The following is a 55,933-nucleotide window of genomic DNA, read 5'->3' as shown; positions in this document are numbered from 1 at the left end:
GAGACGCATCCGGCGGTCTGGCAAAAAAATGCCTGTCCGCCGCCTTGCCTGTCCGCGTCACCTGGCCTATGGTAAGACATCATTCCCTGACGCTTATCGTCCCTATGGCTTACACCTCCCGTTTGCTCAATGCTATCCCCGGCATCCGCCACGCTTTTCTCGATGTCCATGAAACCGCCGCCTTTCCCTATGCCGAGCTGGCTCCGGTGAAGCTGGTGCATGGTAATGAGGTTCATCATTATCAGCAGCCGCTGCCGACGCGCCCGCACGCCGACGCGGTGTTTACCGCGGTGGCCGGGCAAAAGGTGGGGGTGGTGACCGCCGACTGTCTGCCGATGCTGATCGCCTCGCGCGACGGTCGCTTCGTCTGTAGCGTGCATGCCGGCTGGCAGGGGCTGGCCAGCGGTATTGTCGACAATAGTCTGGCCTGTTTTCGCCAGCAGGGGGTGGCATTGGCCGATCTGGTCATCGCCGTGGGGCCGCATATTCACCCTTGCTGTTACGAAGTCTCCGCCGCATTTTATCAGCAACTGCTGGACCAGCCCGGCGGTGATCGGGTGGCCCGCCATCGCCAGCGGCTGTTTCATTCCCGTTCGGGCCCGGTCAGCGATCCGCTCAAAGCCGCCGCACGCGGCAGCGATAATCTGTGGTTTGATCTGCGCGCCTTTGCCGAAGCGATCTTCGCAGAGGCGGGAGTGTCGCCGGCGAGCGTTGAATGGCTGGGGAGTTGCACCTACTGCACCCCGCAGTCGCTGGGCTCCTACCGACGCCGGACCCATTTTCCGGCGCCGAAGAGCTTTCAGTATTCGTGGATCCTGCGCGAGGCCTGAGGCGCGCTCGCGCTAGAGCACCCGAAAACCGTGGGCGCCGTCGCGGGCCAGCTGATCCACCAGGCCATACTCCCACTCCAGATAGGCCTGCATGGCCTCGGCGGAATTATCGGTTCCTTCGTACGGACGACGATAGCGGTCACGGCGCTCGACGGCGAGGCCGCTGTCGCCATGCGCCAGCGGCAGACCGGCGGCGATCCACGCCAGCGTCCCGCCGGTAAGCAACTGCACCGGTTTACCGGTCAAGGCCGCCACCTCCGGCACCGCGTAGCGGGCCAGCAGACTACTGCCGCAGGTCACCACGTAACGTTGGGCGGGAGGGATCACGTCCAGGGCCTGGCGCAGCTGCGAGCGCGTCAGCCACCACGCGCCGGGGATATGGCGAGCGACAAAGTTGGCGCTGGTGGTGAAATCGAGCACCACCGTACCGGGTTCGTCCAGCTGTTGCGCCAGCTGCGCCGGGCTTATCTCCTCCGCCTGCGGACCGGGCGGCACCTCGGCGGCCGGCACCCCGCGTTCGCTCAACTGGCTGGCCGACAGCGCGCTCAGCCGCGCCGTCTCCCAGCCCATCTGCGCCAGCCACGAGCCGGTTATCGCCGCCCGGATGCCATCGTCATCCAGCAGCACAATGCGCGCCCCCCGCACGCTGGCGAAGTGATCGGTCTCCTGCACCAGCTGGCCGCCTGGCGCGCTCAGGCTGCCGGGATAGTGACCCGCCGCGTACTCCTCGGGGCTGCGGACATCAAACAGGAAGGTGGTGCGGTCGTTCTGCTGCAGCCAGCGTTGCAGCGTGGCCTCATCGATGACCGCCACCCCGGCCCGTTCGGCAAGATGCGCCACCTCAGCGGCCCGGGCGCCGGAGGCGCGGGCGGAGGGATCGTATTGCCGCTGTTGCTGGTGCGCCAGCGTCTGGCCAGCCAGCGTCCAGCCGATAGTGCCATTGCGCAGGGCATGGACCGGGTTTGGCACGCCGGCGTTGATCAGCGACTGGGTGCCGATGATGCTGCGGGTGCGTCCGGCACAGTTGACGATAACCGGTGTCTGCGGGGAGGGCGCCAGGCTCTCTACCCGCAGGACCAGCTCGCCGCCGGGCACGCTGATGCTGCCGGGGATGCTCATGGTCTGGTACTCATCGAAGCGCCGGGCGTCGACGATCACCACCTCCTGCCGGCTGTCGATGAGCGCCTGAACCTCCTGGGCGCTGAGCGACGGTGTGTGACGCACGCTTTCCACCAGTTCACCAAAGGCTTTGCTGGCGGAGTTGACGTCCTGAAACAGCTCGCCGCCGCTGCGGCGCCAGCCGGCGAGCCCCTCTGTCAGCAGGGCCACATCCTGATAGCCCCAGGCCCGCAGCCGTTCGACGGCGATCTCCGCCAGACCTTCGCCGTTGTCGTAGATGGTGAGCGGGGTGGTGAAGCGCGGTATCCGCCGGCGGACCTCCAGCTCCAGTTTGCTGAGCGGCAGATTGACGGCAAACAGCGGATGATCGGTGGCGAAATCGGCCTCTTCCCGGACGTCGATCAGCGCCAGTTCACGACGATCGAGCAGTGCCTGGCGGATCTCGGCGGCCTGGCGATAAGCGTAGGTGGACATAGTGGTTATCCTTGATGTTCGCGGGAGGGATCCCAGATATTGGGTAAATGGCGGTTGGAGTAGCCGGAGATAAACGGTTTCTGCTGTCCTTCCGGGGTATACACGGCGCGCTTCACCGCGCCGATATTGCCGCCGTAGATGTGAATGCTGATGGAGACGCGATCCGCCAGCGCATTGCTGACGCGATGAATATCGCCATCGTCAGCGGAGACTTTCTCCACCTGGCCTGCTTCCAGAAGCGTGGCGGCGCCCAGCGCGCGCGGTATGCCATCGGCATCCAGCTGGTAGCGTTGATTCTCTTCCGCGCCGCGCAGCATACCAATGGCCCCCCACACCCGGTGGTCATGGATCGGCGTCGCTTGCCCCGGTCCCCAGACGAAGCTGACAATCGAGAAGCGCTCCCCGGAGTCGGCATGCAGCAGATACTGCTGGTAATGGTGCGGATGCGGCAGGGTGTACTCTTCCGGCAGCCAGTCGTCGTAACGCACCAGCGCCGCCAGTCGCTGCGCCACGGCGTCAAGCAGCGGGGCGGTCTGGTGGTGTTCACGGTGCAGGCGGTCTACCTCATGAATGAAATGGCGTAATTTTTCCAGTCGTGGTGCAGTCATGTGCGGTTCCTTTCAGAGGGACTGGTCAAAACGCTAACAGAGGCGTTAATATTATTTAAATGCAATTTACGCATATATTAATATGCAAATTTCACATAAGGATCCTATGCGCATTGACGATATCGACGCTTTGCTGGCCACGGTGCAGTTTTCGTCCCTCAATCAGGCCGCGGAATATCTGGGGATCACCCAGTCGGCCATCACCCGGCGCCTGCAGCGCCTGGAGCAGGAGCTGAACGTGACGCTATTGGAGCGCCAGACCCGCCCGCTGACCCTGACTGCCGCCGGACACCGGGTGTACGAGCAGTGTCTGAGCATTAAGCGTGAGACGAAAAAACTCTACAGCCTGTTGGATCCGGAAGGCGAGCCGCGCGGCGCGCTGCGTCTCGGCGTGCCGCAGAGTCTCAGCGAGATTGCCCTGCCGGCGGCGCTGTCAGCGCTGAGCCAGCAGTTTCCCGAACTGTCGCCGCAGATCACCTGCGGCTGGAGCGGACAGCTGCAGCGTCGACTGGAAAACGGCGAGCTGGACGGCATGCTGGCGATGGGGCCGGCCCAGCAAAGCTTCGCCGAGGGCTACAGCGGACGGCTGCTGTGTCCCCTGGAGGTGGTGCCGATCGTCGGCCGGCGTTTGAATTTGCGCGCGTCATCCCTGCGGGAGTGCGCCGAACAGGGCTGGATCCTTAACCCCGACGGCTGTGGCCTGCGCGCCGGGCTCATTCGCGAGCTGCAGAGTCAGGGATTGCGGTTGAAGCTTAATGTCGAGAGCGCGGGCGCGCAGCTGCAGATGGCGCTGGTGGCGCAGGGACAGGGGCTGGGTCTGGTGCCGCGGGCGGCGCTGGCCAGCAGCCCGTGGCGGGACGAGATCGCGGTCCTCAACCTCAGCGATTTTCAGCCTGCGGTCTCACTGTGGCTGATCCACGCCCAGTATCTGGCAAACCTGCAGCCGCCGCTGACCTTTTTCGCCAGCAAAGTGGTACAGCAGCTGACAGTATCCGACTGAAAGCACTATGCATTTTTGTTTAATGCTAATTCAGCATATTAAGATATGATAAAAATGCATTTTGCTCATTAACACACTCTGTATAGGGTAATGACCAGCGCCGCTGTCGCGGCCACTCCATTACCCTGACGCAAGGAGTTGTTCATGAGCATTCAGTTTCTCGGCATGATTGGCCACCGCCTCTCTTCCGAAACGATTGCCCCGGTGGGGCCGATCTTTGACCGCGACTATATCGTTCGCTTTGCGCAAACCCATGAAGCCGCTGGGTTTGATCGTCTGCTGGTCGGCCACTGGTCCGATCAACCCGACGGCTTTCTGGTGACGGCCCTGGCCGGGCTGTCGACGCAGAAAATCCATTACCTGCTGGCCCATCGCCCCGGTTTTGTTTCCCCAACCCTCGCCGCGCGCAAATTCGCCACCCTTGAGCATCTGCTGGGGGGCCGGCTGGCGGTGCATATCATCAGCGGCGGCAACGATGCCGAGCAGCGCCGGGATGGCGATTATCTCGACCACGACCAGCGCTACGCCCGTACCGACGCCTTCCTCGACACCGTGCGCCAGGTGTGGACCAGCGAGCAGCCGGTGGATATTCACAACGATTTTTATCAGGCCGAGCAGGCCTGGTCCGCCATTCGCCCGCTGCAAAAACCGCATCTTCCCATCTACTTCGGCGGCTCGTCGGAAGCGGCCATCGCCGTCGCCGGCAAACATGCCGACGTCTTCGCCCTGTGGGGCGAGTCGCTGGCGCAAACCGGCGAGACCATCCAGCGTGTGCGCGCCGAAGCGGCGAAACACCAGCGTGATATTGGCTTCAGCGTCTCGTTCCGGCCGATTATCGCCGACAGCGAAGCCGAAGCCTGGGAGAAAGCCGAGCATATCCTGCACGTCGCCACCGAGCAGGCGGCGCAGCGCGGGGGCGGTTTCAAAGCCAAACCGGACAGCATCGGCGCCCAGCGGCTGCGGGCCACCGCGGCGCAGGGCAGGGTGGTGGACAAACGTCTGTGGACCGGCATCGCCCAACTGGTGGGCGGCGGACATAACTCCACCGCGCTGGTGGGCACCCCGGAGCAGGTGGCGGATGCGCTGCTCGATTACTACGACCTCGGCGTGCGTAACTTCCTGATCCGCGGATTCGATCCGCTGAACGACGCGGCCGACTATGGCCGGGCGCTGCTGCCGATCGCCCGCGAAAAAGCTGCCCGGCGTGCGGTGGCGGAGCGCGCATCGTGACCCATCCTGAGCGCGACGACTGGGCCCGGCAGCTGACGGCGCTCCGCCAGCAGATGGCGGAGCAGGCGGCCAGCCTTGATGCCAGCGGCGAGTTTCCCCGGCGTAATATCGACCATCTGCGCGCCGGGGGCTGGTTAAGTCTCGCCGTGCCGTCAACCTGCGGCGGCGCGGGCGCCACTCTGGCCCAGCTTCAGCAGGCCATCGCTGCCATCGCCTGGGGAGAGCCGGCGACAGCGCTGATCGTCTGCATGCAGTATCTGCACCATTTGCGGCTGGCGGAAAACGACGCCTGGCACGCGCCGCTGCGCCAGCAGGTTTTTCACGATGCTGTCGAACACGGTGGCCTGATCAACAGCCTGCGCGTCGAGCCGGAGCTGGGCTCCCCGGCGCGGGGCGGCTTGCCGGACACCGTGGCGACCCGTCGCGCGGAGGGCTGGGACATCAGCGGCCATAAAATTTATACCACCGGCATTGAAGGGCTGCGCTGGCTGGCGGTGTGGGCCAGAAGCGATGATAACCCGCCGCTGGTGGGCACCTGGCTGGTGCCTGGCGACAGCCCGGGTATCAGCGTGGTGAAAAGCTGGGATCACGCCGGGATGCGGGCCACCGGCAGCCATGAAGTCATTTTTAACCACGTGCGGGTGGCGGCAGAGCACGCGGTGGATGTCTGGCCGGCCGATGCGCCACCCGCCGCTCAGGCCGAACCGTTTCGCCTGTTCGCCAACCGGCAGACGGCGCTGCTGGCGGCGATCTATGACAGCATTGCCCACGCCGCTCACGACTGGCTGGTGAGGTGGCTGGCGGGGCGGGTACCCGCCGGTCTCGGGTATCCCCTCTCTCGTCTGCCACGGGTGCAGGAGAAAGTCGGGCAGATCGCCGGGCTGTTGCTGGTCAACCGCAGCCTGCTGGAGCAGGCCGCCGCGCTGCGCTTTTCCGCCATCGAGGCCAATCTGGCGAAAGTCACCATCACCGACAACGCCATTCAGGCGGTGAATATTGCGCTCGAGCTGACCGGCAATCATGGCCTGAGCCGACAGAACCCGCTGGAACGCCACTACCGCAACGTGCTCTGCGGACGGGTACATACCCCACAGAGCGACAGCGCCTGGCTGGCAGCCGGCAACTTCGTCTTTCAATCACAAGGATAATCACGATGCGTCTATCATTTTCAGGCCGGGTGGCGGCAGCGCTGATGCTGCTGGCGCTGGGCGGCTACGCGACAGCTCAGGAGCGGATCACCCTGCGTATCGCCGATCAAAAAGGCGGCATGCGTTCGCAGCTGGAGGCGGCCAACGCCCTGCAAAATCTCCCTTATGACATTAAGTGGGCCGAGTTCCCGGCCGCCGCGCCGCTGGCGGAAGCCCTCAATGCGGGCGCCGTGGACGCGGGGATCATCGGCGATGCGCCGTTGCTGTTTGCTCTGGCCAACGGTGCGCCGGTCAAGGCCATTGCCGTGGATAAAAGCAACCCGGCGGGGACCGCGGTGCTGGTTTCCCCCGGCAGCACGTTAAAAAGCGGCGCCGATTTAAAAGGCAAACGCATCGCCACCGGTAAAGGATCGATTGGTCATTTCGTGGCGCTGAAAGCGCTGGAGCAGGCGGGGATTTCACCGAAGGAGGTACAGTGGGTGTTCCTCGGCCCGGTGGACGCCAAAGTGGCGCTGCTTAACGGTTCGGTGGATGCCTGGGCGACCTGGGAGCCCTACACCACCCAAATGGTGAAGACCAATGAGGGGCAGATTCTGGTGAGCGGCAAAGGGCTGCTGCCGGGCAATACCTTCCTCGCGGCAACGGATTCCGCGCTGAACGATCCGCAAAAACGCGCCGCGCTGCAGGATTATCTCCAGCGCCTGGCCGGCGCCGAGCGCTGGGCCTACGCCAATCTCGACAGCTACGGCAAAACGCTGGGGGAGATCATTCGCTTCCCGGCGGAGATCGCCCGCGCGCAATTTGCCAACCGCCAGTCGCAGTGGCAGCCGCTGGCGGAGGAAACGGTGACCCAGCAGCAGGCAACGGCGGACTTTTATCTCGCCAACGGCCTGATCCGCACCCGGCTGGACGTGAAGCCGACCTTTGACCGCCGTTTTAGCGTGCCCGCCGCCGAGGTGACACCATGACCAGAACCACTTTTTCCCGCCGCCGCTTTTTACAGCTCAGCGGCGGCCTGGCGCTGGCCGGGATCTCTCTGCCGCTGTGGGCTCACGATATGGCGGACATGGCCAGCGGCGATGCCCATCCGGCGCTGCGCCTGCCACAGCCCTACAAGATCAAGCTGGCGATCAATAAAAGCGCGGTATGCCTCGCGCCGGTCGCCGTCGCCGAGCAGCAGAAGATTTTCAGTAAATATAACCTCGACGTTGAGTTTGTTAACTTCGGCAACTCCACTGATGTGCTGCTGGAGGCGATCGCCACCGGTAAGGCCGACGCCGGGGTGGGGATGGCGCTGCGCTGGCTGAAGGCGCTGGAGCAGGGCTTTGACGTCAAGCTCACCGCCGGGACCCACGGCGGCTGTCTGAACCTGCTGACGGCCAAAGACTCGCCGTTCGGCGGCCTCGAGAGCCTGAAGGGACAAACCATCGGCGTCACTGACATGGCCGGGCCGGATAAAAACTTCTTCGCCATTCTGCTTAAGCGCCACGGTATCGACCCGATCAGCGACGTGCAGTGGAAAGTCTACCCGGCGGATCTGCTCAGCGTGGCGCTGGACAAGCGCGAAATCGCCGCCATCAGCGGCAGCGAGCCGTTCAGCTATCGTCTGCTGGAGACCGGCAAGTATCAGCTGATCGCCAGCAATATGACCGGGGATTATGCCAACCTCAGCTGCTGCGTGCTGGGGGTGAGCGGGAGTCTGGCGCGGGACCATAAACCGGCCGCCGCCGCGCTCACCCAGGCGATCCTTGAGGCGCACAGCTATGCCGCAGCGCATCCGGAAAGCGTGGCGCAATCTTTCCTCGCCCATGCTCTGAATACCAGTGAGGCGGAGGTGAGCGGCATCCTGCACGGGCAGGGCCACGGCCATCACGCGGTGGGCGAAGCGTTCGTGAAAGAGCTGACGCAGTACGCGGTCGACCTGCAGCGAGTGCAGGTGATTAAGCCGGGTACCGATCCCCATCAGTTCGCGGAGAGTATCTATGCCAACGTATTCGCCTGAGCAGGCTCTGGCGCGCCCCACCGGCCGCGCGCCGCTGTGGGGAGAAGGGCTGCTGGCCGCCGCGCTGTGGCTGCTGGGCGGTCTGTTTACCCTGGCCTGGCCCGATGCCGGGCGGCGCTGGCCGTTTAGCGAAGGGTGGGCGCTGGCGCAATTCACCCTCGGCGGCGGATTACTGCTGCTGGCGCTGAGCTATCGCTACTGGCGAGCGCGCGGCGCGCGTGTGCTGCATGCCGGCAAGTGGCTGGCGCTGTTGCCGGTGCTGTTTGCTGTCTGGGAAGGGCTGACCGCCAAGAGTGCCGTGCTGCCGGTGCCGTTTTTCGCGCCGCCGCAGGCGCTGATCGAGGTGCTGCACGACGACTGGCCGCGCCTGCTCGACAGCCTGCTGCACTCGCTGGGGCTGCTGGGGCTCGGCGTGCTGCTGGGCACCAGCAGCGGGTTCATCACCGGTCTGGCCATTGGCTGGTCGCAACGGATTGGCTACTGGGTGCATCCGGTGTTACGTCTGCTGGGGCCGGTGCCGTCCACCGCGCTGCTGCCGCTGTGCCTGTTTATTTTTCCCTCGAGCTTCGGCGCCAGCGTGTTTTTGATCGCGCTGAGCACCTGGTTCCCGGTCACGGTGCTGACCTGGTCCGGAGTGATGGGCATTGATAAGGCGTGGTACGACGTGGCGCGGACCCTCGGCGCCAGCCAGCGTTTCCTGATCCTGCGGGTGGCGATCCCCGCCGCGCTGCCGAACGTCTTTGTCGGCCTGTTTATGGGGCTCGGCGCGTCGTTTTCGGTGCTGATTGTCGCCGAAATGGTCGGGGTGAAGTCGGGGATCGGCTTTTACCTCCAGTGGGCCCAGGGCTGGGCGGCCTATCCGAATATGTACGCCGCGCTGCTGGTGATGGCGTTGTTATGCTCCGGCCTGATAAGCGGATTATTTATGCTGCGTGACCGGCTGCTGAGCTGGCAGCGAGGAGGAATGCAATGGTAACAGCGACGCCAGATTCGCCGGCGATAGCGCGCGGCGCGGCGGTATCCATCAGCCATCTTCATCATGCGTTTACGCTTGGCAAACAGACGGTACCGGTGCTGGAGAATATCAGTCTGCAGCTGCGGCCGGGGGAAAGCGTGGCGCTGCTGGGCCCTTCCGGCTGCGGTAAATCAACCCTGCTGCGGCTGCTGGCGGGGCTGGAAGCGCCGCAGAGCGGACAGATGCAGATCGACGGCGCGGCGCTCGGCGCCCCGGGGCCGGAGCGGATCCTTGTGTTTCAGGATCCGACGCTCTACCCATGGCTGACGGTACGGCAGAACGTGCTGCTGGGCCCGCAGGCGCAGGGCAAAAAGGGGCTGGAGGCGAAGGCCGACGCGCTGATTGACCGCATCGGGCTGCAGGCCTTCAGCGAGGCGTGGCCGCGGCAGCTGTCCGGGGGGATGGCGCAGCGTGCGGCGCTGGCGCGCGCCTTATTGAACGAGCCGCGCCTGCTGCTGCTTGACGAGCCGTTGGGTAAGCTTGATTCCCTGACCCGCATTAGCATGCAGCGGGAGCTGATCGCCCTCTGGCAGCAGCAGGGGTATACCAGCCTGCTGGTGACCCACGATATCGAAGAGGCGCTGCTGCTGTGCGAGCGGGTGCTGGTGATGTCGCCGCGTCCGGGGCGGATTATCGCCGAGTTCGCGCTGCCGCTGGCTTTTCCCCGTCATCGCGATAACCCGCAGCTGCTGCAGCATCGTCAGGATATATTGCGCATCCTCGGCCAGGAGGAGGACTGGTAAGCTGAACGCATTGCCCGGTGGCGGCTGCGCCTTACCGGGCCTACAAACTCGACAGGAAGGGGAAGGGCCAGAGGCCAATGCTGTCGTAGGCCGGTGCAAGCGCAGCGCCGCCCGGCAATGAACATCCGGCGCGACGCCATGGTCCGGCTTAAAAATCCATCTTCACCGTGAACTGCACTTCGCGCGGGTCGCCAATCTGGTTGCCGAGGTTATTGGTGCCGATCGAGGAAGTGTAATAGGTCTTATCAAACAGGTTCTTCACATTTACCTGCAGCGTCACCGGATACTGCAGCTTCATCTTATAGGCGGCAAACACATCCGCCACCGCATAGCCCTGCAGATAATAATCCGCGCCGTTGGTGCCGGAGCGCTTGCTGACCGCATGACCGCCGCCGCCGACGGTCAGGGTGTTGCTGTTATAGACGTTATGAATGTCATAGGTCAGGAACAGCGAACCGGTATGTTTCGGCACGTTTGGCAGCGGTTTCCCGGCGTAATCCGGATCTTCCAGCACTTTGGCGTCGGTGTAGCCGTAGCTGGCGATCACGCTGAGGTTATCGGTGATGGAACCCGCCAGATCCACTTCCACCCCCTGGGAACGCACTTTGCCCGCCGTTTTGGCCACCGTCTCATCGCCAATGCTCTCGGTGTACAGCACGTTACGCTTATGAATATCAAACAGCGCGATATTGGCGGTAATGCCGTTTAACAGGTCGAATTTGGCGCCCACTTCGTAGGAGGTGGACTCTTCCGGCGGCAGCTCGCCGATATAGCTGGCGATCGACGACTGCGGCATAAACGACTGGGCGACGTTGGCGAACAGGGAGACGTTCGGCGTCACTTTGTAGACCAGGCCGGCTTTCGGCGTCCATTTCTCATCGCGGCTGTCGGTATTGACGTTAAACGGTCGGCCTTTACCGGCGTACTGGGTGTAGTACTGGTAGCGCACGCCGGCGACGGCGATCCAGTTGTCAGTCAGGTACAGCGCGTCCTGCACGTAAGCGGCATAGCTCTCCTGCTGGATACGCTGATCGCTGTCGGATGCGGAGACGGTATTACAGGTGTCGAGGGTGCCGTAGACCGGATGATAGATGTTAAAGCCTTTCACGTTCTTGCAGCGCAGCATATCGGTGCGCAGCAGATCGTAATTCTCATAGGCGACGCCGGTCAGCAGTTCGTTATAAAAGCCGCCTACCACCACGTTGCCCTGCAGGTCAGCGCGGGTGGAGTGCATCTTCTGCGTTGAACCGTGGGTACCGTCAACCCGGCGGGTGAGATTGCCGGTCGCCGAATCATAGGCCATCACCCGCGCCTGGTTGTCGTTGTAATTGTCCTGGCTGTAGCTGTAGTCGAAGCGCGCGGTCCAGGCGTCGTTAAGGCGATACTCGGCGTTGAGCTGAGCGAGATCGGAATAGCCATCGGTAATATTAAACGCTTCATCGAAGCGGGTTTTGCGATCGACGTTCACCGCATGGCCGGTATTCAGATCGAAAATAGTGCCGCGGTCAAAGGGCGCGCTGTAGTCGCGATGCGAATAGGACGCGGTCACCGTCGCCCGCTCGCCAAACCAGGTCAGGGAAGGGGCGATAAAGCTGCTTTTGTTTTTACCAAAATTGCGCCAGTAATCCTCATTCTGGTATTCCCCAATCAGCCGGTACGCCAGATTCGTGCCTTCGATAGGGCCGGTGACGTCGAAGCTGCCGGTACCGCCGCCAAAGCTGGTGGACGTCGCGGAAACCGAACCAGAGAACTGCCGCTCCGGCCGTTTGGTGATGACGTTGATCAGCCCGCCGGGGTCGAGGATACCGTACAGCGTCGAGGCCGGCCCCTTCAGAACTTCCACCCGTTCGGTGGCGGCGTTAAAACTGCGCGGCAGCACGGTGCGCAGGCCGTTGGTCATGATCGAGCCGTCGCGGTTGGCGCCGAAGCCGCGGCGGGTAAAGGCGTCCTGGGTACCGCCGAGGGTGTTGGTCTGCACCACGTTAGCGACGTTATACAGCGCCTCGTCGAGTGAGGTGGCGTGCTGATCTTCCAGTACCCGATCGCTGACGGTATTAACCACCTGCGGAATATCCAGCAGCGGCATCGAGGTCAGCGTCGCGGTGGCGGAACTGAGAGGCTGATAGCCGCTGGTGGCGCTCTGCTGCGCGCTGTCGGCCACCACGGTGATGGTCTCTTCCGCGTCGTTATTACTTTTCGCCGCGCTATTGTCGGCGGCCATTAATCCCGGTGAGGCTAAAAAAAGAAGCGAAAAAAGCGCGCGCCCTTGCAACGCTCTGCAGGCGACATGGGGTTGAGTCATTATCTGTTTCTCGTGAACGAATCTGCCTTTGCGGTCAGATTAAGCCAATAAAATCATTGCCCTGAATAATAAAAGCACTCTGTTTAGCGTCTGAATGCGCCTTCAGATGTGTAATTGAGAATCATTCAATCATGAAGAGATGTAGTAGTAAACGTTATGTAAGATAAAAAATTGGCGATGGTCAATGGCGGGGTTATCACGTTTTCTTGATGTGGGGGTTTGTTGTTATTTTATTGATATTAAATGATTTTATTGGTTTTTATTTAGCGCGGCCTCGCTGTAGTTATCGTGACAAACTGAAGACAGTGGCGAGTATTGACTACTACATCTATCCCCGTCATGATCAAAAGAGAATGAGATTTATTTTTGTTTGACTGCAGAATGTCCAGCGATGACCTGGAACGCTGCGGCGCAGGAGCGAGTTATGCCACAGCGGGTGAAACCTGCAGAGCAGGGGATCGTACTGGATGCCCTGTCGGCCGGATACGGCCAGACCCTGATCGTTAACGACATCAACCTGACCATCCCTACCGGCAAAATGACGGTGCTGGCCGGGGCGAACGGCTCCGGCAAATCCACGCTGCTCTCGACCATCGCCAGAATGCTGAAACCGCTCGGCGGTTGCGTGCGTCTGGACGGGCAAGCCATTCACCAGATGCCGACGAAGGCCGTCTCGCGCCAGCTGGGCATTCTCCCGCAATCGCCGCTGACCCCGAAAGGGTTAACGGTTTTCGAGCTGGTCTCGCGCGGGCGCTACCCGTGGCAGGGGCTGATGCGCCAGTGGTCTGAGGCCGATGAGCTGGCGGTGGAAGAGGCGCTGCGCTTAACCGGTACTGCCGAATTCGCCCATCTGCCGGTGGACAGCCTCTCCGGCGGCCAGCGTCAGCGCTGCTGGATCGCCATGGCGCTGGCCCAGCAAACGGCCACCATTCTGCTCGATGAGCCGACCACCTGGCTCGATCTGCGCTATCAGGTCGATATCCTCGAGCTGCTCCAGACCCTCACCCGCGAACATGGCCGCACGGTGGTGACGGTGCTCCATGACCTCAACTTTGCCGTGAACTACGCCGATCTGCTGGTGTTCCTCAAACAGGGGCGCATCGCCGGCACGATTAGCGACAACGACGTCTGTAGCCCCGAGCTGATTAAACGCGTGTTTGACGTTGACGTGCAGATGTCGATTAACCCGCAAACCGGCAAACCGTTCTTTATGCCGTTTCGCGCCCGCCAGGCCGTTGACGCATGAGCGCCGCCGTTCTGTACGCCGCGCGGCGTCATGCCCGCCCCCGACTGGCGCTCTTGCTGCTAACGCTGCTGCTTATCGCCGCCTCGCTGGTGCATCTTGGTTTGGGTGCCCGCTGGATTGCCCCACAGACGGTGCTGCAGGCGCTGCTGGAGTACAATCCGCGCAACTTCGACCAGCGGATTATCGTCGATCTGCGCCTGGTGCGGCTGGCGGCAGCGCTGCTGACCGGCGCGGCGCTCGGCGTCGCCGGGCTGCTGCTGCAGACGGTGATCCGCAACCCGCTTGGCGAGCCGCATATTCTCGGCCTTAACGCCGGCGCTTCGCTGGCGGTGGTGGCGACCTCTGCGCTGGGCCTGTCTTTCGGCGCTTTCCCCGCCGGGCGCCCGCTGACCGCCGCCTGTGGCGCGGCGCTGCTGTTCGGCGGCGTGATGGCGCTGGCCTCTGCCGGGCGCGGCGGGGCGACACCGCTGCGCATCACGTTGTGCGGGGTAGCGCTGTCAGCGTTTGCGTCGGCGGTGACGTCGGCGATATTGATTCTCGATGAACAGACGCTGCTGGCGATGCGCACCTGGCTGGCCGGCGACCTGGCCGGACTGAACTGGAGCACGCTGCAGACGGCGCTGGTCCCGGCGCTGTGCGGCCTTGGCGTCGCGCAGCTCATTGCCCCACGGCTCAATGTGCTGGCGCTGGGGGATAAGGTGGCGCTGGGCCTTGGCGTTAATCTCGTCCAGACGCGGCTGCTGGGCCTGCTGGCGATTGCGCTGCTGTGCGGCGCGGCGGTGGCGGTGGCCGGGCCGATCGGCTTTGTCGGGCTGGTGGTGCCGCACGTGGTACGCCGTCTGGTGACGGAAGATATCCGTCTGGCGCTGCCCCTGGCGGCGCCGGTGGGGGCGCTGGTGCTGGTGCTGGCTGACATCGCCGCCCGGACGCTGGTCGCGCCGCAGGAGCTGGCGACCGGAGCGATGACCGCCCTGGTGGGTGCGCCGCTGTTTATCTTTATCGCCGCGAGGTTTTTTAAATGAAGCGCGCCGTTCACCGGGCCGGTTTTCGGCCGCTGGTTATCGCCTCCCGCCAGCTGTTGCTGCGCCCGGCGGCGCTAAAAGTTGCCGCCATCATGATGCTAATGCTGCTGGCGCTCGGGCTGTACAGCCTCAGCCGCGGCAGCTATTCGTTGCCCGCGTCGACGCTGCTGACTCCGCAGCGGTTGGGCGAACAGCCGCGCTTTATTCTGTCTGATATCCGCCTGCCGCGGATCCTGATGGCGCTGCTGTGCGGGGCCATGCTGGGGCTGGCCGGCGCGGCGATGCAGAGCATCACCCGTAACGGGCTGGCCGACCCGGGGCTGATTGGCGTCAAAGAGGGGGCCAGCATCGTGGTGCTGGCGCTGGTGCTGTTTTTCCCGGCGGTAGGCCTGGTCTGGCGGCCGCTGGCGGGGATGGTCGGCGGTGTGGCGGTGGCCCTGTTGGTCCTGACGCTGGCGCGCGACTGCTCGCGGCCGCGCTTTATTTTAATTGGCATCGGCGTCTCCTGGACCCTGGCGGCAGCGGTCGGCATCTTTATGACCACCGCCGACGTTCGCGACGTGCAGACGGCGATGATCTGGCTGGCGGGCAGCCTGCAGGCCGCCACCTGGCCGCTGCTGGCGGTGGCTTTTTGCTGGGCGCTGCCCGGGGCCATCATCCTGTTCTGTACCGCCCGGGCGGCGGACGTGGCGCTGCTGGGCGACCGGACCGCCATCGGCCTCGGCGTACGTCTGCAGCAGCTGACGGTGCTGCGCTTTTTCGCGCCGGTACTGCTGACCTCGGCCAGCGTCTCCTGCGTCGGCAGCCTTGGATTTGTGGGCCTGATGGCGCCGCATATGGCGCGTTTCGTGCTGCGCGGCGGCCAGGTATCGCTGCTGTGCGGCAGCGCGCTGATTGGCGCCTTGCTGGTGCTGGTGACCGACACCTTTGGCCGGCTGGCGTTTGCGCCGCTGCAGATCCCGGCGGGGATTGTTATTGCCCTGGTGGGCTGCCCGTTCTTTGTTGTCTTGCTCTGGCGTCGCCGTGATGCCCTTTAACCAGGAAGGTAGTATGCGTTGGTTCGTCTCATTGCTGCTGTTGCTGACGGGGGCCGTCAGCGCCGCCGCCCCACAAACTCAAACTTTCACCGATGATTTAGGCCGCGCGGTCACCGTGCCGCTGCATCCGCAACGCATTGTTTCGATGCACGATCTCGATATTACCATTCCGCTGATTGAGCTCGGGGTGCCGCCGATCGCCAGCCACGGCCGGACGCGCCCGGACGGCAGCCACTATCTGCGCGCCAGCGCCCAGCTCACCGGTGTCGATTTCGACAACAGCGATATCCGCTTTATTGGCACCGCCGATATCGATCTGGAAGCGGTAGCCGCCGCAAAGCCGGATCTGATTATCACCGAGCCCAGCCGCCATGTGTCGGTAGAGCAGTTGGAGAAGATTGCCCCGACGGTGAGCATCGACCATCTGCAGGGTAGCGCCCCGGAGATTTACCGCAAGCTGGCGCAGCTGACCGGCACCCAGCCGCGGCTGGCGATCCTCGAGCGCCGCTATCAGGAACAAATCAAACAGCTGAAAGCGATGGTCAACCCACCGCAGTACAGCGTCTCCGTGATCCAGGCGAACAACGGCAAGGTCACCGTGCATCATTCGTATCATGCGCTGGGCCGGGTGCTGCGCGATGCCGGGTTCCGCTTTCCGCCGCTGATTGAGCGGATCCCCGACGGCCAGCGAATTGATGTCAGCGCTGAACAGTTGCCGGAGCTGGATGCCGATTTTGTCTTCGCCACCTGGCGGTCGGATACCGGCGGTAAGCCGCAGGATGAGCTGCAGGCGATGGAAGGCGTGATGCCCGGCTGGTGTGACTTTATGCGTGCCTGCCGCACCGGGCATTACATTTTGCTGCCGCGGGAAGAGGTGATCTCTAACTCCTACGCCGCGCTGTCTCTGATGGTGGCCCAGGTGCAGTCGCATATTGCCGGCAGGCCGATCCCGGCGGAGGCCAAATGAAAAGCGCGGTAAAAAAAGAGAAGGGCAAAGTCGACCTGTTCGGCGAACGCTATCGCGCCCGGGCGCACCAGCTTTCCCCCCGGCTGCGGGCCGTGGTCAGCTATATCAACGACAACCGCGAGGTGGTGCTGGAGCATACGGCGATGGAGATCGCCACGGCGACCCAGACCTCCGACGCCACGGTGGTGCGTGCCATCCAGGCGCTGGGCTTCGCCGGGCTGCGCGAGCTTAAGCAGACCATGGAGCGCTGGTTCGGCACCTCGGTCACCTCGGCGGAAAAGATGCGCTCGACGGTCACGGCGCTCTCCAGCGACGTCAACTCCAGTATTGATTTTGTGCTTGAAGGCCATCAGCGGGTCTGCGAGGTCCTGTCGCGCGCCGACAACCGCGCGGCGGTGGCCCAGGCGGTGGCATTGCTCAGCGACGCGCGACAGGTAGGGATTTTCGGCATCGGCGCCTCGGGGATCCTCGCCGAGTACACCGCCCGGCTGTTCAGCCGCATTGGCCTGCCGGCGTACGTGATGAACCGAACGGGCTTTAGCCTCGCCGAGCAGCTTATCGGCCTGCAGCGCGGCGATGTGCTGATCATGATGGGGCAAAAATCCCCCCATCGCGAAGGGATGACCACCCTGCGCGAGGCGAAGCGGCTGGGTATCCCGACGATCCTGCTGACCCAGGCGGTGGACTCGCGCTTCAGCCAGGAGGCGCAGGTAGTGATTGACGTCCCGCGCGGCGGGGACAGCACCAGAATGCCGCTGCACGGTACGGTGCTGGTCTGTCTGGAGATGATTGTTCTGTCGGTGGCCTCCACCACGCCACAAAAAACGGTGAAATCCCTGAAGCGAATCAACGACCTGCACCGGGCTATTGGTAAATCCGGCGGTAAACGCGGCAGTTAATACGATAATTCACCAGCGGGAAGGTTTCCGGTTGCATATAAAAGTCAGTGTGTGTATTTTTATGCAAAATAAATGCATAAAAAGGAAATCTCATGGTCAAGAATTTGCTCAAAGCGTGTTTCATGATGGCCGCGCTGACGGCAGCCGGACAGGCGGCTGCGGAAACCTATACCGTCGGTTCCGGCGGCACCTACCGGCCGTTTGAATTTGAAAACAGCCAGAAACAGCTGGAAGGTTTCGACATCGACATCATCAAGGCCATCGCCAAAGCCGAAGGCTTTGACGTCAAGCTGGTCAATACCCCCTGGGAAGGCATCTTCGCCACGCTGAACACCGGCGACCGCGACATCATCATCTCCGGGATCACCATCACCGATAAACGCAAACAGATGGTCGATTTCTCCGCGCCGTACTTCCCGGCCGAGCAGTCTATCGTCGTCGCCCAGGACTCGAAGGTGGATTCGCTGGCGGCCCTGAAAAACGAGAAGGTCGGGGTGGTGAACTCCAGCACCGGCGATATCGTGGTTTCTGAGGTGCTGGGCAAAAACAGCACCGCGATCAAGCGTTTCGACAATACCCCGCTGATGCTCCAGGAGCTGTTTGAGGACGGCGTCAGCGCCGCGGTGGGCGACGTCGGGGTGGTGAAGTACTACATCAAACAGCACCCGGAGAAGCAGTTCAAGCTGGTGCCGGATGCCAAATTTGAGCGTCAGTATTTCGGTATTGCGGTAGCGAAAGGCAACAGCGAACTGCTGGGCAAAATCAACGCCGGGCTGCAAAAGATCGTTGCTGACGGGACTTACGCCAAAATCTATAAAACCTGGTTCGACGACAACGTGCCGACGCTGCCAGCGCAATAATCCACCATTTTCAGTGACCACGGCTATCGCCCAGGCGATAGCCGTATTTTTTAGGGAAGGACTATGACGGGATTCCGTTGGGAGATCATCGAGGAGTACGGCCCGCTGTTTGTGGACGGCGCCCTGATGACGATTAAATGTACCATTATCTGCGTGATCCTCGGGACGCTGTGGGGGTTAACTCTCGGTCTCGGGCGGATGGCGAAGGCCGAGCACGGGCCGTGGAAATATATTCTCCGCTACCTGGTGCAGTTTCCGGTGCGTTTTTACGTCAGCGCCTTTCGCGGTACGCCGCTGTTCGTGCAGATCATGGTGGTGCACTTTGCGCTGGTGCCGCTGTTTATCAACCCGCGCGACGGCCTGCTGGTGACCGGCGGCCTGATGAGCGCCGACTTTGCCCGCGAGCTGCGCGCCAGCTACGGGGCGTTCCTCTCCTGCATCGTGGCGATCACCCTTAACGCCGGAGCCTATGTGTCGGAGATTTTCCGCGCCGGCATCCAGTCGATCGACAAAGGGCAGATGGAGGCCTCCCGCGCGCTGGGCATGCCGTGGTGGAAAACCATGCGCAAGGTGATCCTGCCGCAGGCGTTTCGCCGCATTCTGCCGCCGCTGGGCAACAACGCCATCGCCATTGTCAAAGACTCGTCGCTGGCATCGGCGATTGGCCTGGCCGATCTGGCCTATGCCGCGCGCACCGTCTCCGGCGCCTACGCCACCTACTGGGAACCCTACCTGACTATCTCTCTGGTCTATTGGGTGATCACCTTCCTGTTGGCGCAGCTGGTTAACCGTCTGGAAAAGAGGTTTGGCAAAAGTGATTCACATTAATAACTTACATAAGCGCTTCGGCGACAGCCACGTGCTGCGCGGCATTAGCTGCGATATTAAACCGCAGGAAGTGGTGTGCATCATCGGCCCGTCCGGCTCGGGAAAAAGTACCTTCCTGCGCTGCATGAATGCCCTGGAGACGGTCAGCGAAGGCGAGGTGGTGGTTAACGGCTTTGCCGCCCACGACCGGACCACCGACCTCAACAAGATGCGCGAAAGCGTCGGCATGGTGTTCCAGCGCTTTAACCTGTTCCCGCACATGACGGTGCTGGAAAACCTGATTATGGCACCGATGAATCTGCGCAATATGCCGCGCCAGCAGGCGATCGACCTGGCGGACGCCTTGCTGGCGAAGGTGGGCTTAAGCGATAAGCGCGACGCCTGGCCCTCGAGCCTGTCCGGCGGCCAGCAGCAGCGGGTAGCCATCGCCCGCGCGCTGGCGATGAAGCCGTCGATTATGCTGTTCGATGAGCCCACTTCGGCGCTGGATCCGGAGCTGGTGGGCGACGTGCTGGAGGTGATGAAAAACCTCGCCAGCGAGGGGATGACCATGGTGATCGTGACCCATGAAATGGGCTTTGCCCGCGAAGTGGCCGACCGGGTGATCTTCATCGACCAGGGCGTAATTCAGGAAGAGGGCAAGCCGGGGCAGATCTTTAGCACGCCGAGCAACCCACGCACCGCCGCGTTTCTCAGCAAGGTGCTGTAAACCGAGCGGGCTGGCGCAATGTCATCTGTGAGGCGTTCTATAGGCTATGACATAGAGAGTAGAAGGGAAGAGGGTTAAAACACGCTGAGAATAGCGAGGGAGAGAGTTTAGGACATAAGAAAGGCCGCTCTTTGGCGGCCTATATGATTTAATGTAAATATGCTGTTAGAGTCTGGTTTATTACTGGGTCTATTGTGCTTCAGAGCGTGGCCATTACCGTAGTCCATATAACCAAATGAGCCGCCATCAAGCTAATTTTCATTGCACTCTCACTAATTCACCATGCCGGATGTTTTCTTTACGATCTGCAAAGAATTCAGCCACCAGGCCGCACACTGATATTCCACAGCAATAAGGGCTAGCAAAAGAGGTCATTATCAGCAGCACCTGAAGCAGCCACGTAGAATTGAAAAGGGTTCATCTTAATCACCTAGCATGATTGCGTTAAATTCAGGATCATGCCATAAATCTTCAGGGTCACGCTTACGAAAGCGAGGGTGATTAAATACAGCACCTACTTTACGTTCATGCGCAATCCGTCTATCACGCTGTTCTTTGGTTTCCCGTTCATTAACTGGCGTTACTACGTATTCTTCATATGGTGTAGTCATTACTTAAATCACCCCAGCCATTAAACAGCAAAGCGCGATAAAGCCGATCACTGAAAGGATAATGTTTAGCGTCTGCTTACTTTGCTGGCGCTCTCTGAATGCCTCCAGTGTGGTGATCTCAATATCTCGCCAATCCTGATACGTATCAAAAATCGCCATATTCTTACCCTGATACATTCCCTCCGCTACTACGTATCCCTGCTTTAGCATCACTTCATAGTAACTTACATGGGGATTCATCACGCCGGGTACAATGTTAGCCTCTGCTACTGCTTTAGCTTCCCGGATTTTTTCTAAATCTTCCTGCATGATCAGGCCTTATTGTTCACTGTATTGTTGATAGTGATAGGCGCTTGTGTAGGAGCTAGCACATGCATTGTATTACTTGCGTTAGCGTCTGGATGTGTTGGATCTGGCTGTGTATTCACTGTAACCGCTGTGTCTAAATCCCACGCAGCGCCAGTGATAAGATCAACGCCACCACATACAATCAACCCGCAAGCAATATCACCCCAGAGCCAGCCGTTCAGATTGTCTGTTACTGTGGCAGAGGTCATAGGGGCTGAGTCTGTACGCTGGAGTGTCACAGAATAGGGCGCATCGCCACGCTTGAGGTTTACCGTTGTAGGTGCAACGCCTGTACTCACTACTTCACCATCACCATTTCTAATCGTGTACATTGCCGGAGCATTAGTCTTAATGGCTACAGGCTGTGTTTTACCATCCACTATTAGCGCACAGCCAGAAAGAGACATAGCAGCAACAATAGCAGACAGCGCTACACAGATAGATTTGGTTTTCATTACAAGTGCATTCCTATTGATTGGATTAAATTGCTTTCTTAAAAAATTTTGACTGATAATTACTACGTGCTTTTAGTAGCGCTTGAGTATCTTTACTTTTCCATTCGCTTAGCTTAGCCGCTAGGGTAATACCTGCATTAAGTTCCATTTGATATTTAGTCTCGAACCAGAGCGGGGGATAATGTTTCATTTCCCGAATATAACCCCTAACAGGAAGAAGATAACAATAAGACCTATAACAACCTTTGCACACTTGAAGCAGAAGGTGAGAATATCGTTTATTGTTTTATACAGCTTTTCTTTTTCGCTCATTAATCCATCCAGTAATCAAAACTATCTACAGAGGTGGCGTAAAGCTGTGCATTATATTCTTCACCTATGCCGCCTTGTTCAACACGATCTAATACACGCTTGATGAACTTACTACCCCTTGCTTTAGCGTCGTACTTGTGCCAGAAGTCGCAAGCCTGAGAGGGGCTTACACGCGCTGTTTTGAGCATTGCCGCTAAGATGCCTTGCGGGTAACGTGCAGCCTCAAAACTTAATCCCCACGTATCAATAAGGCGGATCTCTTCGATGTAGTCAGTTTTACCCTTCAGCAATGCATCTTTGCCCTTGTAGCCTAATTGCTTAACCGCTGTAATGCCTATGCGCTTAGCTTGCTTGCTCTCCAGATCTGTAAGGCTAAGACGCTTATCGATGATAGAAGCTCTCTGTGTAGCGTTAGGCGTTCTCTTACCCTCCATGTGTGCATCTTGCCGCGCTCTGATATCGTCCATCGTTTCCGCTTCACGGTGCCACACTGCAAATGTATCAGGGAGATTATCAAGCCAACCATTAGCTAAAGCGTGTTGCCTGTGATGCCCATCTACAAGGATAAATTCATTATCCAGTAGGCACACTTCGAACGGATCGCCTAATGAATCATTCCATTCGCCATGCAAGTAGTTCCCGCTGAAGTTTAAAGTACGGTTTTCTAAATTCGGTTTAATTGCCAGTACATCAGCCAGTGACCAACGTTCAATAGTGCCATCTGATAAAGCCATTTTATTCACCTTGTTTTAAAGTTTTTCAAATTTAAACTTGCTGAGCATTTCATTTGCTTCTTCTACGCTAAGCGGTTTATGCTCAATCAAACCATATTCAAGTTTTAAGGAAGTTAATTCCGTTGCGGTTTTAAATGTTGCTTGCTCAAGTGCTATATATCGACGTTTAAGGCACGATAGGTGCAAGGCTTGTTTAATGCAAATAATCACCAACACTAATACACATATAGATAAAAGTATCATCTTAATAATCTCCACCATCTAAGGCGTGGTTAACTGCGTGAATATGTCAAATAGTCGGATTGGCAAAGCAAGCGAAATTAGCCACGCCAGCTACTAACTAATGCGTGTTGAACCATAACACTATGAACAACTTGCTTTAGCTTGCCCTGCACAGTGCTATAGGCCAACCTTTGACCTGCAAAGATTACCCACATAGCAGCGTTAAAAGTGATTTTAAAGTAGCAAGGGAAATCATCTCCTTTAATCACTGTCTATACGTCTGAAACGTCAGTAGGACATACAACATTATCAACTGCTTTAATTATCGATTTCTTATTGTTCAGCAGAGTATTGTACATTTCTTTAACGCTGTTGATCAAAGCATGGGCATTCAAGTTAGTGATAGTAGAAAATTCTATTAACCTCATGTTTGTTGTTCGTCATTACTGCTGTGTGACGAATTATCCTAGGGACATTCTAATAGGGCCACTACTATTGAGATGATTCTTATGTAATGCGCACAAATACATTAAGAATTTATATTTATAATCAGACCTGCCCATCATTTCATATTTATATATTTATGCCGTTTATGAAATTAACATAACAGTAAAATAAAGTGTATTTAACGGTTACATTCAAAGCATTTAATGTAGTGTACACATGTGATTACTCAGCATGCATGTAACACATGCGTAGAAGTAAATGAGATGTGATTAATGCGCCGCAGTTATTTACTTTACTCTGTAAAAAACGATGAAAAGGAAAGAAAAGTAAAAAACAGCTATTGCTAGCTAATACATACACTCAATAGCTTTACATCACATAGCTGTATGAATTTCTGCAAAACGAACCATTCACTTTTCCTGCGCTGCATGAACGTCCTGGAGACGGTCAGCGAAGGTGAGGTGATGGTCAACGGTTTTGCCGCCCACGACCGGACCACCGACCTCAACAAGATGCGCGATAGCGTCGGCATGGTATTCCAGCGTTTTAACCTGCTCCCGCACATGACGGTGCTGGAAAACCTGATTATGGCGTCGATGAATCTGCGCAATATGCCTCGCCAGCGAGGGGATGACCATGGTGATCGTGACTCACGAAATGGGCTTTGCCCGCGAAGTAGCCGACCGGGTGATCTTCATCGACCAGGGCGTGATTCAGGAAGAGGGCAAGCCGGGGCAGATCTTTAGCGCGCCGACCAACCCACGCACCGCCGCGTTCCTCAGCAAGGTGCTGTAAACCGAGCGGGCTGGCGCCAGGCCAGCCCGCTGAGCGCTGATCAGAAATGCATCACCATTATCGGATTACACAACCTCCATTTTTGCCACAATCCGCATTTCCACAAGGGCATTTTCTGGAATGAACTCTGATACACCGATGGCGGTCCATGCCGGGTATGGCGCTTTTATATACCTATCTTTTACCTTAGAAAAAAGGTCTATATGTTTTTTTAGATCAATATGAAAAGTCGTCATTTCAAGTATGTTTTCATAAGTTAATCCGGTAGCTTCTAAATAAACCCCCAGCTTATAAAAAGCATCATGGAATTGTTCTTCAGGATGTTGACTAATCGGTTTGTCTTTACGCGCGGCGGTAACACCTGAAAGGTACACTGTGCCATCTGACTCGATGATGGGGGAGAAGTGCCAGTCATTAAAATAATGTTGAAACTCTTCAGGAACTATCGACTTTTTCATGATTTTTCTCAAATGGATGATTTAAAAATGACAGCGTGCTCGAAGCAGCGGTGATGTCCAAAAATACTGTTACACAAGCTTAAACTATCTCTGCGGTCAGGGGGCTGTTTGAGCATCGCGTATTCAATCAGCCACATGTCTGTTGCTTTTGCTGCCAGGAAGACGGGCCTCAGTTGAAAATAAACCAGTGGAGCGCCTGATAAGCCGGATACTTAGCCCGGCGCCCGTGGCGAGACATACCGCCATCGTTAGCAGGGCGACGATAAAGGCATGCGTGATGTGTGCGCCACTTCTCCCGTTTTCCAACATGCTGTAAAAAATGCCGCCGACGATGGCGACGCTTAGCGCCGTGCTGATCTGGAGCGTCGAACTGGTCACGCCGGCTATCATCCCTGAAAACTCTGGCGCAACGCGGCCTGTCACCATCCGCACCAGCGTAGGCATCGCCAGTCCCTGGCCAAGTCCGGTGACAAAGAGCAGTAGCGCGAGAGGCAGCATGGGCGGAGGCGTGCCCGTCATCGTGGTGGCAATCAACCCTGCAAGGCCTGCTAGCCCGGAAGTCTCGCATCCCATCCCTATTGTACTCAGATAATTTCCGGCAAAACGTCTCAGGAAAGGGGTCAGCAACGGACCGATAAGAAAGCCGACGCCAAAAGGCAGAAAAATCAGGCCCGCGTTCAGGGCGTTTAAATGTAGCGCGTCCTGGAGATAGACAGAAAACAACAGAAAAAAGGCGCCGATGGAATAAAACAGCAAAACGATCGCCAGTCCCTGGCCCAGGCCTGGGGCACGTAACACCGTCGGATCAAGCAGCGGAGAACCGCCATGCTGGCTAAGGCGACGTTCATAACGCCATAACAATGAGACCAGTAACGGGAAGGCCAAAAATGACAGCCATGTCCACCAGGGCCATCCCGCCTCACGGCCTTCAATCAGTGGCACAATCAGCGTGCTCAGCATGACGGTTGCCAGCAGCATACCGACAGGGTCGAGTTTCTGAGCAGATTGCGCCCGTGTCTCTTTTACCAGCGGCAGACCACAGAGAATGACCAGCAGCGCCACCGGCAGGTTAACGAGAAAAATAGCTCGCCATCCCAGGTGAAACAGGTTCACTGAAATGAGAATGCCGCCCAACACCTGCCCGATAACCGACGCCAGGCCAAATACTGCGCCATAGATGCTCAGTGCTAGCGGTTTTTCCGCCTCCGGGAAAATAGCCTGTACGGAAGCCAGCGCCTGGGGTGCCATAATCGCGGCCGTGGCTCCCTGTAACACCCGTCCGGTAATCAGTACCCATGGTGACCAGGCTAAACCGCACAGCAGCGATGCGGCAGCAAAACCGACCAGCCCAAGAAAGAACATCTTTCCACGACCATATATATCACCCAGGCGGCCGCCGGTAATTAATGTGACCGCGTACACGGCAGCATAGGATGAAATGACCAGTTGTTCAGCGGAGGATGAGGCACACAGCTCACCCTGAATGGCAGGCAGCGCAACATTGACTATAAAAAAATCGAGCGGCGGCAAAAACGCGCCGACCAGCAGGATGACAAACATTGCCCAGCGACGCGGCTCGGCTTGCATGATGGTAGGTGTCGACATTGTACACTCCATAGTGAATGGCCGCCGTCCTCGGTAAGAAACGGCTGTCGTGAGGATGGGGTCAGCGCATGCCGCCAGAGGCCAGAATCACCTCGCCGGTGACCCACCCCGCGTCGTCTGATGCAAGAAATGAGACAATTGGAGCAACATCCTGCACCTGGCCGATGCGTCCAAGCGGCGTCTGCTTTTCATTCCATATCTGAAAATCCGAGTTCATCGCGCCCGAAATATGGCTACCTTCCGTTTCGATAAGTCCTGGGTTGACCGCATTGACGCGGATTCCGCGTGGGCCGAGTTCTCGTGAGAGTACGCTGGTGATGGCGTCAATTGCGCCTTTGGTGCCGCTGTAGATGGCGCTCTCGGGGATAGCGACGCGAGTGACGAACGAACTGATGTTGATTATGCTGCTGCCCTTACCCAGATGCGGGGTGGCGGCGCCAACCAACAGCAGCGGGCCGAGAACATTGATGTCAAACTGCCTGCGATAGAGTACTTCCGTACTATCTTCAATCCTGGCGAACTGATAGATACCGGCGTTGTTCACTACAATATCGAGGCGCCCGAAGTTGCCAATGGCTGAGTTAACCAGCGCCTCGACCTCTGATGGATTGGTGACATCTGCCGCTACCGCCACGGCCCGTCCACCGGCAGCTTCAATATCAGCAACAACCTTATCTGCACTGCTTCTGTTTGACGCGTAGTTGACGATGACCCTCGCGCCGTCAGCCGCCAGCTGACGGGCAATACCTGCTCCGATCCCACTGGATCCACCGGTCACAATAGCCACTTTGTCTTTTAATTTGTTCATATCTAAGCCTCCTGGAATTGCCGCCCTGAGCGGTATGGTTGAGGAGGCTATAGTGATATCGACAAAGTTGTTTTAGAACTGACGATTTTGTATATTCGATGTTCATTTTTGAACGGCGAGGCAATGGCATGGAATGGGGCGACGTCCGGGTGTTTCTTGCTGTCATGCGTAAGGGGTCTTTCGGGGAGGCGGCCCGTAGCCTTGGCGTAAGCCATCCGACGGTGGGGCGGCGGATAAAGGCGCTTGAGGCTGAGGCGCAGCAGGCACTGTTTCGCCGGACAAAGGAAGGGCTGGTGCTGACGGATGCTGGTGACAGAGTGTTGAAGCTGGCAGAGGCGGTCGAAAACTCCGCACTAGCGATGGAGCGACGCCTGGCAGGGAATCACGAACGTCTCGAAGGGATACTGCGGATATCTTGCGCTGAGTGGTTTGCTAACTATGTTCTGGCGCCGGTTCTGAGCGAGTTGACGCACCGCCATCCAGCGATTGTACCGGAGATAATCGCGAGTTACCGCTTGCTTAATCTGTCGCGCCGTGATGCCGACATCGCGTTTCGCATCGTGCCCTTTACCGAACCGGATATTGTCCAGCGCCGCCTGATGACCATTCCCTATGCGCTGTATGGAACGCCGGATATGGCCGGGATCGCGCAACACGACCCGGCTGCAGTGGGGCTTATTCTGATGAATACGGCACAATCCCATTTCTCTGACGTCGCCTGGCTGCTCGACAGGTTCCCTCAGTCACGGCGTGTGTTTACCAGTACCAGCCGGGCCGTACAGGCGCAGATGTGCCAGCGGGGGATGGGGATTGCCGTGCTGCCGCGGCCGCTTGGCGATGCCATCACCGGTTTGCAACCCATCAGCATGCCAGAGCCACCGCCATCCAAAAATATATGGGTGGGTTATCACTCTGACCTCCGGCATATGGACCGCCTGCGTGTCATGCTGGATATTGCCGATGTGTTGCTTGCGGATCCCGGGACGGCCGCAACATGAGCTTACGGTTTACGGATGCCAGTCATGCTGTTGAACACGCCGTCACGTAGCACGAAAGCATGCAGCAACGCAGCCGCCAGGTGAAGCATCACTGTCGCGAATAATGCCAGAGCCACCCAGGTGTGAAGAGGCCGTAGTTCCGCATACCAGTCATTATTGACTCCCAGGATGGGGGGCAGGACGATCCCGTAGCCAAGAGTGACGGGATATCCTGCAGCTGAAAGCATGGCCCAACCTATTAGTGGTTGGGCCAACATCATCAGATAGAGTACCCAGTGCGAAAGGTGGGCAATGCCACGCTGCCAGGCAGGGATGGTGGCGGGCAAAGAGGGAGTAGGCGTGGTGAATCGCACCCACAAGCGAACGATAACCAGAAGCAATATCATCACCCCCAGAGGCTTGTGGATCGACACCAACAGGCTGTGCAAGGAGGATACGGTCGAGACCATCGCCACACCGATAAATAACATACTGAGGATCGCAGCGGCCATCAGCCAGTGAAGGACGCGCAGAGCCGGATGAAAGTACGCAACCTGTTTCATAAATGCTCTCCTGCTTGTTGTGCCTGTTCATGAGTACGCAGATTGTAGGATTTGGCATAAGCCGATGAGCGTGCGTTAAGTATCGGGTCATCAGACGCGGCAATGCCACCAGGCAAGATCAAGGGATCGTAGTTAATGTCATTACAGGGTCCTTGCTGTTGAGGGATAGCCTTGTTTAAGACTAACGTTCCGGCATTAATCGTTTTCCGGTCTGCGGGCCAGGCTTTGGTGGAATCGTTACCTTTGTCCTCCGCCTGAGCCAGCGTGAAAACTAAATCCCACTCCAGCGTGCCCTGTTCCAGACGTTGCTGAAGATCCTGTTGCAGAAAATCTTTGTTCTGTTTATCGATATCGCTTATGGGGACAAACCTGGTGTGCGGCACCATACTCCAGCGTACCAGATGTTCATTGCCCGTCTGATCGATCAGGCGAAAAGCATTCAGGCTGTTAAAGCGATCGCTGGCCCAGCTTGAAGAGGGGATGTATTGCTTTGCCCAGGCAAAAAAAGGCTTGATTTCCGGATGGCTCATGACAAAAGCATTTACTTTTTCCGGATTCGGCTTGCCGGTTTTGGCGTCCGGCAGCGTCGCGGTTTGAAGCTCATAGAAACTTTCGACGGAACTGACGGGGAAAAATGGCATGGCGTTCATCCCGGTTCGCCACTGTTCACCATTGGCCTGTGTAAAGGACAGCGCCATACTCCTGACAGGCACGGTATAATCCGGAGCTGCCGGGTTACCTCCCGCAATAGCCAATCGTCCTGTTACCGCGGTTTCGCCTTTGCTGAATACTAAGGCGCGCGATAGCGTGCTGGCATTCCCGTTTGAGATAAAACTCCCCAGCACGCACATGCCTTTAGCATGATTCCGCCGATAGCCTTGATGAACGCCACCCGACTGTTGTAATACCGTGACAAGCTTATCCGACGTCAGCCTTTCAGGCGTAAGCCATCCACCAGCCCACAGGAATAATAAAATAAGGAACAGTGGAATAATGCCGACCAGCGCCAGACGCACTAACGTCTGTTTGTTTACCTGAACTTTGATATTCATAGTGTTAACTCATTCTGTCCACGATTTTTGCTAAACGAGAAGTGCATTCAGCCTGGTTGTTGTGCTTCTCTTTTTTGTCGAACGGTTAGCGACACGGTTGAAATACAAAAATAGAAGGCGCCAAACGCCGCATAACCTACAATGTTGTCTATAGACGGTGGTTCTGTTGTTCGGGACTGAAAGAGAAAAAAAGCACCTGCTAACGTAGACTGGGCGCCACTTAATATCATGCTCCATTGCGCACGATAGTTTTTCCAGCGCTGAACCGCTGTGCCCAACTGTAGTAGGCCTGATAATATTGCCCAGCAACCGAATATCCGAATCACATTATTTATGCTGCTGTTAATAGCCAATATCACCGCCAGCGTTGTGACGGCGCTTACGATAATATTGACGGTCTGCATCCGGTTACGGCCGAATCCGCCGTTTCTAATAGCATCAATGTAATTCGCTATCGCATCCCAGGCGGGATAAAGAATTAACAAAAATGACGCCCAAAAATAAGAATGCCGGGCAGCGATAAATGTGGAAACAGCCCATAAAATCGAGAAGATGGTGCGGGAAAAATAATACTGTCTGAGCCAGTTCTGCTGATTCCCCTGAAGAATACTGTCGGTCATTTTAACCCTCTCAAGCTGGCATGTTGGACAAGCGAAGCATCGGCGTGAGCTTCTTTCTGTTAGTAAACCTACTGGTAGGTAGGTAAAAGATCAACATGTTTTGATGCAATCCAGGTGAGGTCATAAGAGCGTTATCGAGGTGTGAGAGGTAAGGGGCCGTTTTGCAACAAGTATTGCCCGGTAAGTCACCGGGCAACCGTCAGGCGACTTTTATGATTTTGTTTATCAGAGGCCAGGCAATCTGATCAAACACCAGCGGATTATTGAATGCCCGTGCTGCCAGCATGGCACCATGTATACCAGCCATCAGGGCTCTGGCTTCTACTTCCGCCGTTTCATTGAGTTTGAAAACGCCCTGGGTTTCACCCGCCCTAAGTAACGATGCCAGCCAGTCAGAAAGATCGCTGAAATGGCCAGTGACCTCAGCGGCAATATCGGCAGGTAATGTCGGAAGCTCAACAGCAAGCATGACACAGATGCAAAATGACGAAGTACCATCCTTGATACATGCTGACCAGAAATCGGCATACCCTTTCACTTTGATCAGCGGATCGTGTATTTGCTGATCCATGGCCTCCATGCCCGCCCGGGCTTCTGCACGGTACTCCTGTACAACAGCATGAACTAAATCTTCTTTGCTGGGAAAATGATGATGGATACTGGCTTTACGAATTCCCACGCGCTCAGCAAGATCGGCATAGCTAAAACTTTTATACCCTCCGACGGTGAGCAGCTGTCTCGTATTGGCCATAATTTCTCGCGCTTTCGGCGAACGTTCGATCATTTCACGCTCCAGCAATCATTGCGGTGAAAAAGTGCGCTATCTACAGCGGGTTCTATTCAGCCGGGACAACCTACTGGTAGGAAGTGAGATTGTCAAATTTCCTCTCCTGCCAGCAGCCCGCAAGCGCCTTAAACCTGGTTGCTGGCGAGCGGGCTGGCGCCAGGCCAGCCCCACGCAAAACTACCGTGCGGACTCCGTTGCCTCGTCCATTTCGTCTTCCTGCTCACTGGCAAGCAGGGTTTTCTCGTTTTTGCACAGACACTGAATCAACAGGAACAGCACGCCGCTGGCCACCAGGGTGACGATCAGGCCATCGTAACCGGTGATGCCGATCAGCATGCCGCTGACCACCGGCCCGGCGACGCTGCCGGCGGACCAGAAAAAGCCGAACAGGGCGTTAATCATAATCAGCTTCTGCCCATTGAAGGTTTTCCCCGCCCGCACCAGCGACAGGGTATAAAGCGCGCCCGCCGCGGCGCCCAGCAACAGGCAAATGGCCATCAGCTGAATGCGCGAGCCGAGCATCAGCGGCAGGGCCAGCAGCGACAGGCTGAAGACTACCGCGCAGGTCAGATGCACGCGGCGAATGCCGACCCGGTCGGCCAGCCAGCCGAGCGGGGTCTGGAACATCGCATCCCCGGTGAGCACCACGGTGACCAGCAGCACCGCCATCCCTTCATTGAGTCCTTTGTCCATGCCGTACAGCGGCAGCAGGGCGAGGATGCTGGCGTCGAAGAAGGCGAAGCAGAACACCCCGGAGGCGAGTACCGGCAGGAAGGCGCCGAGGCTGCGCCAGCTGGCGCGCTCCCCAAGGCTTTCGCGGGTGCCGGTGGGCAGATGGCGCAGCATCAGCAGGCAGACGGCGGTGACCGCGACGATCGCCATCAGCGCCGAGGCTTGCCAGGCGGGGCCGACGGAGATCAGCAGCGGCCCGGCCAGCTGGCAGCCGGTAAAGGCCGAGGCGTAGATGCCGGTGAGGGTGGCGCGCTGGCTGCCCGCCGCGCCGCCGGTGATCCAGCTTTCGCCCAGCACGATAATGACTCCGGAGGCCAGGCCGGTCAGCAGGCGAGGCAGCAGAAGCAGCGTCATATCGGTGGTCATGCATGAGGCGATGGTCGCCAGCGCCAGCAGGATCAGACTGCCGCTCAGCAGCACGCCCATTTCAACGCGCCGGCACAGCGCAGGAGAGAGGAAAGAGGAGATCATCATGCCGGCGGGCGGCAGGGCGGCCAGCAGGCCGACGTACAGCGGCGCGATCTGCTGCTGCGCCAGCTCAAGACTGATTAACGGCACCGTATAGCCGGTGATAAATCCCACGAGCGACGCGGCCATGATCATCGCCAGCGTGGGGGCAAGACGATTCTGGTCTGGGTTAAACATTTTATTTCCGATGACGGAGAGGTCAGTAGTGGATCCTTCGGCAAATTGCCGTCCTGAGCTGCATAATAATTAATCGCCTGGCCGTTGTCACCGTTGAAATCACTACCAAAAAAGGACCGCAGGGCGGCGACAGGGCTGTACGCCGCGCCGCCGCCGCATTTCGTGACGTTGTCAGCGTGTTAACGACAGGATATAACGGAGGGAGCGGCAGCGACCCGACGCCGGTGAGCGACGGGGAAAAAACGCGACGCATGACCGATTATTCAGCATTACGCTATGCAGGAAAGGAGTAATACATGGCCGTATCGCCGTCACTGATCGCCGAAGCCACAGGCTGGCGACGTGAATTTCACGCCGCGCCTGAGCTCGGATATCAGGAGCAGGAAACCTCGCGCCGCGTTGCGGAGCTGCTGGCCTCGTTTGGGCTGCAGGTACACCGCGGGCTGGCCGGCACCGGCGTCGTGGCGACGCTGGAAAACGGCCCCGGGCCGGTCATCGGCCTGCGCGCCGATATGGACGCCCTGCCGATCACCGAGCTGGGGAGCGTCAGCTATCGCTCACGCCGTCCCGGGGTGATGCACGCCTGCGGCCACGATGGTCACACCGCGATGCTGCTGGCGGCCGCCGCCCATCTGGCGCAGACCCGCCAGTTCAGCGGCACCGTCCACTTTGTCTTCCAGCCGGCGGAAGAGAACCTCGGCGGCGCGCGCAAAATGGTGGAAGAGGGGTTGTTCGAGCGCTTCCCGATGGACGCCATCTACGCGCTGCATAACTGGCCGGGGATCCCCCTTGGCGAAGTGGCGCTCAGCGATGGCGCGATGATGGCCTCGCTGGACGCCTTCGAGATCACCCTGCGCGGAAAGAGCTGTCATGCGGCGATGCCGGAGAGCGGGGCCGATCCCATCGTCGCTGCGGCGCAGCTGATTATGGCGCTGCAGACCATTCCTTCCCGCCGCCTGTCGCCGCAGGATTCCGCGGTGGTCAGTATCACCCAGATAAACGGCGGCGAGGCGATCAACGTCCTGCCGGACACCGTGGTGCTGCGCGGTACCTTCCGCTGTCTGAGCAATCGCGTTCGCGCCCGCGTGCGTGAGCTTATCGAAAGCTATGTGGCGACCCAGCCGCAGGTGTCCGATGTACAGGGTGAGATTAGCTGGTTCCCGGGTTATCCGGTGACCAAAAACCATGCGCTGCAGGCGCAGCAGGTGCGCGAGGTGGCCGTCGCCACCCTCGGCGCGGAAGCGGTGCGCTGGAACCAGGCGCCGTCGATGGCCTCCGAAGATTTTGCCTGCATGCTGGAGGCCTGTCCGGGAGCCTATTTCTGGATAGGCACCGACGGCGAAACCCCGTCGAAGCCGCTGCATAACGCCAGCTATGACTTTAACGATGCGCTGATTAGTCCCGGGGTGGCCATGTGGGTGGCGCTGGTGGAGAAACAGCTGCCGGCGGCGTAACCACCGGCAGCGGCAGAGGGAGCGCGCGCGCTCCCTGAGGTCAGACGTCGGCGGCAGCTTTCAGTCGCGCCTTCATATCGCTGTAGGCCGTCCAGGCATAGCGCTCCGCCCACTGCTGGTCGGCAATCGCTTCCACTTTCACCGCACAGTATTTGGTTTCCGGCGTTTTGGAGATCGGATCGAGGTTATCCTGGGTCAGCTCATTGCAGGCGCCCACCCACCACTGATAGGTCATATAGACCGCCCCCGGATTGATGCGATCGCTGAGGTCGGCGCGGGTGATCACCTTCCCGCGCCGGGAGCTGACCCACACCAGCTGTTTGTCAGCGATCCCCAGTCGTTGCGCATCCACCGGATTCATCTGCACCCGTCCCGGCTCGTCGGCCAGCGACTGCAGCGCGGCACAGTTGCCGGTCATTGAGCGGCAGGAGTAGTGCCCCACCTCCCGCACGGTGCAGAGCACTAGCGGCCACTCGTCATCCGGGCGCTCCGCCGGCGCGCGCCAGGCGGTGGCGAACAGTTGCCCTTTACCCGATGGGGTATCGAAGCGGTTGTCTTTATACAGCCACGGCGTGCCGGGGTGGTCGAGGGTCGGGCACGGCCACTGGACATGGCCCATATCGCCCATTTTCTCCCAGGTCACGCCGTAGAACAGCGGGCAGAGTTCGCGCATCTCGTCCCAGATCTGCTGGTTGCTCTCATAGTGCATCGGATAACCCATTTCGCTGGCCAGCAGGCTAATGATCTCCCAGTCGCGCTTCACATTCCCCGCCGGAGGGATCGCCTGTTCAAACCGCTGGAACCCGCGGTCGGCGCAGGTGAATACGCCGCCGTGCTCGCCCCAGGAGGTGGCCGGCAGCAGGACATCGGCAATTTCCGCCGTTTTGGTCATGAAGATGTCCTGCACCACCACAAAGTCCAGCGCCTCGATGCCTTTGCGCACCAGGCCGAGGTCGGCTTCGGTCTGCAGCGGATCTTCACCCATGATGTAGTAGGCTTTGATCTCGCCGGTCAGCGCTTTATGCGGCACCTCGGTGATGCGGGTGCCGACCTGGTCATCCATCAGCGTCGGGTCGACACCCCAGGCGGCGGCGAATTTCTCCCGCACGGCGGGGTCGGTGACCTCCTGATAACCAGGGAACAGGTTCGGCAGCACGCCCATATCGCAGGCGCCCTGCACGTTGTTTTGCCCGCGGACCGGCCCCACGCCGACGTTCGCCCGCCCCAGATTGCCGGTGAGCAGCGCCAGGCTTGCCAGACCGCGCACCACGTCCACCGCCTGGCCAAACTGGGTGACGCCCATGCCCCACATAATAGTGGCGGAAGGGGCCGCGGCGAAGATGCGCATCGCCTCACGGATCGCCTGCGCGCTGACCCCGACAATCCCTTCCACCGCTTCCGGGGCATAATCCTTCACCGCTTCGCGGTAAGCATCCAGCCCTTCGGTATAGCGTTCGACATAGGCTTTGTTGTACAGCTCCTCCTCCAGCAGTACATAGCCGAAGGCATTCACCAGCGCCATGTTGCTACCGTTGTTGAGCTGCAGATGACGGTCGGCAATGCGCGCGGTTTCAATGCGCCGCGGATCGCAGACGATGATTTTGGCGCCGTTTTCCCGGGCTTTGATCACCCGGCGGGCGACGATCGGATGGGAGTCGGCGCAGTTGTAGCCAAAGACCAACAGGCATTTCGAGTTTTCGATATCGCTGATCGAGTTGCTCATCGCCCCATTGCCCAGCGCCTGCTGCAGTCCGGCGACGGAGGGGCCGTGGCAGACGCGGGCGCAGCAGTCGACGTTATTGGTGTTCAGCACCGCACGGGCGAACTTTTGCATCACATAGTTGGTTTCGTTGCCGGTGCCGCGCGAGGAGCCGGTGGTCATGATGGCGCGCGGGCCATGCTTCTCTTTGATCTCCCTGAGCTTGCTGGCGGTATAGCGAATCGCCTCCTGCCAGCTGACCGGCGTGAAGGCGCCGCCTTTCTGGTAGCGGATCATCGGTTGTTTGAGACGGGGCGTCAGGAGCTGCGTGTCGTTAAGAAAATCCCAGCCGTAGTAGCCTTTCAGACACAGCTGGTTCTGGTTGGTGACGCCGTCGGCGGCTTCCGCGCGAATGATTTTATTGTTGTCGACAACCAGTTTAAGTTTGCAACCCGCCCCGCAGTAGGGGCACACGCTCGTGATTTTTTTCATCAGTAACAGACCTGTTAACAGTGAACAGAGGATCGCTGTCGCGCCGGGCCCGACGGGCAACGATCGCGGTAACGCCTGGTCGTGATGCAGACGCAGGCCTGCTGCGCTATGCAGGTCTTGTGCCAGAATTTAATTTATTGATTTATAATGGAAAATGAAAGGTGATTACTGACGGGAGCGTGACCTCGTCACTAATGACGATGACGCAGAGCGCCGACGTCAGACGCTCTGCGGGGTAAACGTGGCTAGGCGAGAGGGCGGCAGCGGTCGAAGTGCGATTCGCTCAGGCCGACGTCGCGCGCGGCGGCGCAGATAGCATGCCAGCTGCCGGCATCCAGCGGGATCCCCTGAGTCAGCCGCGCTTCGCGGTTGGCGGCCTCCCATTCGCCGGGCGCCAGCACCGGGGCATCGGGATCGTGCGGTGACTGCTTACACCATGCGATAAAGGCCTCCGTCTGCGCCTGGCTGTCCGGGGCATCGAACGCGTCCGGCCGCAGGATCACCGTGGTCATGCAGTTAAAGATGGCGTCGACGCTGGTCTGCAGGCTTTCCTGATGGGTGGTTTGCCCCCCGGAGAGCGCCCCGCCGAGCACTTCGCACAGCGTCGCCAGGGCATAGCCTTTGTGCTGGGCGAAGGTGAGCAGGGCGCCCAGCGGCGAGGTCTGCATCACCGCCGGGTCGGTGGTGGAGAGCCCTTTGGCGTCGATCAGGCAGCCGGGGGCCACGGCTTCGCCTTTATGCCAGGCGACGCGGGTTTTACCAAAGGCGATGGCGCTGGTGGCGTAGTCCAGCAGCAGCGGCGGATGGCCCTCGCGGGGAAACACCACGCACAGCGGGTTAGTGCCGAAGCGGCTGTCCTTCCCGCGGAACGGGGCGACCATCGGGTCGCCGATCACGCTGACGAAGTGAATGGAGATCAGCCCGGCGGCGGCGCACTGCTCGGCCCAGTAGCCGATGCGCCCGACGTGATGCGCATTGCGCAGGGCGATTGCCGCCATACCATGCTGCTTCGCCTTTTCAATGCCTAACTGCATCGCTTCGTGGGCGACCACCTGGCCGAAGCCGGCGTTGCCGTCGAGGGTGACCACGGCGCCGGCGTCTTTGGTCACCGTGGCGTGGCGGTTGAGCTGCAGAAAACCACCAGCGTGGGATTTCACGTAGCTTGGGATCATCCCGACGCCGTGGGAGTCATGCCCGGCAAGATTGGCGGCGATCAGATGGTCCGCGACGAGGGTGGCTTCTCCTGAGGTACTGCCGAGATGGGTAAACAGTGAGACGACAAACTGATGCAGATCCGTCGCCAGAAAGCGGTGTCCTGTTGGCACTGATTCTCTCCTGTAGTCTGTTGTTATTTTGTTATGTTTGCCGTTTTATGCTGCGCCGCCCGGCGCAGAAGGTCAAGGGCGGGGGCTTCCAGCGGAACGTCACTGCGTCTGCGTCAGGCGACAGGCGATAAAAAACCGGGCCGGGATCGCGTTTTAATTAACGCCATAAACACCACATTTTTAAATTCTGCCAGTGTCACAAAAGCCAGAAAAAAGCCATCCCCGGCGTTGCAAGGGGAGCTGATACCACTATATGTTAAATTTGTGTTTATTAATTGATGATTAAAGGTTGGTATCATGTATAAGAAAATAAGTGGTTTAGTGGTTTCACTGACGGCCGTTTTCGCCTGTGCCGCCTGGGCGGAGGTGCCTGCGGGCTATCCGGCGGATTATCAAAAAACGGTTGATGCCGCCGTAAAAGAGGGCAAGGTGGTTATTTATTCCACCACCGATACCAAAGCGGCCGGACCGTTAATTAAAGGATTTGAAGCGCAATATCCGGGCGTCAAAGTCGAATATAACGACATGAACAGCACCGAGCTGTATAACCGCTATATCAGCGAGCAGGCCGCCGGGGGCGGCAGCGGGGACGTAGTGTGGAGCTCGTCGATGGATACCGCGCTGAAATTAGCTACCGAATACGCGGAACAATATGCCTCGCCGGAGGTGAAGCAATTACCCGACTGGGCGGTCTGGCAGCAGAAAGCCTATGGCACCACCTACGAGCCGGTGGTGTTTATCTATAACAAACGGCTGATCCCGCAGAATGAGGTTCCGGATTCGCATACCGCGCTGGCAAAACTGATCGCCAGCCAGGCCGATAAATTTAAAGGCAAAGTCACCACCTACGATATCGAAAAATCGGGCCTCGGCTTTATGCTGGCGGTGCAGGACAGCCAGGCCGACGCGAACTATTTTGCCGATCTGGCGAATATCGCTAAAGGCGGTCTGACAGTGCAGTCTTCCACCGGCACGATGATGGAGCGCGTCTCCTCTGGCGAAAACCTGATCGGCTATAACATTCTTGGCTCCTATGCCGAAGCACGGGCGAAAAACGATCCCTCTTTAGGCATCGCCTATCCGAAAGATTACGTGCTGGTGCTCTCCCGCGTTTCGTTTATTAGCCAGGAGAGCGAACATCCCAATGCGGCGAAATTGTGGCTGGATTATGTCTTGTCGGAAAAAGGCCAGCAGATCCTCGCCAGCCAGGCGGATATTCCCTCTATTCGTCGCGATATTGAAGGTAAAAATGATATCGACGGCATGACTACTCTGCTGGGTAAAGCGTTAAAACCAATCCCGGTCAACGAAACGCTGCTGGATTATTTACAGCCGCAAAAACGTCTGCAGTTTATTAAACAATGGCGCAGCGCCGCCGCGAAATAATCCTCCCCAGGGGCATCGTTGATGCCCCAATTCCACACCCGGCGGGTTTTTTCTCCTGACCAAAGGGATGAACCATGAATGTATTACGCAGAAAGTGGCAGGGGCTGCCGCGCGGCGTGGTGGTGTGCATCACGGCGCTGGTGATTTACGTCCCGCTGTTATTTATTGTGGTGCAGAGTTTTCTCTCCGCGCCGTTCTTTTCCCGCTCCAAATCGTGGAGTCTGGAAGCGTTCGCCTTTATTTTTACCGACCCGGATTTTTATCTGGCGTTAAGGTCAGGGTTTATTCTGGCCTTTGGCCTGGTGATTATTGCCATTCCGCTGGGCGGTATTTTGGCTTTTCTGATGGTGCGCACCGATTTACCCGGCCGGCGGATCATTGAGCCGCTGATCCTGGTGCCGATCTTCGTCTCGCCGATGGTGCTGGGCTTTGGCTACGTAGTGGCCGCCGGGCCGGTAGGCTTCTTTTCCCAGTGGGCGCAGCAGCTGATCGGCTTTGTACCGTGGAATATCTACTCGATGTTCAGCATTGTGGTCATCGCCGGGTTAACCCACGTTCCGCACGCCTATCTCTATATCTCCTCGGCGCTGCGCAGCGTCGGTTCGGACGTGGAAGAGGCGGCGCGCACCGTCGGCGCCACACCGCTGCAGGTGATGACCTCGGTGAGTTTGCCGATGGTGCGGCCATCCATTCTTTACGCCTGCGTGCTGCTCTTCTTCCTCGGTCTGGAAGTTTTCGGTCTGATGCTGGTGCTGGGCGACCCTGAGGGCAACATGGTGCTGGCGACCTATCTCTATAAGCTGACCAACAAGCTCGGCACCCCTTCCTACCATCTGATGGCGGCGGTGGCGGTGGTGCTGATCTGCATCACCATCCCGCTGGTGATGCTCCAGCGTCGGCTGATGCGCACTGCCAACCGCTTTGTCACCATGAAGGGCAAGGCGTCGCAGGCGCGGGCGCTGCCGCTGGGCAAATGGCGCTGGGTGGCCGGGGCGGTGGTAGTGGCCTGGCTGACGGTGACCATCGGCGTACCGCTGCTCGGCGTGGCGCTGCGCGCCTTTATCTCCAACTGGGGCGTCGGCGTGTCGCTGTGGGATGAGCTGTCGCTGGCGACGTTCCACAATATCTGGCAGCAGTCCAACCTGCTGCGGGCGATCGTCAACTCGATGGCTATCGGCATCGTCGGCGGCGCGCTGGCGGTGGTCTGCTATCTGTTTGTCGGCATCGCCATGCACCGCAAAGCGGACAACGTCACCCGCTTTCTCGACTACAGCGTGCTGGTCCCGCGCGCGGTGCCGGGGCTGCTGGCCGGTCTGGCCTTCCTGTGGGTGTTCCTGTTTGTGCCGATGTGGCTCGATCAGTCGCTGAAGCACGGCTGGCTCTCAGCGCTGCCGGTGGCCGACTGGCTGCGCGAACACGTTATCGTGCAGCTGCGTGCCCTGCGCAACACCATCTTCAGCGTCTGGCTGGCCTACACCGTGGTGTGGATGGCCTACGGTCTGCGGCTCATCTCTTCGACGCTGCTGCAGGTGGGCCCGGAGCTGGAGGAGGCGGCGCGCAGCACTGGCGCCTCACGGGGGCAGATCACCCGCCACGTGACCGTCCCGCTGTCGCGCTATGGGCTGATTGGCTCCTGGCTGCTGATGTTCCTTATCTTTGAGCGCGAGTATTCCACCGGCGTCTATCTGCTGTCGCCGGGTACGGAAACCATCGGCTCGATGCTGGTGTCGCTGTGGGCGGCGGGGGCCATCGATATCGTCGCGGCGCTCTCCTTTATCAATATTCTGCTGGTGGTGATTGGCCTTGGCATCGCCCTGCGCTTTGGAGTGAAATTACATGATTGAGTTATCGGTAGAAAATCTGCATCTCACCTATGGCGACAACCCGGTGCTGAAGGGGGTGTCCATGACGCTTGGCCGGGGGGAGGTGGTATCGCTGCTGGGGCCTTCGGGAAGCGGCAAAACCACGCTACTGCGGGCGGTAGCCGGGCTGGAGAAGCCGACGAGCGGGCGGATCGCCATCGGCAACCGCACGGTGTACGACGGTACTCCGCGCAGCGAAATCCCGGCCGAAGAGCGTAACCTGGGCCTGGTCTTTCAGTCCTATGCCCTGTGGCCGCACAAAACGGTGTTCGACAACGTGGCCTATCCGCTGAAGCTGCGTAAAGTCGCCGCCGGGGAGATAAAAGAGCGGGTGCAGCGCGTGCTGGATCAACTGGGGTTGGGGCACCTCGGCAACCGCCATCCGCACCAGCTCTCCGGCGGCCAGCAGCAGCGGGTGGCCATCGGCCGGGCGCTGGTCTACAACCCGCCGGTGATCCTGCTGGATGAACCGCTCTCCAACCTTGACGCCAAGCTGCGCGAAGAGGCGCGGGTGTTTCTGCGCGAGCTGATCATCAAGCTGGGCCTGTCGGCGCTGATGGTCACCCACGATCAAAATGAAGCAATGGCCATCTCCGATCGTATTCTGCTGCTGAACAATGGCGTAATTGAGCAGCAGGGGACGCCGCAGGAGATGTACGGCAGCCCGGCGACGCTGTTCGCCGCCGAGTTTATGGGCAGCAATAACCGCCTGCACGGTAAGGTGACGGCGCTGGAAAACGGTCGTGCGAGGGTTGAAGGCGCCAGCTGGACGCTGTGGGGACGAGCTGGCGAGGGGGTCAGCGTCGGCCAACCGGCGACGGCGGTGATCCGCGTCGAGCGTCTGCGTCTCGACGGCGCAGCGCAGGATAATAGCCTCCAGCTACCGCTGCTGACCAGCATGTACCTTGGCGACCGCTGGGAGTACCTGTTCCGTACCGAAGGCGACGACTTTCCGCTGCGCGCCTACGGAACGGCGCTGCGCGATGCCGAACACTGCCATCTGACGCTCCCGGCGGAGGATGTGTGGATTTTTCCGCAGAAGTAACTACGCGAAGCCACGGAAGGCAACCGCCAGGATGACGCGCTACGTTCTGGGGATGACAAAAGCGCTTTGCCCCCGGCTACGGGCCGGGCAGGCAAGTAGGGTATATCGGTCCTGGTCAGCAGCAAGTCGACGGTGGTGATATGGGGACATACTCTTTCGTTTGATAAATGTTGATGCTGATGCGGAAAGCCTGCGGAGTGCAACTATCGTAAATCTGGTATTTTAATACGCCGCTAGACACAATATGCTGGTGTCTTCCCCACATGCGTGGGGGTGTTTCTGTTAAGCATGGTTTTGTCAGAGTATATGGACTGTCTTCCCCACGTGTGTGGGGGTGTGTCTAAAAAAGAAAAACTCTCCGGTTCCCTGTTCGGGTCTTCCCCACACGTGTGGGGCCTGTTTTCGTTTGATAAGGAAATTAAAATGAAAAGAGCCGAATTAGACGTTGTGGTTTTAGGTGAGGATTTACCGAATGAAGGGCTAGTAAAAGGAACGCTTGGTACGATTGTTATGGTTTTTAATACGCCAACAACTGGCTATCTGGTCGAGTTTTGCGACGAGAAAGGAAAAACAATCGCAATGCCAGTTTTATTCCCCGCCCAGCTAAAGCGCTATTTCACGATTGGTAACCTGAAGTCGCTGATGGTGGAAGGTAATTATCCCGTAGCCGACCCTGTAGACCCAGATGTCATGGCAGATTTAATGCACAAAGTCGCGCCTGTTGAATGGGAGGACAAGAAAAGAAGGGTCTATAAGGATATTCAACGACTATTGATTAGTCGGCCGGACTACGCGGATATGTTCAATATTATGGATGGGGGTGAGTACAATGGCATGACATTGTACAGCCTGGTGCAGGCAGAGAACGGTGAACCTGCATGGTCGAATATCTTTGTTCGAAACTTTGAGACGCGTATTAACGAAATCTATGTCGATCCGAACCTCAATGACAAAGTAGTGATTGGTGAAGAGGGCATGTCCGTGATTGTCTACAGCTTCACAGATGACCGTTTCGAAATCCGCGATAAAGTCTCCTCGGATTATGTCATTGAGTCACATACCCACTTCAACGGACTGTTGTCCGCCCTTATTGAGCCGGTCAGCTAAATCCGAGACATCCATACCTTCAGCGTTTCCCACGGACGTGGGAATTTTTTTCCGCTCGGCTTACCCCGCCAGATGGCACACGGCTTCAATATTGTGCCCGTCTGGCGCAATCACAAAGGCGGCGTAATAACTGGCGTGGTAGTTTGGCCGTAACCCCGGCGCGCCGTTGTCCTTTCCTCCGGCGGCCAGCGCCGCCTGCCAGAAGGCATCAACCTGCTCGCGGCTGTCGGCGCGAAAGGCGATATGCAGCGGCGCCGGTTTTTCCGCACTTTGGTAGAGACATAAAGAGGCATCACCGCTGCCGGCCAGCTCTGCACCATAGGTCGGCTCGCCTTCGCCGACCAGCGTCACGCCAAGCGGGGCCAGGGCCTGTAAAAAGAACGCTTTGCTCGCGGCATAGTCGCTAACGCCGAATTTCACATGATCGAACATATCTTCTCTTCTCCTGTGGACGGGATATGGCCAGCTGAACGGTTCAGCCAGGAAATAGATGGGAAATAATTAACAACGGTTAGTAACTTTTTTAACAGCTCAAATTGTTTAATTATTCCTAAAACGAGTATTTACAGACGTTTAATCTGCCATGTACCATAAACAAAAAATAACATTTGTGATACAAGTCACTCTTTTTGGCGCATGGGTAAGCTCAGTGCGGTGTCTACGCCGCCGGTTTGCCGCCTCAAGGTTTATGGCAGCACCCTTCTCACGATGACATTCCGGTGAATTTCTCTCCGATTTCCCGCGTTTCGTTGAGAATCGTCTACTATCCAAACGATAACCCTATAAATGATATCGCCTCTGGCGATGTTTTATCCGACTTGCCGGGCCGGGCCAGACGCTAAGCGGTTTGAAAGCGCAATGGTATCGGTTCCAGCACGACATTCACTGGGTTTGTCTGCGACAAAAACAGTAATTTTCAATGACAGGAATGTGATGATGTCGAGCGAGAAAACCAACAATTCCAGGCGTGATTTCCTGGTGAAATCGATGGCGCTGATCCCGACGGTGGTGATCGGCGGCGCGGGGGCAGGGGCCATTGGCGTGGCCACCAGCGCGACCGCGCAGGCGGCCCCTACGTCTGAGCCCGCTTCCGGGAACACCGCGGCGGCCAGCGACTGGAAGCCGCAGTTCTTCAACGATCGTGAGTGGGTGTTTATCAACGCCGCCGTCGCTCGCTTAATCCCGGCGGATGAACTCGGTCCTGGCGCCAAAGAGGCCGGGGTGCCGGAGTTTATCGACCGCCAGCTCAATACTCCCTACGCTACCGGCTCCATCTGGTACATGCAGGGTCCCTTCAACCCCGACGTGCCGAAAGAGATGGGCTATCAGCTGCCGCTGGTGCCTAAACAGATCTATAACCTCGGGATCGCCGATGCCGAGGCCTGGTGTCAGGACAAGTATCACAAAACCTTCGCTGAACTGAGCAGCGAGCAGCAGGACGAGGCGCTCGGCCTGTGGGAATCCGGCAAAGCCGAGTTCAAACAGCTGCCGGCCTCGCTGTTCTTCTCCTATCTGCTGCAAAACACCCGCGAAGGCTTCTTCAGCGACCCGATCCATGGCGGCAATAAAGGCATGGTCGGCTGGACGCTGATTAATTTTCCCGGCGCGCGCGCCGACTTTATGGACTGGGTTGAACGAAGCGAACGCTATCCCTTCCCACCGGTATCAATTAATGGGGAGAGGGCGTAATCATGGCCACCGTATTGAAAAAAACCGATGTCGCGATCGTCGGCTTCGGCTGGGTTGGGGCGATCATGGCCAAAGAGCTGACCGAAGCCGGGCTCAACGTCGTCGCGCTGGAGCGCGGCCCGATGCGCGATACCTGGCCGGACGGCGCCTATCCGCAGGTGATTGACGAGCTGACCTACAACATCCGCCGCAAGCTATTCCAGGATCTGTCGAAAAGCACCGTTACCATCCGGCATAACACCAGCCAGCAGGCGGTGCCGTATCGCCAACTGGCGGCCTTCCTGCCGGGTACCGGCGTGGGCGGCGCCGGGCTGCACTGGTCCGGCGTCCATTTCCGCGTCGATCCCATCGAACTGCGGATGCGCAGCCACTATGAAGAACGCTACGGCAAAAACTTCATTCCCCAGGATATGATCATCCAGGATTTCGGTGTCACCTACGACGAGCTGGAACCGTTCTTCGATAAAGCGGAAAAAGTGTTCGGCACCTCCGGGACCGCCTGGTCGATCAAAGGCAAGGTGGTCGGCAAAGGCCGCGGCGGCAACGCCTTCGCCCCGGACCGCTCAGACGACTTCCCGCTGCCGGCGCAGAAAAACACCTGGTCGGCGCAGCTGTTTGAAAAAGCGGCGCTGGAAGTGGGGTATCACCCCTATAACCTGCCGTCGGCCAACACTTCCGACTCCTATACCAACCCCTACGGCGCGCAGATGGGCCCGTGCAACTTCTGCGGTTTCTGCAGCGGCTACGCCTGCTACATGTACTCCAAAGCCTCGCCGAACGTGAACATCCTGCCGGCGCTGCGCCAGGAAAAACGCTTTGAACTGCGGACCAACGCCAACGTGCTGAAGGTCAACCTGACCGACGACAAATCCCGCGCCACCGGCGTGACCTACGTCGACGGCCAGGGGCGCGAAATGGAACAGCCGGCGGACCTGGTGATTATCGGCGCCTTCCAGTTCCACAATGTGCACCTGATGCTGCTCTCCGGGATCGGCAAACCCTACAATCCGGAGACCGGCGAAGGGGTGGTGGGGCGTAACTTCGCCTACCAGAACATGACCACCATCAAGGCCATTTTCGACAAAGACACCTATACCAACCCGTTTATCGGCGCGGGCGGCAACGGCGTCGGCGTCGACGACTTCAACGCCGACAACTTCGACCACGGCACGGCCGGCTTTGTCGGCGGTTCGCCATTCTGGGTCAACCAGGCCGGGACCAAGCCTATCTCCGGTTTCCCGGTACCGCCGGGCACCCCGGCGTGGGGCAGCAAATGGAAAGCGGCGGTAGCCGATACCTACACCCATCACTTGTCGATGGATGCCCACGGCGCGCACCAGTCCTATCGGCAGAACTACCTCGATCTTGATCCGAACTACAAAAACGTCTTTGGCCAGCCGCTGCTGCGCATGACCTTCGACTGGCAGGAAAACGACATCAAGATGGCGCAGTTTATGTTCGACAAGATGGCGCCGATCGCCAAAGCGATGAAGCCGAAATATATCCTCGGCAGCCCGAAAAACGTCAACAGCCACTTTGATACCACCAGCTACCAGACCACCCATATGAACGGTGGGGCGGTGATGGGGGAAGATCCGAAAACCAGCGCCGTGAACCGTTATCTGCAAAGCTGGGACGTGCATAACGTCTTCGTCATCGGCGCCTCCGCGTTCCCGCAGGGGCTGGGCTACAACCCAACCGGCACGGTGGCCGCGCTGGCCTACTGGTCAGCGAAGGCGATCCGCGAGCAGTATCTGAAAAATCCGGGACCCCTGGTGCAGGCATAAAGGAAGGCAGATGATGAAAATGCAATGGTTATCGGCCCTGGTGCTTGGGGCATTGAGCTGCGCGGCTTTTGCCGAAGAGGCGCCTGCGGACAGCAATCTGATTAAGCAGGGGGAGTATCTGGCGCGGGCGGGGGACTGTGTCGCCTGCCACACCAACGGCAAAGCGGGGAAACCTTTCGCCGGCGGTCTGCCGATGGAGACGCCGATCGGCACCATCTACTCCACTAATATCACGCCGGATAAAGAACACGGCATCGGCGGGTACACCTTCGAAGAGTTCGACGACGCGGTGCGCAAGGGCGTGCGGAAAGACGGTTCCACGCTCTATCCGGCGATGCCGTATCCCTCGTTCGCGCGGATCAGTGAAGCGGACATGCGCGCCATGTACGCCTACTTTATGCATGGCGTGGAACCGGTGAATGCCGCCAACAAGGACACCGACATCCCGTGGCCGCTGTCGATGCGCTGGCCGCTGGCGTTCTGGCGCGGCATCTTTGCCCCGACGCCGAGCGACTTTGTCGCCAACCCGCAGGTTGACCCGGTGCTGGAGCGCGGCCGCTATCTGGTGGAAGGCCTGGGCCACTGCGGCGCCTGCCATACCCCGCGCAGTCTGACGATGCAGGAAAAAGCGCTGAGCGAAAGCGAAGGCGATGATTACCTGGCGGGCAGCAATGCGCCGATTGACGGCTGGGTTGCCTCCAGCCTGCGCGGTGAAAACCGCGACGGTCTGGGAACCTGGAGCGAAGCCGAACTGGCCGAGTTCCTGAAAACCGGACGCAACGATAAGTCGGTGGTCTTCGGCGGCATGAGCGATGTGGTGGAGCACAGTCTGCAGTATCTCTCTGATGACGACATCACCGCCATCGCCCGCTATCTGAAGTCGCTCCCGCCGCGCGGCGGCAAACAGACCCCAGCCCCGGTGGAAGACAGCGTGGCGAAAGATCTGTGGAAGGGTAATGACAGCAAAACCGGCGCCGCGCTGTACGTTGATAACTGCGCCGCCTGCCACCGCACCGACGGCGTGGGCTACCAACGCGCCTTCCCGTCGCTGAAGGGCAACCCGGTGGTACAGACCGAAGATGCCACTTCGCTTATCCATATCGTTCTGACCGGGAGCACCACGCCGGCGGTGAAAGATGCGGTCTCCAACCTGACCATGCCGTCGTTCGGCTGGCGTCTGGACGACCAGCAGGTGGCGGATGTGGTCAATTTCATCCGCACCAGCTGGGGCAACAATGCGCCGGCGGTCAGCGCCAGCGATGTGGCGAAGGTGCGTAAGGAGACCGCGGCGCACGATGAGAAGGCGTTAGGCAACGCCGATATCTCGAAGCTGCCGGGGGCCGGACAGTAACCGTCAGGGTTGCGTCGCCCGCGCGGCGCAACCCATACTTAGCCAGGACGTAAAATACTGTCTGAATCAAGGAGTTTGCCTTCATGCTGCATGCAGAGCGACTGACCTGCGTCGTTGACGATCGACCGCTGTTTGCGGCGCTGACGCTGTCCCTCGCTTCCGGCGAGCTGCTGCAGGTCGCCGGTGATAACGGCGCGGGGAAAACCTCGCTGCTGCGGATCCTTTGCGGCCTGGCGCGCCCGGAAAGCGGGGTGGTGAGCTGGCAGGGCCAGCCGCTGGCGAAGGTCCGGGAGTCATTTCACCGTCAGCTGCTGTGGCTGGGCCATAAACCCGGCGTCAACGCGGCGCTGACCGCCGATGAAAACCTGCGTTTCTTCTTTCCGGCCAGCCGCCTTCAGCAGCGGGAAAGCGCCCTCGCCGCCGTCGGCCTGGCGGGCTATGAAGACCTCCCCTTGAGCCAGCTCTCCGCCGGGCAGCAGCGCCGGGTGGCGCTGACCCGCTTGTGGTTAACCGACGCGCCGCTGTGGATCCTCGATGAGCCGTTCACCGCGCTCGATGCCACGGCGATGGAAACCTTGACCCGCCGCCTGGAGCAGCACGCCCGGCAGGGGGGAAGCGCGATCCTCACCACCCATCAGCCGCTGCGGCCGCTGGGCTGCCCGTTGCGCACCTTGCGCCTCGGCGGCGACGCTGGAGGCGTGCAATGATGCGGGCGCTATTGGCCCGGGAACTGCGCCTGGCGTGGCGCAGCGGGGCGGAGATCCTCAATCCGCTCTGGTTCTTTCTGATCGTCATCACCCTGTTTCCGTTCGGCGTCGGCGCTGCGCCGCAGCTGCTGGCGCAGATTGCGCCGGGCGTGGTGTGGGTCGCCGCGCTGCTGGCGGCGCTGCTGGTGATGGATCGGCTGTTTCGCGACGACTGGCAGGACGGTTCTCTGGAGCAGCTGTTGCTCCTGCCGACGCCGCTGGCGGCGGTGGTGCTGGTCAAGGTGGTCGCCCACTGGATGATGAGCGGCCTGCCGCTGCTGATCGTCTCGCCGCTGGCGGCGCTGCTGCTGGGGATGAGTCTGCACGATGCCGGCGTGCTGGCGCTGACCTTGCTGCTCGGCACCCCGACGCTCAGTTTTCTCGGCGCGGTGGGGGTTGGCCTGACGGTCGGTCTGAAGCGCGGCGGCGTCCTGCTGAGCCTGCTGGTGCTGCCGCTGGCGGTGCCGCTGCTGATTTTCGCCACCGCAGCCTGCCAGGCGGCGGCCGCCGGGCTCCCGGTCAGCGGCTATCTGGCGATGCTGGCGGCGTTTTTAACCGCCAGCGCCACCCTGTGTCCGTTCGCCACCGCCGCCGCGCTGCGGCTGACCGTGCAATAATTCGCTGCGCCTGCGGGCGCGGCCATCATAACCGTGTGAGTAAGCGTCTATGTGGAAAGCGTTACATCAACTGGCGATCCCCGAGCGGCTGTACCGCCTGTGCGGGTGCTGGATCCCCTGGCTGGCGGCGTTGAGCGCGCTGTTGCTGGTCATTGGGCTGGGGTGGGGCTTTGGCTTCGCCCCCGCGGACTATCAGCAGGGGGAAAGCTACCGGATCATGTACCTTCACGTCCCGGCGGCGATGTGGTCGATGGGGCTGTACCTGGCGATGGCCGTCGCGGCCTTCGTCGGGGTGGTCTGGCAGATCAAAATGGCCGACCTGGCGATCGCCGCCCTGGCGCCGGTGGGGGCGGTCTGCACCCTGGTGGCGCTGGTCAGCGGCGCGGCATGGGGCAAGCCGATGTGGGGGACCTGGTGGATCTGGGACGCCCGCCTGACCTCAGAGCTGGTGCTGCTGTTTCTGTATGCCGGGGTCATCGCCCTGTGGCACGCCTTTGACGACCGGCGACTGGCCGGGCGCGCGGCGGGGATCCTCGTCCTGGTCGGGGCGGTCAATCTGCCCATCATTCATTACTCGGTCTACTGGTGGAACACCCTGCACCAGGGCTCGACCAACCTGCAGCAAACCATTGACCCAAGCATGCGTCTGCCGCTGCGGATCTGTATCTTTGCTTTCCTCGCGCTGTCGGTCACGCTGACCCTGATGCGCCTGCGTAACCTGATCCTGCAGCTGGAGCGCCGTCGACCGTGGGTGGTAGCGCTGGCGAATAAAGGAGCTGCCCGATGAGCCCCGCCTTTTCGTCTTTCGCCGCCTTCCTGAATATGGGCGGCTATGCCGTGTACGTCTGGCTGGCGGTGGCCGTGGCTGTCGCCGCCTTTGGCTTGCTGACGGTGCACACCCTGTGGGCGCGGCGGGCGCTGTTCCATGAGGTGCGACGCCAGCAGGCGCGCGAGCGGCGGATCGCTGCCGCCCGCGAACATGACAAGGAGGCCGCGGATGCAAGCGCGTCGTAAAACTCGGCTGTATATCGTGCTGGCGGTGCTCGCCGGCCTCGGGCTGACCGTCAGCCTGACGCTGTACGCCCTGAGCAGCAATATCGATCTGTTCTACACCCCGGGGGAAATTATCTACGGCAAAACGGAAACCCGGGCGCTACCCCATACCGGTCAGCGGCTGCGGGTGGGGGGCTACGTTCAGCCGGGCTCCCTGCAGCGCGACCCGCAAACCCTCGACGTGCGCTTTAAGCTGTATGACGCCCGCGGGGTCGTGGACGTCAGCTATAAGGGCATTCTGCCGGACCTGTTTCGTGAAGGGCAGGGCGTGGTGGCCCAGGGCGTGCTGGACGGCGAGCGGCATATTACCGCCCAGCAGGTGCTGGCCAAACATGATGAAAATTACACGCCGCCGGAGGTGAAAAACGCCATGACGCCGGAGAAAACGGGGGCGCAGCCATGATGCCGGAGCTGGGCAACTTTTTATTGTGTCTGGCGGCGGGGCTGGCGCTGCTCCTGAGCGTCTATCCCCTGTGGGGCGCGGCGCGGCAGGATCGGCGGCTGATGGCCCTGGCGCGGCCGCTGGCCTGCGGGCTGTTCGCCTGTATCGGCGGCGCCTTCCTGCTGCTGGTGCACGCCTTTGTGGTCAACGACTTTACCGTCCGCTACGTGGCGGAAAACTCTAACAGCGCGCTGCCGGTGTGGTATCGGGTGGCGGCGACCTGGGGGGCGCATGAGGGCTCGCTGCTGCTGTGGGTCCTGCTGCTCAGCGTCTGGACCTTCGCCGTCGCCTTATTCAGCCGCCGAATGCCGCTCGACGCCGTCGCCCGGGTGCTGGCGGTGATGGGGATGATCGCCTTTGGGTTCCTGCTGTTTATCCTCTTTACCTCCAACCCGTTCAGCCGCGGCCTGCCGCAGTACCCCATTGATGGCCGCGACCTCAATCCCCTGTTGCAGGATATCGGCATGATTTTCCATCCGCCGATCCTCTATATGGGTTACGTCGGCTTCTCGGTGGCTTTCGCCTTTGCCATCGCCTCGCTGCTGGCGGGGCGGCTGGACACCGCGTGGGCGCGCTGGTCGCGTCCCTGGACTCAGGCGGCATGGATGTTCCTCACCCTCGGCATCGTGCTGGGCTCGGCGTGGGCCTATTACGAACTGGGCTGGGGCGGCTGGTGGTTCTGGGACCCGGTGGAAAACGCCTCGTTTATGCCGTGGCTGGTGGGAACCGCGCTGCTGCACTCCCTGGCGGTGACCGAAAAGCGGGGCAGCTTCCGCGCCTGGACGGTGCTGCTGGCCATCGCCGCCTTCTCTCTGTGCCTGCTGGGCACCTTCCTGGTGCGCTCCGGGGTGCTGGTTTCGGTGCATGCCTTCGCCTCGGATCCGTCACGCGGGCTGTTTATTCTGGTACTGCTGATCGTCGCTATCGGCGGGTCGCTGCTGCTGTACGCCCTGAAGGGCGGCCGGGTGCGCGCGCGGGTGGAACATACGCTGTGGTCGCGCGAGTCGTTCCTGCTTGGCAACAATATCTTGCTGATGGCCGCGATGCTGGTGGTGCTCCTCGGAACGCTGCTGCCGCTGGTGCATAAAGAACTGGGCCTCGGCAGCATCTCCATCGGCGAGCCGTTCTTCAATACCATGTTCACCGCCCTGATGGCGCCGTTTGCGCTGCTGCTGGGGCTGGGACCGCTGATCCGCTGGCGGCGCGATGACGTCGCCAGGCAGATTAAGCGCCTGGTGGTCGCGCTGGTGGTGACGTTGTCACTTTCCCTGACGCTGCCGTGGCTGCTGCAGGACCGTATCACCGCCATGGCGGTCATCGGCCTGATGATGGCCCTGTGGGTGCTGATCTTCGCCCTGATGGAGGTTCACGAACGGGCCACCCATCGCCACGGCTTCTGGCGCGGCCTGCGCACTCTGACCCGCAGCCAGTGGGGGATGGTGCTCGGTCACGTTGGCGTGGCGGTGACCGTTATCGGCATCACCTTTAGCCAGAACTACAGCGTGGAGCGCGATGTACGGATGCGTCCCGGCGACAGCATCGATATCCACCGCTATCACTTTGTGTTTAACGGCGTGCGCAATATCGTCGGCCCCAACTGGACCGGCGGCGAAGGCATTATTGCCGTGACCCGCAACGGCCGCCCGGAAGCGACGCTGTATGCCGAGAAGCGCTTTTACACCGCCAGCCGGATGATGATGACCGAGGCGGCGATCAGCGGCGGGCTGACCCGCGATCTGTACGCCGCGCTGGGGGAAGAGCTGAGCGACGGCAGCTGGGCGGTGCGTCTGTACTATAAACCGTTCGTTCGCTGGATCTGGTACGGCGGGGTGCTGATGGCCCTCGGCGGTCTGTGCTGCATGCTCGACCCGCGCTACCGGATGCGTAAGAAGCTGCAGGAGGCCTCATGAACCGGAAGCTACTGTTTATCCCGCTGGTGCTGTTTCTGGCGCTGGCCGCCGCGCTGTTCTGGCAGCTGATGCGCAACGCCGATGGCGATGACCCGACGACCCTCGAGTCGGCGCTGATTGGCAAACCGCTGCCGGAATTTCGCCTTGAAGCGCTGAATACCCCCGGTCAGACGCTGGACCGGCGCACGCTGATTGACGGCAAGCCGCTGCTGCTTAACGTCTGGGCCACCTGGTGTCCAACCTGTCGCGCCGAGCATCAGTTTCTCAACGGCCTGGCGCAGCAGGGCGTGCGGGTGGTGGGGATGAACTATAAAGATGATCGGCAGAAGGCGATGAGCTGGCTGCAGCGCCTGGGGAACCCGTACATGCTGAGCCTGTACGACGGCAACGGCATGCTTGGCCTGGACCTGGGCGTTTATGGCGCGCCGGAGACGTTTCTCATCGACGGTCAGGGGATCATCCGCTGGCGGCACGCCGGCGACCTGAACGAACGGGTGTGGCGCGAGGAGCTCCAGCCGCTGTGGGATCAATATAACCGGAGGGCGGGCTGATGAGATGTGTAATGGTCATCCTGCTGGCGCTGATGCTGACCGGCCAGGCGTGGGCCGCCATCGACACCTGGCAGTTTAAGGATGAGGCCCAGGAGCAGGCCTTTCGCGAAATCACCTCCCAGCTGCGCTGCCCGAAATGCCAGAACAACAGCATCGCCGACTCAAACGCGATGATTGCCGCTGATATGCGGCAGAAGGTGTACGAGCTGATGCAGCAGGGGAAAACGAAAGGGCAGATCGTTGACTATATGGTGGCCCGCTACGGCAATTTTGTCAGCTACGAGCCGCCGCTGACCGCTGGCACGGTGCTGCTGTGGCTGGGGCCAGGGCTGTTCGTGCTGGCGGGCGCGGGGGTGATTATCGCCCGCGCGCGTCGTCGCGACATCCCTGACGCGGCGCTCAGCGCCGAAGAGCGCCAGCGGCTGGCGGCATTATTGAAAGAAGGAAAAGAACGATGAGCCTGTTGGTGGTTATCGTCGCGCTGCTGCTGGCTGGCGCGCTGGGGCTGCTTTATTACCCTTGGCCGGGCAAAGGGGCGGTGGACCGCGATACTCTCAACCGCGCCCTGTACCAGTCGCGCCTGCAGGAGCTGACGCAGGAACGCGGCGAGGACAACCCGGCGCTGGTCGTCGAGCTGCAGCGCACGCTGCTGACGGATATCCCGCCCCAGACACAGCCTGGCGAACGGCCGCTAAGCCGCTGGGCGCTGCTTCCGGGGGCGCTGCTGCTGGTGGTTCTGAGTCTGGGCCTGTATCTGAAAACCAGCGATATTGGCCAGGTGCTGCTCTGGCAGCAGGCTGAACGGCATTATCCTGCGCTGTTGCAGCAGGTTAAGGACCCGACGGCGGCGCCGCTACGTATGGATGAGCTGGCGGAGCTGCGGCTTGGGCTGCGCAGCCATCTGCAGACTACGCCGAACGATCTCGCCGGCTGGCAGCTGCTTGGGCGGCTGGGCCTGTTGTTGAACGATGGCGAGACGGCGATCGGCGCCTTTGGCCGGGCGCATGCTCTGGCGGCGGATGACCCGGCGGCGGCTTTCGATTACGCCAGCGCGCTGGTGCGGGCGGGGGATAGCGGTCAGGTTCGGATGGGCGAGTTGCTGCTGCGTGACCTGCATCAGCGGCAGCCGACCAGCCTGCCGGTGCTGGAGATGCTGGCCCTGAGCGCGGTGCGTAATGAAGATTACCCCGAAGCCGTGGCAGCCTTGCAGGCGTTACTGGCCCGGCTGCCGGAAGGGGATGTGCGGCGCGAGGCGATCGTCCGCCAGCTGGCGCAAGCGCAGCAGCAGGCGCAGTAACAGCCCGGCGGCGCTGCGCAGGCGCGGGCCAGGGGCATGCCACCAGAAGAGTACGGGCGGCCCTGTTTTTGTAGGCCGGGTCAGGCGCAGCCGCCACCCGGCAAAATAACGGCACAAGAGTGGCTCAACCGCGTAGCCCGGATAAGGCGCCACGCGCCGCCATCCGGGATTTTCCGAGCCGGCGCTACGCTTAGCCGCTAGCGCGTGACGTCTCCTGGTGTCGATCACGCCTGCTGTGTGCCAGAGCGGACGTCGTCATGTTTGTTCAGCTAACACCCGTTGAGCGCTTCATAATGATATCTCTCTGGGGATCTGTCCCAACCTGGAAGATATGTTCACCCACCTCGGTAAACCCAAGCTTACGGTAAAAAGAGATTGCCCTTGGGTTCTGTTCCCAGACACCTAACCAGACAATATCCGATCCCTGTGCCGCAAATTCAGCAAAGCACTTGTGTATCAGCGCTTGCGCAAAACCTTTGCCATGATAAGGTTCATCGATATACAGACACAGGATTTCCCCGGCGTGAATGCTATTTACACAGGGAGGAAATGCTTCCCACCTCAGTTGGGCATACCCTATCAGTTTGCTTTCGTATTCGCAGACTAATGTAATCCAGTCTTCTCTGAGGATTTCTTGCAACTGAATATCTGTTGAATAACTTGCCTGGCAGTGAAGCTCCATATCCTTCTGAGTATTACCCGCTTCAAACGTTTTTCTAAAGGTGCGTTCGGCTAAAATGGCAAGCTCTTCTGCATCAGAGGGACGGGCCCTACGGATTAACATTTATCATTACTCTCAAAAAATAGTCTTACTTTTGCCCGGGTTGACGATAAATATCGGGTCGATTGATTTGCCAGACAAAATCTGGTTGGTTCAATGGGTTATACCCCAGCTTCTGGTATAGCCAGGGCGCGCTAGAGGTTACCAGCATTATCCGTCGCAGGCGTGACATCACGGGATGGGCGTGACAGCATTCAATCAGCCAACGACCAAGACCACTTTTCTGATACTCGTTCAGCACGTAGACGTCGCACAAATAACCAAAAGTGGCATAGTCGGTGACCAGACGGGCGAAGCCGATTTGTCTTGTTCCATCCAGAAGCGCAAAACAAAGGCTGTTCTGGATTGATATTCTGACCGTTTCAGCATCAATGCCCGCAGCCCATGACGATTGCGAGAGGTAATCGTGAATGGCTTCCTGCTGAAAAAAGGCGGGATCGGTTGTGACAGTAAACTGGCCTTGGGTAAAACGCAGATGCTGATTATCCACTAAACGACTCCTTGCAAACTTGCTTTGATGAGACAAGCCCTACAGGCATACCGGGCAACCACTCAGGATGTTTTCTCATGTACTGTCATGATAAATACCAGCGGGCTCTCCCCCTGGTTTTCGTAGAAATGAGGAACGTCCGTTCTGGCCGTTGCCGAACAGCCGGTTTTTACCCGATACAAATGGTCCTTTACCCCCAATGTGAGCGTGCCCGACTGAACATAAAACAGTTCAAGCGTTCCTTCCGTGTGGCCCGGTGAAGCAAACTTTTCCCCCGGCTGCATTTCCCACATCCAGAGCTCGGTCATATCAGGCCCACCCGACCCTGCGAGCAGTCTTGCTCTCCCGCCTTTTTCACCTTCCCACAATTCTGGGATCTCATCTTCAGCAATGAGATGCACAGTCGGTTTGGAACTGACATCCACAAAATCAGCCACCGAAACCCCCATCGCGGTAGCCAGGCGGCATAACAGAGCAATGCTGGGATTGGCCCGGCATCCTTCTATCTCAACCAGCGCTCCCTTGCTGACGCCGGCTCGACGGGAGAGTTCATCGAGGGAGATTTTCTTTTGCTTACGATACTGTTTAATTCGCTGAGATACGGCTTCATTCACCGTGTTGACGATAGAATTTGCATCG

The 55,933-nt window shown here is 59.4% G+C and carries 55 protein-coding genes and 3 pseudogenes (2 of these 58 cut by a window edge); 36 read left to right on the top strand and 22 right to left on the bottom strand.

The window, feature by feature from the left end:
* Both mhpT and CWM54_RS07585 read left to right on the top strand, forming a co-directional pair.
* A protein-coding gene (gene mhpT, locus CWM54_RS07590; protein WP_100696644.1) for a 3-(3-hydroxy-phenyl)propionate transporter MhpT crosses the window boundary here: on the top strand, positions 1-2 show a 2-nt sliver of it. Its footprint begins 1,195 nt before the window's first position; just 2 of its 1,197 coding nucleotides fall inside the window; its start codon lies off the left edge, out of view; only part of the stop codon is in view: it crosses the left edge, with 2 bases visible at positions 1-2.
* A gap of 102 nt (positions 3-104) precedes the next feature.
* Positions 105-830, top strand: a complete 726-nt coding sequence (locus tag CWM54_RS07585; RefSeq protein ID WP_041165350.1) for a polyphenol oxidase family protein — start codon at positions 105-107, stop codon at positions 828-830.
* 12 nt (positions 831-842) lie between these two features.
* Here the strand turns inward: CWM54_RS07585 and CWM54_RS07580 are convergent, their stop codons facing one another.
* Together CWM54_RS07580 and CWM54_RS07575 are read right to left on the bottom strand one after the other, a co-directional pair.
* The gene (locus CWM54_RS07580; RefSeq protein ID WP_100696642.1) at positions 843-2,423 is read right to left on the bottom strand and encodes a rhodanese homology domain-containing protein; all 1,581 of its coding nucleotides are present in this window, start codon (positions 2,421-2,423) and stop codon (positions 843-845) included.
* 5 nt (positions 2,424-2,428) lie between these two features.
* Positions 2,429-3,031 (bottom strand): cysteine dioxygenase, encoded by a 603-nt coding sequence (locus CWM54_RS07575; RefSeq protein ID WP_100696640.1) that lies wholly within the window; start codon positions 3,029-3,031, stop codon positions 2,429-2,431.
* Positions 3,032-3,137: 106 nt separating this feature from the next.
* Between CWM54_RS07575 and CWM54_RS07570 the strand changes: the two genes are divergently transcribed.
* The 7 genes and pseudogenes from CWM54_RS07570 (at position 3,138) to CWM54_RS07540 (ending at position 10,169) form a co-directional block, all read left to right on the top strand.
* Positions 3,138-4,031: a LysR family transcriptional regulator gene (locus CWM54_RS07570; protein WP_100696639.1), complete on the top strand. Its 894-nt coding sequence runs from the start codon at positions 3,138-3,140 to the stop codon at positions 4,029-4,031.
* Between the two features lie 144 nt (positions 4,032-4,175).
* A pseudogene (locus tag CWM54_RS07565) lies at positions 4,176-5,271 on the top strand (LLM class flavin-dependent oxidoreductase).
* Complete coding sequence (locus tag CWM54_RS07560) at positions 5,258-6,409, top strand: acyl-CoA dehydrogenase family protein (protein ID WP_165785897.1); 1,152 nt, start codon at positions 5,258-5,260, stop codon at positions 6,407-6,409. The pseudogene CWM54_RS07565 and the gene CWM54_RS07560 overlap by 14 nt, the downstream one beginning before the upstream one ends.
* Positions 6,410-6,414: 5 nt before the next feature.
* Positions 6,415-7,377 (top strand): ABC transporter substrate-binding protein, encoded by a 963-nt coding sequence (locus CWM54_RS07555; RefSeq protein WP_023340331.1) that lies wholly within the window; start codon positions 6,415-6,417, stop codon positions 7,375-7,377.
* Positions 7,374-8,411, top strand: a complete 1,038-nt coding sequence (locus tag CWM54_RS07550; protein WP_100696637.1) for an ABC transporter substrate-binding protein — start codon at positions 7,374-7,376, stop codon at positions 8,409-8,411. Before CWM54_RS07555 ends, CWM54_RS07550 begins: the two co-directional genes overlap by 4 nt.
* The gene (locus tag CWM54_RS07545; RefSeq protein WP_100696636.1) at positions 8,392-9,387 is read left to right on the top strand and encodes an ABC transporter permease; all 996 of its coding nucleotides are present in this window, start codon (positions 8,392-8,394) and stop codon (positions 9,385-9,387) included. The genes CWM54_RS07550 and CWM54_RS07545 overlap by 20 nt, the downstream gene beginning before the upstream one ends.
* The gene (locus CWM54_RS07540) at positions 9,381-10,169 is read left to right on the top strand and encodes an ABC transporter ATP-binding protein (protein WP_100696634.1); all 789 of its coding nucleotides are present in this window, start codon (positions 9,381-9,383) and stop codon (positions 10,167-10,169) included. Before CWM54_RS07545 ends, CWM54_RS07540 begins: the two co-directional genes overlap by 7 nt.
* A 148-nt stretch (positions 10,170-10,317) precedes the next feature.
* On the opposite strand, the gene CWM54_RS07535 is transcribed toward CWM54_RS07540, so the two are convergent.
* Positions 10,318-12,390 carry a TonB-dependent siderophore receptor gene (locus CWM54_RS07535; protein WP_087653252.1) on the bottom strand — a complete coding sequence of 691 codons (2,073 nt, stop codon included), beginning with the start codon at positions 12,388-12,390 and terminating at the stop codon, positions 10,318-10,320.
* Between the two features lie 505 nt (positions 12,391-12,895).
* Between CWM54_RS07535 and CWM54_RS07530 the strand changes: the two genes are divergently transcribed.
* From CWM54_RS07530 to CWM54_RS07495, 8 genes and pseudogenes are all read left to right on the top strand, one after another.
* Positions 12,896-13,717, top strand: coding sequence for an ABC transporter ATP-binding protein (locus CWM54_RS07530; protein ID WP_100696632.1), 822 nt, complete (start codon positions 12,896-12,898; stop codon positions 13,715-13,717).
* Positions 13,714-14,739, top strand: coding sequence for a FecCD family ABC transporter permease (locus CWM54_RS07525; protein ID WP_100696630.1), 1,026 nt, complete (start codon positions 13,714-13,716; stop codon positions 14,737-14,739). Before CWM54_RS07530 ends, CWM54_RS07525 begins: the two co-directional genes overlap by 4 nt.
* Positions 14,736-15,776 carry a FecCD family ABC transporter permease gene (locus tag CWM54_RS07520; RefSeq protein ID WP_100696628.1) on the top strand — a complete coding sequence of 347 codons (1,041 nt, stop codon included), beginning with the start codon at positions 14,736-14,738 and terminating at the stop codon, positions 15,774-15,776. The genes CWM54_RS07525 and CWM54_RS07520 overlap by 4 nt, the downstream gene beginning before the upstream one ends.
* Positions 15,766-16,743 carry an ABC transporter substrate-binding protein gene (locus CWM54_RS07515; RefSeq protein ID WP_165785913.1) on the top strand — a complete coding sequence of 326 codons (978 nt, stop codon included), beginning with the start codon at positions 15,766-15,768 and terminating at the stop codon, positions 16,741-16,743. Before CWM54_RS07520 ends, CWM54_RS07515 begins: the two co-directional genes overlap by 11 nt.
* A pseudogene (locus tag CWM54_RS07510) lies at positions 16,709-17,642 on the top strand (MurR/RpiR family transcriptional regulator). The gene CWM54_RS07515 and the pseudogene CWM54_RS07510 overlap by 35 nt, the downstream one beginning before the upstream one ends.
* Positions 17,643-17,734: 92 nt before the next feature.
* On the top strand, positions 17,735-18,502 hold the full coding sequence (locus CWM54_RS07505; protein ID WP_004203029.1) for a basic amino acid ABC transporter substrate-binding protein: 768 nt from the start codon (positions 17,735-17,737) through the stop codon (positions 18,500-18,502).
* Positions 18,503-18,565: 63 nt separating this feature from the next.
* On the top strand, positions 18,566-19,330 hold the full coding sequence (locus CWM54_RS07500; RefSeq protein ID WP_008804505.1) for an amino acid ABC transporter permease: 765 nt from the start codon (positions 18,566-18,568) through the stop codon (positions 19,328-19,330).
* The gene (locus CWM54_RS07495) at positions 19,317-20,039 is read left to right on the top strand and encodes an amino acid ABC transporter ATP-binding protein (RefSeq protein ID WP_100696924.1); all 723 of its coding nucleotides are present in this window, start codon (positions 19,317-19,319) and stop codon (positions 20,037-20,039) included. Before CWM54_RS07500 ends, CWM54_RS07495 begins: the two co-directional genes overlap by 14 nt.
* Positions 20,040-20,461: 422 nt before the next feature.
* On the opposite strand, the gene CWM54_RS28040 is transcribed toward CWM54_RS07495, so the two are convergent.
* From CWM54_RS28040 to CWM54_RS28030, 5 genes are all read right to left on the bottom strand, one after another.
* Positions 20,462-20,650: a hypothetical protein gene (locus tag CWM54_RS28040; protein ID WP_133122260.1), complete on the bottom strand. Its 189-nt coding sequence runs from the start codon at positions 20,648-20,650 to the stop codon at positions 20,462-20,464.
* 3 nt (positions 20,651-20,653) lie between these two features.
* Entirely contained in the window at positions 20,654-20,959 is a 306-nt protein-coding gene (locus CWM54_RS07490; RefSeq protein ID WP_100696624.1) for a hypothetical protein, read from the bottom strand.
* A gap of 2 nt (positions 20,960-20,961) precedes the next feature.
* Entirely contained in the window at positions 20,962-21,453 is a 492-nt protein-coding gene (locus tag CWM54_RS28035) for a hypothetical protein (RefSeq protein ID WP_133123740.1), read from the bottom strand.
* Between the two features lie 311 nt (positions 21,454-21,764).
* Positions 21,765-22,499 carry a hypothetical protein gene (locus CWM54_RS07485; protein WP_074385585.1) on the bottom strand — a complete coding sequence of 245 codons (735 nt, stop codon included), beginning with the start codon at positions 22,497-22,499 and terminating at the stop codon, positions 21,765-21,767.
* A gap of 15 nt (positions 22,500-22,514) precedes the next feature.
* Positions 22,515-22,742, bottom strand: a complete 228-nt coding sequence (locus CWM54_RS28030) for a hypothetical protein (protein WP_133123741.1) — start codon at positions 22,740-22,742, stop codon at positions 22,515-22,517.
* 836 nt (positions 22,743-23,578) lie between these two features.
* On the opposite strand from CWM54_RS28030, the pseudogene CWM54_RS07480 reads away from it, so the two are divergent.
* Positions 23,579-23,963 (top strand): annotated as a pseudogene (locus tag CWM54_RS07480) (ATP-binding cassette domain-containing protein); the annotation flags it as partial.
* Positions 23,964-24,028: 65 nt separating this feature from the next.
* Here CWM54_RS07480 and CWM54_RS07475 read toward each other — a convergent pair.
* The 3 genes from CWM54_RS07475 to CWM54_RS07465 all read right to left on the bottom strand — a co-directional run bounded on the left by CWM54_RS07475 (position 24,029) and on the right by CWM54_RS07465 (position 26,834).
* Positions 24,029-24,421, bottom strand: coding sequence for a RidA family protein (locus tag CWM54_RS07475; RefSeq protein WP_100696622.1), 393 nt, complete (start codon positions 24,419-24,421; stop codon positions 24,029-24,031).
* A gap of 123 nt (positions 24,422-24,544) precedes the next feature.
* Entirely contained in the window at positions 24,545-26,026 is a 1,482-nt protein-coding gene (locus CWM54_RS07470) for an MFS transporter (RefSeq protein WP_100696620.1), read from the bottom strand.
* A 61-nt stretch (positions 26,027-26,087) separates the two neighbouring features.
* On the bottom strand, positions 26,088-26,834 hold the full coding sequence (locus tag CWM54_RS07465; protein ID WP_008804509.1) for a glucose 1-dehydrogenase: 747 nt from the start codon (positions 26,832-26,834) through the stop codon (positions 26,088-26,090).
* 128 nt (positions 26,835-26,962) lie between these two features.
* Here CWM54_RS07465 and CWM54_RS07460 point away from each other — a divergent pair, with 128 nt between their 5' ends.
* Positions 26,963-27,832, top strand: coding sequence for a LysR family transcriptional regulator (locus CWM54_RS07460; protein WP_023297794.1), 870 nt, complete (start codon positions 26,963-26,965; stop codon positions 27,830-27,832).
* A gap of 2 nt (positions 27,833-27,834) precedes the next feature.
* On the opposite strand, the gene CWM54_RS07455 is transcribed toward CWM54_RS07460, so the two are convergent.
* The 5 genes from CWM54_RS07455 to CWM54_RS07435 form a co-directional block, all read right to left on the bottom strand.
* Positions 27,835-28,374, bottom strand: a complete 540-nt coding sequence (locus CWM54_RS07455) for a cytochrome b (protein WP_008804511.1) — start codon at positions 28,372-28,374, stop codon at positions 27,835-27,837.
* Positions 28,371-29,426, bottom strand: a complete 1,056-nt coding sequence (locus tag CWM54_RS07450; RefSeq protein ID WP_100680490.1) for a catalase family peroxidase — start codon at positions 29,424-29,426, stop codon at positions 28,371-28,373. The genes CWM54_RS07455 and CWM54_RS07450 overlap by 4 nt, the downstream gene beginning before the upstream one ends.
* A gap of 47 nt (positions 29,427-29,473) precedes the next feature.
* Positions 29,474-30,046 (bottom strand): DUF308 domain-containing protein, encoded by a 573-nt coding sequence (locus tag CWM54_RS07445; RefSeq protein ID WP_100696618.1) that lies wholly within the window; start codon positions 30,044-30,046, stop codon positions 29,474-29,476.
* A gap of 199 nt (positions 30,047-30,245) precedes the next feature.
* On the bottom strand, positions 30,246-30,830 hold the full coding sequence (locus CWM54_RS07440) for a TetR/AcrR family transcriptional regulator (RefSeq protein WP_061154285.1): 585 nt from the start codon (positions 30,828-30,830) through the stop codon (positions 30,246-30,248).
* Positions 30,831-31,010: 180 nt separating this feature from the next.
* Positions 31,011-32,210: an MFS transporter gene (locus CWM54_RS07435; RefSeq protein ID WP_061154286.1), complete on the bottom strand. Its 1,200-nt coding sequence runs from the start codon at positions 32,208-32,210 to the stop codon at positions 31,011-31,013.
* 296 nt (positions 32,211-32,506) lie between these two features.
* Here CWM54_RS07435 and CWM54_RS07430 point away from each other — a divergent pair, with 296 nt between their 5' ends.
* Entirely contained in the window at positions 32,507-33,664 is a 1,158-nt protein-coding gene (locus CWM54_RS07430; protein WP_074385594.1) for a M20 aminoacylase family protein, read from the top strand.
* A gap of 40 nt (positions 33,665-33,704) precedes the next feature.
* On the opposite strand, the gene fdhF is transcribed toward CWM54_RS07430, so the two are convergent.
* Entirely contained in the window at positions 33,705-35,855 is a 2,151-nt protein-coding gene (gene fdhF / locus CWM54_RS07425; protein ID WP_100696615.1) for a formate dehydrogenase subunit alpha, read from the bottom strand.
* Positions 35,856-36,100: 245 nt separating this feature from the next.
* On the bottom strand, positions 36,101-37,180 hold the full coding sequence (locus tag CWM54_RS07420; protein WP_061154289.1) for a malate/lactate/ureidoglycolate dehydrogenase: 1,080 nt from the start codon (positions 37,178-37,180) through the stop codon (positions 36,101-36,103).
* Positions 37,181-37,477: 297 nt separating this feature from the next.
* Between CWM54_RS07420 and CWM54_RS07410 the strand changes: the two genes are divergently transcribed.
* The 4 genes from CWM54_RS07410 (at position 37,478) to CWM54_RS07395 (ending at position 42,580) form a co-directional block, all read left to right on the top strand.
* Entirely contained in the window at positions 37,478-38,566 is a 1,089-nt protein-coding gene (locus tag CWM54_RS07410; protein ID WP_100630638.1) for an ABC transporter substrate-binding protein, read from the top strand.
* A gap of 74 nt (positions 38,567-38,640) precedes the next feature.
* The gene (locus CWM54_RS07405; protein WP_100696613.1) at positions 38,641-40,410 is read left to right on the top strand and encodes an ABC transporter permease; all 1,770 of its coding nucleotides are present in this window, start codon (positions 38,641-38,643) and stop codon (positions 40,408-40,410) included.
* A complete protein-coding gene (locus CWM54_RS07400; RefSeq protein ID WP_032733183.1) occupies positions 40,403-41,473 on the top strand; it encodes an ABC transporter ATP-binding protein in 1,071 nt (356 codons plus the stop codon). The genes CWM54_RS07405 and CWM54_RS07400 overlap by 8 nt, the downstream gene beginning before the upstream one ends.
* Positions 41,474-41,896: 423 nt before the next feature.
* Positions 41,897-42,580 carry a YrhA family protein gene (locus CWM54_RS07395; protein ID WP_100696611.1) on the top strand — a complete coding sequence of 228 codons (684 nt, stop codon included), beginning with the start codon at positions 41,897-41,899 and terminating at the stop codon, positions 42,578-42,580.
* 60 nt (positions 42,581-42,640) lie between these two features.
* Here CWM54_RS07395 and CWM54_RS07390 read toward each other — a convergent pair whose 3' ends face one another.
* Positions 42,641-43,012: a VOC family protein gene (locus CWM54_RS07390; RefSeq protein ID WP_061154292.1), complete on the bottom strand. Its 372-nt coding sequence runs from the start codon at positions 43,010-43,012 to the stop codon at positions 42,641-42,643.
* 501 nt (positions 43,013-43,513) lie between these two features.
* Here CWM54_RS07390 and CWM54_RS07385 point away from each other — a divergent pair.
* The 12 genes from CWM54_RS07385 (at position 43,514) to ccmI (ending at position 54,023) form a co-directional block, all read left to right on the top strand.
* Positions 43,514-44,269, top strand: a complete 756-nt coding sequence (locus CWM54_RS07385; RefSeq protein WP_165785896.1) for a gluconate 2-dehydrogenase subunit 3 family protein — start codon at positions 43,514-43,516, stop codon at positions 44,267-44,269.
* A gap of 2 nt (positions 44,270-44,271) precedes the next feature.
* Positions 44,272-46,056 carry a GMC family oxidoreductase gene (locus tag CWM54_RS07380; protein WP_100696607.1) on the top strand — a complete coding sequence of 595 codons (1,785 nt, stop codon included), beginning with the start codon at positions 44,272-44,274 and terminating at the stop codon, positions 46,054-46,056.
* A 10-nt stretch (positions 46,057-46,066) separates the two neighbouring features.
* Positions 46,067-47,407 carry a c-type cytochrome gene (locus CWM54_RS07375; RefSeq protein WP_165785895.1) on the top strand — a complete coding sequence of 447 codons (1,341 nt, stop codon included), beginning with the start codon at positions 46,067-46,069 and terminating at the stop codon, positions 47,405-47,407.
* Between the two features lie 83 nt (positions 47,408-47,490).
* Complete coding sequence (gene ccmA / locus CWM54_RS07370; RefSeq protein WP_100696605.1) at positions 47,491-48,114, top strand: cytochrome c biogenesis heme-transporting ATPase CcmA; 624 nt, start codon at positions 47,491-47,493, stop codon at positions 48,112-48,114.
* Positions 48,111-48,770, top strand: coding sequence for a heme exporter protein CcmB (gene ccmB, locus CWM54_RS07365; RefSeq protein ID WP_012541449.1), 660 nt, complete (start codon positions 48,111-48,113; stop codon positions 48,768-48,770). The genes ccmA and ccmB overlap by 4 nt, the downstream gene beginning before the upstream one ends.
* Positions 48,771-48,819: 49 nt before the next feature.
* Positions 48,820-49,557: a heme ABC transporter permease gene (locus CWM54_RS07360; protein WP_100696603.1), complete on the top strand. Its 738-nt coding sequence runs from the start codon at positions 48,820-48,822 to the stop codon at positions 49,555-49,557.
* Positions 49,554-49,784, top strand: coding sequence for a heme exporter protein CcmD (gene ccmD / locus CWM54_RS07355; RefSeq protein ID WP_002908220.1), 231 nt, complete (start codon positions 49,554-49,556; stop codon positions 49,782-49,784). Before CWM54_RS07360 ends, ccmD begins: the two co-directional genes overlap by 4 nt.
* Entirely contained in the window at positions 49,768-50,226 is a 459-nt protein-coding gene (ccmE, locus tag CWM54_RS07350; protein WP_004143391.1) for a cytochrome c maturation protein CcmE, read from the top strand. Before ccmD ends, ccmE begins: the two co-directional genes overlap by 17 nt.
* The gene (locus CWM54_RS07345) at positions 50,223-52,175 is read left to right on the top strand and encodes a heme lyase CcmF/NrfE family subunit (protein ID WP_100696601.1); all 1,953 of its coding nucleotides are present in this window, start codon (positions 50,223-50,225) and stop codon (positions 52,173-52,175) included. Before ccmE ends, CWM54_RS07345 begins: the two co-directional genes overlap by 4 nt.
* The gene (locus tag CWM54_RS07340; RefSeq protein ID WP_008804532.1) at positions 52,172-52,726 is read left to right on the top strand and encodes a DsbE family thiol:disulfide interchange protein; all 555 of its coding nucleotides are present in this window, start codon (positions 52,172-52,174) and stop codon (positions 52,724-52,726) included. The genes CWM54_RS07345 and CWM54_RS07340 overlap by 4 nt, the downstream gene beginning before the upstream one ends.
* A gap of 11 nt (positions 52,727-52,737) precedes the next feature.
* Complete coding sequence (locus tag CWM54_RS07335; RefSeq protein ID WP_162493314.1) at positions 52,738-53,184, top strand: cytochrome c-type biogenesis protein; 447 nt, start codon at positions 52,738-52,740, stop codon at positions 53,182-53,184.
* Positions 53,181-54,023, top strand: coding sequence for a c-type cytochrome biogenesis protein CcmI (ccmI, locus tag CWM54_RS29060; RefSeq protein ID WP_100696597.1), 843 nt, complete (start codon positions 53,181-53,183; stop codon positions 54,021-54,023). The genes CWM54_RS07335 and ccmI overlap by 4 nt, the downstream gene beginning before the upstream one ends.
* Positions 54,024-54,288: 265 nt before the next feature.
* Here ccmI and CWM54_RS07325 read toward each other — a convergent pair whose 3' ends face one another.
* From CWM54_RS07325 to CWM54_RS07315, 3 genes are all read right to left on the bottom strand, one after another.
* A complete protein-coding gene (locus tag CWM54_RS07325) occupies positions 54,289-54,807 on the bottom strand; it encodes a GNAT family N-acetyltransferase (protein ID WP_061154303.1) in 519 nt (172 codons plus the stop codon).
* A gap of 25 nt (positions 54,808-54,832) precedes the next feature.
* On the bottom strand, positions 54,833-55,294 hold the full coding sequence (locus CWM54_RS07320; protein ID WP_061154304.1) for a GNAT family N-acetyltransferase: 462 nt from the start codon (positions 55,292-55,294) through the stop codon (positions 54,833-54,835).
* A 62-nt stretch (positions 55,295-55,356) separates the two neighbouring features.
* On the bottom strand, positions 55,357-55,933 hold the 3' portion of the coding sequence (locus tag CWM54_RS07315) for a helix-turn-helix domain-containing protein (RefSeq protein WP_100696595.1). Its footprint extends 26 nt past the window's final position; only the last 577 of its 603 coding nucleotides appear in the window; its start codon lies off the right edge, out of view — the gene reads right to left on this strand; its stop codon occupies positions 55,357-55,359.

This window comes from Klebsiella sp. D-Nf1 (assembly GCF_002810515.1).
GTDB classification, from domain to species: Bacteria; Pseudomonadota; Gammaproteobacteria; order Enterobacterales; family Enterobacteriaceae; genus Klebsiella; species Klebsiella variicola.
This window is presented reverse-complemented; position numbering and strand designations above follow the sequence as displayed.

Coding starts and splice junctions, on each gene's coding strand:
- CWM54_RS07470 (WP_100696620.1), bottom strand. CDS start 26,026: ATGTCGACACCTACCATCATGCAAGCCGAGCCGCGTCGCTGGGCAATG.
- CWM54_RS07385 (WP_165785896.1), top strand. CDS start 43,514: ATGATGTCGAGCGAGAAAACCAACAATTCCAGGCGTGATTTCCTGGTG.
- CWM54_RS07580 (WP_100696642.1), bottom strand. CDS start 2,423: ATGTCCACCTACGCTTATCGCCAGGCCGCCGAGATCCGCCAGGCACTG.
- CWM54_RS07455 (WP_008804511.1), bottom strand. CDS start 28,374: ATGAAACAGGTTGCGTACTTTCATCCGGCTCTGCGCGTCCTTCACTGG.
- CWM54_RS07450 (WP_100680490.1), bottom strand. CDS start 29,426: ATGAATATCAAAGTTCAGGTAAACAAACAGACGTTAGTGCGTCTGGCG.
- CWM54_RS07465 (WP_008804509.1), bottom strand. CDS start 26,834: ATGAACAAATTAAAAGACAAAGTGGCTATTGTGACCGGTGGATCCAGT.
- CWM54_RS07505 (WP_004203029.1), top strand. CDS start 17,735: ATGGTCAAGAATTTGCTCAAAGCGTGTTTCATGATGGCCGCGCTGACG.
- CWM54_RS28030 (WP_133123741.1), bottom strand. CDS start 22,742: ATGATACTTTTATCTATATGTGTATTAGTGTTGGTGATTATTTGCATT.
- CWM54_RS07410 (WP_100630638.1), top strand. CDS start 37,478: ATGTATAAGAAAATAAGTGGTTTAGTGGTTTCACTGACGGCCGTTTTC.
- ccmE (WP_004143391.1), top strand. CDS start 49,768: ATGCAAGCGCGTCGTAAAACTCGGCTGTATATCGTGCTGGCGGTGCTC.
- CWM54_RS07520 (WP_100696628.1), top strand. CDS start 14,736: ATGAAGCGCGCCGTTCACCGGGCCGGTTTTCGGCCGCTGGTTATCGCC.
- CWM54_RS07335 (WP_162493314.1), top strand. CDS start 52,738: ATGGTCATCCTGCTGGCGCTGATGCTGACCGGCCAGGCGTGGGCCGCC.
- ccmI (WP_100696597.1), top strand. CDS start 53,181: ATGAGCCTGTTGGTGGTTATCGTCGCGCTGCTGCTGGCTGGCGCGCTG.
- CWM54_RS07380 (WP_100696607.1), top strand. CDS start 44,272: ATGGCCACCGTATTGAAAAAAACCGATGTCGCGATCGTCGGCTTCGGC.
- ccmB (WP_012541449.1), top strand. CDS start 48,111: ATGATGCGGGCGCTATTGGCCCGGGAACTGCGCCTGGCGTGGCGCAGC.
- CWM54_RS07540 (WP_100696634.1), top strand. CDS start 9,381: ATGGTAACAGCGACGCCAGATTCGCCGGCGATAGCGCGCGGCGCGGCG.
- ccmA (WP_100696605.1), top strand. CDS start 47,491: ATGCTGCATGCAGAGCGACTGACCTGCGTCGTTGACGATCGACCGCTG.
- CWM54_RS07445 (WP_100696618.1), bottom strand. CDS start 30,046: ATGACCGACAGTATTCTTCAGGGGAATCAGCAGAACTGGCTCAGACAG.
- CWM54_RS07490 (WP_100696624.1), bottom strand. CDS start 20,959: ATGCAGGAAGATTTAGAAAAAATCCGGGAAGCTAAAGCAGTAGCAGAG.
- CWM54_RS07550 (WP_100696637.1), top strand. CDS start 7,374: ATGACCAGAACCACTTTTTCCCGCCGCCGCTTTTTACAGCTCAGCGGC.
- CWM54_RS07585 (WP_041165350.1), top strand. CDS start 105: ATGGCTTACACCTCCCGTTTGCTCAATGCTATCCCCGGCATCCGCCAC.
- CWM54_RS07400 (WP_032733183.1), top strand. CDS start 40,403: ATGATTGAGTTATCGGTAGAAAATCTGCATCTCACCTATGGCGACAAC.
- CWM54_RS07485 (WP_074385585.1), bottom strand. CDS start 22,499: ATGGCTTTATCAGATGGCACTATTGAACGTTGGTCACTGGCTGATGTA.
- CWM54_RS07525 (WP_100696630.1), top strand. CDS start 13,714: ATGAGCGCCGCCGTTCTGTACGCCGCGCGGCGTCATGCCCGCCCCCGA.
- CWM54_RS28035 (WP_133123740.1), bottom strand. CDS start 21,453: ATGAAAACCAAATCTATCTGTGTAGCGCTGTCTGCTATTGTTGCTGCT.
- ccmD (WP_002908220.1), top strand. CDS start 49,554: ATGAGCCCCGCCTTTTCGTCTTTCGCCGCCTTCCTGAATATGGGCGGC.
- CWM54_RS07395 (WP_100696611.1), top strand. CDS start 41,897: ATGAAAAGAGCCGAATTAGACGTTGTGGTTTTAGGTGAGGATTTACCG.
- CWM54_RS07440 (WP_061154285.1), bottom strand. CDS start 30,830: ATGATCGAACGTTCGCCGAAAGCGCGAGAAATTATGGCCAATACGAGA.
- CWM54_RS07575 (WP_100696640.1), bottom strand. CDS start 3,031: ATGACTGCACCACGACTGGAAAAATTACGCCATTTCATTCATGAGGTA.
- CWM54_RS07430 (WP_074385594.1), top strand. CDS start 32,507: ATGGCCGTATCGCCGTCACTGATCGCCGAAGCCACAGGCTGGCGACGT.
- CWM54_RS07515 (WP_165785913.1), top strand. CDS start 15,766: ATGCCCTTTAACCAGGAAGGTAGTATGCGTTGGTTCGTCTCATTGCTG.
- CWM54_RS07535 (WP_087653252.1), bottom strand. CDS start 12,390: ATGGCCGCCGACAATAGCGCGGCGAAAAGTAATAACGACGCGGAAGAG.
- CWM54_RS07500 (WP_008804505.1), top strand. CDS start 18,566: ATGACGGGATTCCGTTGGGAGATCATCGAGGAGTACGGCCCGCTGTTT.
- CWM54_RS28040 (WP_133122260.1), bottom strand. CDS start 20,650: ATGACTACACCATATGAAGAATACGTAGTAACGCCAGTTAATGAACGG.
- CWM54_RS07555 (WP_023340331.1), top strand. CDS start 6,415: ATGCGTCTATCATTTTCAGGCCGGGTGGCGGCAGCGCTGATGCTGCTG.
- CWM54_RS07435 (WP_061154286.1), bottom strand. CDS start 32,210: ATGTTTAACCCAGACCAGAATCGTCTTGCCCCCACGCTGGCGATGATC.
- CWM54_RS07345 (WP_100696601.1), top strand. CDS start 50,223: ATGATGCCGGAGCTGGGCAACTTTTTATTGTGTCTGGCGGCGGGGCTG.
- CWM54_RS07570 (WP_100696639.1), top strand. CDS start 3,138: ATGCGCATTGACGATATCGACGCTTTGCTGGCCACGGTGCAGTTTTCG.
- CWM54_RS07460 (WP_023297794.1), top strand. CDS start 26,963: ATGGAATGGGGCGACGTCCGGGTGTTTCTTGCTGTCATGCGTAAGGGG.
- CWM54_RS07390 (WP_061154292.1), bottom strand. CDS start 43,012: ATGTTCGATCATGTGAAATTCGGCGTTAGCGACTATGCCGCGAGCAAA.
- CWM54_RS07325 (WP_061154303.1), bottom strand. CDS start 54,807: ATGTTAATCCGTAGGGCCCGTCCCTCTGATGCAGAAGAGCTTGCCATT.
- CWM54_RS07405 (WP_100696613.1), top strand. CDS start 38,641: ATGAATGTATTACGCAGAAAGTGGCAGGGGCTGCCGCGCGGCGTGGTG.
- CWM54_RS07545 (WP_100696636.1), top strand. CDS start 8,392: ATGCCAACGTATTCGCCTGAGCAGGCTCTGGCGCGCCCCACCGGCCGC.
- CWM54_RS07360 (WP_100696603.1), top strand. CDS start 48,820: ATGTGGAAAGCGTTACATCAACTGGCGATCCCCGAGCGGCTGTACCGC.
- CWM54_RS07340 (WP_008804532.1), top strand. CDS start 52,172: ATGAACCGGAAGCTACTGTTTATCCCGCTGGTGCTGTTTCTGGCGCTG.
- CWM54_RS07375 (WP_165785895.1), top strand. CDS start 46,067: ATGATGAAAATGCAATGGTTATCGGCCCTGGTGCTTGGGGCATTGAGC.
- CWM54_RS07475 (WP_100696622.1), bottom strand. CDS start 24,421: ATGAAAAAGTCGATAGTTCCTGAAGAGTTTCAACATTATTTTAATGAC.
- fdhF (WP_100696615.1), bottom strand. CDS start 35,855: ATGAAAAAAATCACGAGCGTGTGCCCCTACTGCGGGGCGGGTTGCAAA.
- CWM54_RS07530 (WP_100696632.1), top strand. CDS start 12,896: ATGCCACAGCGGGTGAAACCTGCAGAGCAGGGGATCGTACTGGATGCC.